This window comes from Gordonia heveisoli, assembly GCF_030315745.1.
GTDB lineage: Bacteria > Actinomycetota > Actinomycetes > Mycobacteriales > Mycobacteriaceae > Gordonia.
Map to the genome: position 1 here is coordinate 173014 of NZ_JASXSH010000003.1, position 57671 is coordinate 230684.

The window sequence follows — 57671 nt, forward strand, 5'->3', positions numbered from 1 at the left end:
GTCCAACTGTTGCGCCTGCGTCGGGATCCCTGGGTTCCCGGTGCCGCCGATCGTTGGGTCCGGGTACCCGATATCGACACCGCCGCAACCGAGGTCGACGGTCGTGGCCGACGGGTACTGCTGACCACCGGCCGCCAGGATGCCGACGCCTTCGCCGGCATCGATTCGGCGTGGTTCCTGATCCGGGTGGTCGACCCGCCCACGGGGAAGCTTCCGGCGCACCACGAGATCCTACGGTCGCGTGGCCCCTACCGGCTCGAGGACGAACTCGAGCTGATGCGTTCCCGCGCCATCGATCTGCTGGTCACCAAGAACAGCGGCGGAGAACTCACCCGCGCAAAACTTCGGGCTGCCGCGTTGCTCGACGTGCCGGTCGTCATGGTGGACCGGCCCACCGAGCCGCCGGTGCCGACGGCGGCCACCGCCTCGGCCGCTGCCGACTGGGTGGCCGGTCTGCGGTGAAACTCGTTCGAGCCCAGGCTGACTCACCATGCCCGGGTCCGACGTCGAGACCTCAGGCGCGGTGGCTGCGCGGCGTGTAGACGAGCTGCCCGGCCGATCGGTCGGCCACGGTGGTCGCCGACGATCCGATGATCAACAGGGTCCGCATGTCGACGACCGCCGGGTCGAGGGCACCGACCGTCGTGGTGGTCACCGACTGGGTGGGACCACCGACATCGCGGCCGAGGATCACCACCCGATCTGGGGACACCGATTCCAGCAGAAGATCTTTCAGCGCCGACACCTGCCAGGCACGGCTGGCCGAGCCGGGGTTGTAGATCGCGATCACCAGATCCGCGGCGACCGCCGCCCGGATCCGCTCGGTGATGACCTCCCACGGTTTGAGACGATCGGATAGGGAGATGACGGCGAAATCATGTCCGAGTGGTGCGCCGACGGTGGCCGCGACCGCGGTTGCGGCGGTCATTCCGGGCAGGACCCGCACGCCGACGCCGTGCCAGCGTGGCTCGGCCGCCACCTCGGCAACCGCGGCGGCCATGGCGAAGACACCGGGGTCACCGGAGGACACGACGACTACGCGCGCACCTCGACTCGCGAGATCGAGTGCGAATTCGGCACGTTCGGCTTCGACCCGATTGTCGCTGGCATGAACCCGCTGTCCGGGCCGGGGGGTGACGCGGTTGAGATAGGTGGTGTAGCCGACGAGATCGGTGGCCGCGGCGAGTTCGGCCCGCACCTGCGGGGTGGTCCACCCGTCATGTCCGGGACCCAGCCCGATCACGACGACTTCCCCGGCCGGAGGCGGTGTCTGGGCATAGCGGGGATTGTTGCGGCGACCGGGTACCACCACGATCGAGAAGTACGGCACCGCGTCGGCATCGACCTCGGCGACGGGCGCGACCTTCTGTACAGTCGTCGAGGCCCGTTCGACATACCACGCCTCGTCGAGCCTGCCGGCTTCGCGCAGGGCCTCCCGCACCCGTTCGAAGGTACGTCCGAGCTTCATCACCACGATGGCGTCAGCGGTGGAGAACCGGAACAACAGTTCGGATCGGGGCGCGGTGCCGGGCACCACGGTCAGCGTCTCCTCGGCCTCGACGAGGGGCACGCCGGTGGCTGCAGCCGCCGCGCTGACCGAGGTGACACCCGGGATGATCTCGGCCGGAAAGGTTTCCGACAGTCGCTTGTGCATATGCATATACGAGCTGTAGAAGAGCGGATCGCCCTCGGCGAGCAGCGCCACCGAACGTCCGGCACGCAGATGCGCGGCCAGCCGGTCGGCGCTGGCGGCATAGAAGTCGTCGAGCGCCCCCTGATAGCCGCCGGGATGGTCGGTGGTCTCGGTGGTCACCGGGTACATCAGGCGTTCTTCGACCTGATCACCGCGCAGGTATGGCTCGGCGACGGAGCGGGCGATGCTACGGCCGTGCCGGGCACAGTGATAGGCGACGACGTCCGCGTCGCCGATGGCACGGGCCGCTTTCACCGTCACCAGTTCGCTGTCGCCGGGACCGAGGCCGATGCCCCACAGCTTGCCGGGCGCGTGGTCGGGTGTGTCGGTCACTCTCACTCCTGTGGGGTCGCGAGTGCGTTGAGCGCGGCCGCGGTGATCGCGGACCCGCCGCGACGGCCGGTCACCGTGATGAACTCGAGGTCGGTCCGTTCGGCAAGTGCCGCACAGGATTCGGCCGCGCCGACGAACCCTACGGGCGCGCCGACGATCGCAGCCGGCCGCGGTGCGCCGGCGTCGATCAGGTCGAGCAGGGCGAACAGAGCGGTGGGGGCGTTGCCGATGGCGACCACCGCACCATCCAGTCGGGGCAGCCAGAACTGCAGTGCGGCGGCGGTTCTCGTCGTTCCCATGTCCTCGGCGAGGGCCGGCAGGGTGGGTTCAGACAGGTAGCACAGCACGTCGTTGTCCGCGGGTAGCCGCTTCCGGGTGACACCGGAGGCCACCATCGACGCATCGCAGAGGATCGGGGCACCGGCCCGCAGAGCGCCACGGGCGGCGGTCACCACATCCGGCGTGGCGACGACGTCACGGGTCAGGTCGGTCTGCCCGCAGGCGTGAATCATCCGCACCACCACGGTGGCGACATCGGGCGCGAAGGCCGACAGATCCGATTCGGCCCGAATCGTGGCAAAGGACTGTCGGTAGATGGCCGCGCCATCCCGTAGGTATTCGGTCATGGTGACGACCACCCTAGTGTGGCCGATCAGGACGACTTGCGCTGGTAGCCCTCCGGGCCGGCTTCGACGCGCACGTGGTGGCCTGCGGGTGTACCGCAGCCGCGATCGCAACCGATCCAGTGTTCGCGTTCGGTGATCGGCTCGGCGTCGGCGACGCGGGCGCGGGCATCCTCGCGCACCGGGGTCAGCGAGTTGGCGCAGCCGGGCGCGCCGGCGCAGGCGGTGACCCGCACCCACGGGGAGTTCGCGTCGAAGATGAGTCCCAGCGGTGCCAGCACCCGGACCACGGTTTCGGCGACGCCTTCGGTGAGGTCGCAGATGAGGATCTCGCGGTCGGGTGTGATCACGATGGGGGCGTCGACAGCGGCCAGGAACTCGGCGAGTCGCGCGGGTAGACGGGCCAGTTCGATGACTCCGCCGAGCAGGACCCGCCCGTCGTCCTGATCGAACCAGCCGACGATCGGGTTCGCGTCGGGGACGGGGATCTGCTCGGCGATCGCCGGGGCCAGCGGTTCGGCGGCGTGCACGGTCAGCCTGGCCAGGGCGTCGTCGTCGAGGTCGCGGACACGCCAGGCGGTGGGCGCGATCTGTTTCAGGCCGTCGGCGACGCGCAGTAGGGCGTCGACGATCGCGGTGTCGCCCACTGCCGAACCGACGATCCGGGTGCCGACGAGGATGTCGGCCCGGAGTTCGTCGCCCGCATCGGCAGCGGACCGGATCAGTGCGGCCGCGTCCGGGGTGTGGCCGATGACGTCGCCGCGACCGTCGTCGAGGCCGAAGAGGAACCGGCCGGACAGAGCGGCACTCCCGGGGTGTTCGCGTAGCGCCGACTCGAGGTGCCCGGAGAGTGGCCGGACGTCGGCGAGTCCGCCGATGCGGCCGGTCAACGGACTGATGGCGATGTTGCGCACCTTGTCGTGTGCGGAGCTGGGGGCCAGACCGGCGGAGACGACGGCCTCGGCGACGGCGGACACGTCGGTGATTCCGCGCAGTTGCAGGTTGCCGCGGACGGTGAGTTCGAGATATCCGTCACCGTGGTCGGCGGCGACGGTGGCCAGGACCTGCAATTGTTCGGCGCGCAGCCGGCCGCCGGGCAGCCGGATGCGGGCGAGCGGGCCGTCTGCGGCGGGATGCGTGCTGAACACTCCGGGGCAGCGGTCGGCCGCGGTGCGGGCGGTGGGTTCACTCACCGCTCCAGCCTACGACTCGCGGCCGGTGGTCGCCGGACCCCGGCGGTCGAGCCGACGACGGTGCCTGACTAGGCTGAACGCACCGACAGCGAGATGAAGCCGGTGTGATTCCGGCGCGGTCGCGCCACTGTGACGCCTGGGTACCCCGTACCGGTTGGGACCGGGCGAAGTCAGAGCTCCGCTGTCGGTGACAAAGCGAACGTGACGAAGCGAACGTGACGAAACCGCATACGACGAAACCGCACACGACGACCACCGGGCGCGATTCCCGGCGAGGAGATCCGATGATCCTGTTGCTGTCGACCTCGGACACCGACCTGTTGACCGCGGCGGCAGCCGCAGATCGAACACCAGCGGCAGCCGCAGATCGAACACCAGCGGCAGCCGCAGATCGAACACCGGCGGCAGCCGCAGATCAAACACCGGCGGCAGACGAAGGTCAGACGGTGTCCTACACGGGTGCCAATCCATCCCGGATCCTTGTCGAGGACATCGCGGAACTGGCGAGTGACGCCGACATCGTGGTGGTCCGAATCCTGGGTGGCGCGCGCGCCTGGGAGGACGGGCTGGCAGCGGTGGCCGCATTGGGTAAGCCGGTGGTCGTGTGTTCGGGTGAGCAGCAGCCCGATCCGGATCTGATGGCCCATTCGTCGGTGCCGATGGGTGTTGCGGCACAGGCACACGATTATCTCGCCGCGGGCGGCGTGTCGAATCTGGTGAATCTGCACAACTTTCTGTCGGACACGATCTTGCTGACCGGTCTGGGATTCGAGCCGCCACAGCAGACCCCGGCGTGGGGTGTGCTCGAGCGCACGCCGACCGTCGCGGTCGATGCGTCGGCACCGACGATCGGCGTGCTGTACTACCGGGCTCAGCATCTGGCAGGCAACACTCGTTATGTCGAGGCTCTGTGCGCGGCCATCGAGGACCGTGGGGTGCGGGCGCTGCCGGTGTTCTGTGCGTCGTTGCGGACCGCACCGGATGAGCTCATCGACGTCCTGGCGGGCACCGATGCTCTGGTCGTGACGGTGCTTGCGGCAGGTGGTGCGACCCCGGCCGCGGTCTCCGCCGGTGGTGATGACGAGGCCTGGAACATCGAGCGGCTCGCGGCACTGGACATCCCGATCCTGCAGGGTTTGTGTCTGACGTCGTCGCGCGCGGACTGGTCGGACAATGATGACGGTCTGTCGCCGCTGGATGTGGCGACGCAGGTCGCGGTGCCCGAGTTCGACGGTCGTATCATCACCGTGCCGTTCTCGTTCAAGGAGTTCGACGACGACGGTTTGCCCTGGTATCGACCCGATCATGAGCGATGTGCGCGGGTGGCCGGGATCGCGGCGGCCCATGCCCGGTTGCGGCATACCGCCCCCGCGCAGCGCCATGTCGCCATCATGTTGTCGGCGTATCCGACGAAGCACGCACGGATCGGCAATGCGGTGGGTCTGGACACCCCGCGCAGCCTGTTGCGCGTACTGACCGCGTTGAAGGAGGCCGGTTACGACCTCGGTTCGGCGCCGATTCCCGGTCTGGCCGAGGATGATTCGGATGCGCTGATCCATACGATCATCGCGACCGGTGGGCAGGATCCGGACTGGCTGACCGAGGAAGCCTTGGCCGCCAACCCGATTCGGCTACCGGCCGCAGATTACCGCCGCTGGTATGCGACGCTGCCCGAGGCCCTGCGCGACGACATCGAGGAGCACTGGGGTCCGGCGCCGGGTGAGATGTTCGTCGACCGGTCGCGGCATCCAGACGGCGATATCGTCATCGCCGCACTGCGTTTCGGCAATGTGGTGATCATGGTGCAGCCGCCGCGTGGTTTCGGCGAGAACCCCGTCGCGATCTATCACGATCCCGATCTACCGCCGTCGCATCACTACTTGGCGTCCTACCGCTGGCTGTCGGCTCGTGACGAGACCGGGTTCGGTGCGGATGCGATCGTGCACGTCGGCAAACACGGAAACCTGGAATGGCTGCCCGGGAAGACTCTCGGTATGTCCGCGGAATGCGGCACCGACGCCGCCCTCGGCGACGTGCCGCTCATCTACCCGTTCCTGGTGAACGATCCGGGTGAGGGCACCCAGGCCAAGCGCCGGGCGCATGCCGTACTGGTCGACCATCTGATCCCGCCGATGGCGCGTGCCGAGTCCTACGGTGACATCGCTCGGCTCGAGCAGTTGCTCGACGAGCATGCGAACATCTCGACTCTCGACCCGGCGAAACTGCCTGCGATCCGTCAGCAGATCTGGACCCTGCTCACCGCGGCGAAGATGGACCACGACCTCGGGCTGGCCGAACGGCCCGACGAGGAAGTCTTCGACGACATGCTGCTGCATGTCGACGGCTGGCTCTGCGAGATCAAGGATGTGCAGATCCGCGACGGCCTGCATGTGCTCGGGGAGCGTCCCGTCGACGACGCCGAAGTCGACCTGGTGCTCGCGATGCTGCGTGCGCGACAGTTGTGGGGCGGGACGACCGCCCTTCCCGGTCTGCGGGAGGCGTTGGGACTCGACGAGGAACAGGCCGCGCGTCCCGGCGGGGAGGATCGGACCCGGGTCGATGCGGTGGAGACGGTGGCCCGTGAACTGGTCGCGGCGTGTGCCGCAGGGGATTGGTCGGCGGAAACGGTGTCGGCGGTCACGGCCGGCCATCCCGATGCCGTCGCCGACGTCCTGCGCTTCGCCGCGACCGAGGTGGTCCCGCGGTTGCGTCAGACCACCGACGAGATCCCGCGGGTGCTGCATGCCCTGGACGGCGGGTTCATCCCGGCGGGTCCCAGCGGCTCACCACTGCGGGGTTTGATCAACGTGCTGCCGACCGGCCGGAACTTCTATTCGGTGGATCCGAAGGCCGTGCCGTCGCGATTGGCGTGGGAGACGGGCCGCGCGATGGCCGACTCGCTCGTCGAGCGGTATGTGGCCGACCACGGCACCCACCCGGCCTCGGTCGGATTGTCGGTGTGGGGGACCAGTGCGATGCGTACCTCCGGTGACGATGTCGCCGAGGTTCTCGCGCTGCTCGGCGTGATGCCGGTGTGGGATGACGCGTCCCGCCGGGTGGTCAGCCTGGAGCTGATCGACCTCGCCGAACTCGGTCGGCCGCGTATCGACGTGACCGTGCGAATCTCGGGATTCTTCCGCGACGCGTTCCCGCATGTGGTCACCATGCTCGACGACGCGGTGGCGCTGGCCGCGGGCGCGGATGAACCCGACGACCAGAATTTCGTCGCCGCGCACGTCCGGGCATCGCTGTCCGAACACGGGGACCGTCGTCGGGCCACCACCCGTGTCTTCGGCTCCAAGCCGGGAACCTACGGGGCGGGATTGTTGCAGCTCATCGATTCCCGGGACTGGCGCGGCGACGACGACCTCGCCCGCGTCTACACCGAGTGGGGCGGCTACGCCTACGGTCGCGATCTGGCCGGTGTACCGGCCGTCGACGACATGCGCAGCGCCTACCGACGGATCGCCGTGGCGGCGAAGAACACCGACACCCGCGAGCATGACATCGCCGACTCCGACGACTACTTCCAGTACCACGGCGGCATGGTGGCTACGGTGCGTGCGCTGACCGGGTCGTCACCGGAGGCCTATATCGGCGACAGCACCCGCCCGGATTCGGTGCGGACCCGCACGCTGTCAGAGGAGACGAGCCGTGTGTTCCGCGCGCGGGTGGTCAATCCGCGGTGGATCAGTGCGATGCGCCGACACGGGTACAAGGGCGCCTTCGAGATGGCTGCGACCGTCGACTATCTCTTCGGCTATGACGCGACCACCGACGTCGTCGCGGACTGGATGTACGAGAAGCTCACCGAGTCGTATGTGCTCGACGAGGTCAACCAGAAGTTCATGACCGAATCCAATCCGTGGGCGCTGCACGGGATCGCCGAACGGCTGCTGGAGGCGACTGAACGCAACTTGTGGCGCGAGCCGCCTGCTGCGATGCTCGACGATCTGCGGGCGGTCTACCTGCGGATGGAGGGTGAGATCGAGGGCCGCGGGAACGACTGACGCTCACTCCCGCCGCATCGGACGGCCGGGATGGGAGCAAAATGGGGACCTGGTTCGTTGGGTGGGGTAGACGCCGATGACCGCGCACGAGAAAGGCTCACCATGCGCCTGCGCTTCCTGTTCCTCGCCTACGTGGCGATCGAGATCGCCGCATTCGTGGCGATGACCATGGCCTGGGGTTTCGCGTGGGCGATCCTCATCACCCTGCTGGCCGCAGCACTGGGATTCATCCTGTTGCAGTGGCAGGGCCGCAAGGTCGTCACCCGGCTGCGTACCGCTTCCGGCGCGGGTGCCGATCCGGCTGCTCCGCTGGCCGACACCGCGGTTCTCGGCGCATCGACGGCCCTGCTGGTGGTGCCGGGTGTCGTCACGACCGCGCTGGGCGTGTTGTCGTTGCTGCCGCCGACCCGTGCCGCCCTGCGGCCGCTGGTGATGGCCGTCGGTGCGCGCAAGGTGGCGGCGGTTGTCGGTAATGCCGGCATGTTCGCCACCGGCACCCGCGGTCGGGTTGTCGACGGCACGGTGATCGATGCCGATGTGGTCGAGTCGTCGGTGGTGGACGTGACACCTCGCGGTCCGACCGCGACCGTCGCGAATATGCCGCCCCACCTCCCGCAGGGTCGGTAGCGGGTCCGCCTTCGGGGCAGGGCACACTGGATCATCGTGGCTACTGAACTTCTGCTCGGCGGTGTCGTGTACTCCTCGACGGTCCCCGATGCGACCGCGATGGCCATCACCGACGGGACCGTTGTCTGGGTCGGTAGCGACAAGGTCGGTCGGGCACTGCATCCCGGCGCGACCGAAGTCGATCTCGGTGGACGTTTCGTCGCCCCGGGATTCGTCGACTCCCATGTTCATCTGACCTCGACGGGGCTGGCCCTCGACGGGTTGACCCTCGATGCCGCGACCGATCGGCGCGATTGTCTGCGCCGCATCGCGGAGTTCGCGCGCACCGTCGCGGCCGGCGACCTCGTCTGGGGTCTCGGTTGGGACGACTCGGCCTGGCAGCATGCCGACGGCATCGACCGCAGGCACCCGACGACCGCCGAACTCGACGAGGTGGTCGGGCACCTGCCGGTGTATCTGGCCCGGATCGATGAGCATTCGGCCATCGCCTCTAGTGCGTTGCGGCGGCTGGTGCCCGATCTCGCCGATGCCCCCGGCTATCACCCCGACGATCCGCTGGTCGCCGATGCCCATCACCTGGTGCGGGCGGCGGCCCGATCGCTGCTCACCCCGGCGCAACGTCGCCGTGCGCAGGTGCGCGCTCTGGACGAGGCTGCGGCGCACGGCGTGGTCGCGGTGCACGAGAACGCCGGTCCGGATATCAGCGGTCTCGACGACATGCTCGCCCTCGCCGATCTCGAACATCCGGTCCAGGTCCGCCGTTACTGGGGGCAGGCCGTTGCCGACGCGGAGCAGGCGCGCGAGCTGCTGACCATCACCCGGGCCGACGGTCTGGCCGGGGATCTGTTCATCGACGGTGCGATCGGCTCACACACCGCCTGGTTGTCCGCGCCTTACACCGACGCCCCCGGCACGTCCGGCATCTCTTATCTCGACTACCACCAGGTGCGTGACCATGTCCGCGCGTGCACCCAGGCCGGTGTGCAGGCCGGGTTCCATGTCATCGGCGACGCCGCCACCGAACTCGTCGTCGCGGCTTTCGACGAACTTGCGGCGGAACTGGGTACGCCGGCGCTGGCGCGGTGTGCGCATCGCCTCGAACACGCCGAGATGGTCACCGCCACGCAGGCGCAGACCCTGGCCCGGTGTGGTGTGCTCGCGAGTATGCAGCCGCTGTTCGACGCCGCGTGGGGCGGGCCAGATGATCTCTATGTCCAGCGGCTGGGGCGCGACCGCGCGGCCGGTCTCAACGACTTCGCCATGCTCGCCAGAACCGGCGTGCCGTTGTCCTTCTCGTCCGACGCGCCGGTGACGCCCGTCGATCCGTGGTCGACGATCCGGGCCGCTGTGCACCACCATCAACCGCGGAACGCGATCTCGGCACGAGGTGCCTTCGCCGCCTGCACACGAGGCGGTTGGCGAGCCGGGGGAGTCAACGACGGCCTGACCGGCACGCTGGAGGCGGGTGCCCCCGCGAGTTATGCGATCTGGGAGGTCGACGATCTCGTGGTGGCCGGTTCCCATGAGAACGTCCAGCGATGGTCGACCGATCCTCGGTCCCGGGTGCCCGCGCTACCCGATGTCGCACCGGGCGCCCGGCTGCCCGAGTGCGTGCGGACCGTGCACGCCGGCACCGTGGTGTACGCACGGGACGACGCGTGACGTCACCCCAACAGACCCCGGAGCAACCGACTCCGGTACCCGCCGACGACCCGGATCGCGTCGCATCGCCGACCGGCATGCCTCAGCGACGTGCCCGGCTCATCTGGGCGCTGCGCACGGCGGTCGCACTGGTGGCCGGGATCGCGATGTGGGCTGCGTTTCCGCCGCATACCGCTTGGTTCCTCGCCGTCGTCTCGACTGGATTGCTGTTCGCCGCACTGACGGTGTCCCGGCCACGGGTGCGGACCGGCGCCTGGCTCGGTTTCGTCTACGGTCTGGGCTTCTTCGTCCCCCTGCTTCCGTGGGTGGGTGTCTATGTCGGTCCGCTGCCATGGCTCGCGCTGGCGGTGGCGCTCGCCGGCTATCAGGCACTGTTCGGTGTGATCGCGGTGCTGACCACCAGGTTGCCTTGTCCGCCGGTGTGGTTCACCTTGTCGTGGGTGTTCGTCGAAGCCCTGCGGTCCGGATTTCCGTTCGGCGGATTCCCCTGGGGCCGTGCGGCATTCAGCCAAGTCGAGGGGCCGTTGCTGCCGCTGGCGGCGGCGGTGGGGGCACCCGGCCTGTCGGCGGCGGTCGCCCTCTTCGGTGCCGGGGTCGTCTGGTTGATCCACATTCTGATCCGGGCCTACCGGCATTCGGGTACCGAAGCCGGCCCACAGGTACGTGCCGCTGCCGCCGCGGTGGTGCTCGCGCTGCTCGCACCGGTGTCGGCGATCGCGCTGACGCCGTCCACCCTCGACCGCAACGTCTCCGGATCGTCGATTCGGGTGGCGGCCATCCAGGGGAACGTTCCGCGTCTCGGTCTGGAGTTCAACGCGCAGCGCCGCGCGGTCCTCGACAACCATGTACGCACCACCCTCGGGCTGGCCGACGCGATCCGCACCGGGGCGGCCGAGCAGCCCGACGTCGTCTTCTGGCCGGAGAACGCCTCCGATATCTCGCCGTTGACCAATCCCGACGCCGCCGAGGAGATCACCGCAGCGTCGGTCGCGGTCGGCGCGCCGATCGTGCTGGGCACCCTCGCGCGCGACACCCAGGGCAGGCCGACGAATACGGTGCTGGTGTGGGATGGACGGCGCGGGCCGGTTGCCCGTTACGACAAACACATCGTCCAGCCGTTCGGCGAGTACCTGCCGTGGCGGTCGTTCTTCCGGTTGTTCTCGTCCTACGCCGACATGGCCGGCAACATGCAGCCCGGCCACGGCCCGTCGGCGATCCCGGTCCCGACCGACACGGGCACGCTCACCGTCGGGATCGCCACCTGCTGGGAGGTCGCCTTCGACCGTGCCGCCCGCGCTGCGGTGGACGACGGCGCCCAGTTGCTGTTCGTGCCGACCAACAATGCGACCTTCGGTCGTACCACGATGACCTATCAGCAGCTGGCCATGTCTCAGGTACGGGCCGTCGAACACGGCCGGGCCGTGGTGGTCGCGGCAACCAGCGGAGTCAGTGCCCTCGTCGAACCCGATGGCACGATCGAGTCACATTCGGAGATTTTCACCCCGGCTGTACTGCAGAGTCGCCTACCACTACATCGGGATACGACGCTGGCGACGAGGCTGGGCGAGTGGCCGCAAACCATCATGATCATCTGTTTGTTGGTCGGTCTTTTGTTTGCGGTCACGTCGCGTACTAGGTTCACTGCGGGACGTACCAGCGTCCCCGGCAATGCGAAGGAGCTCGATGACCTCGGAGAATGACTCAACATCTGGCGGTGCACCGCGGCAGGTCGTCGAGGCCGACGGCGCGGGCGCCCTGGTCGTCGTCCCGACGTTCAATGAGCGCGACAATCTGCCGCTGATCATCGATCGGCTGCACACCGCGCTGCCCGGCATTCACGTGCTGGTCGTCGATGACTCCAGCCCGGACGGCACCGGCGACGTCGCCGACGAACTCGCTGCTGCCTCACCGTCGACGATCCACGTCATGCACCGGGTCGAGAAGGATGGCCTCGGCCGCGCCTACCTGGCCGGCTTCGCGTGGGGTCTCGACCGCGACTATCGGGTCATCATCGAGATGGATGCCGACGGCAGCCACGCTCCCGAACAGTTGCACCGCCTGCTGGACGCGGTGAACGACGGCGCAGACCTGGCCATCGGATCGCGATATGTCCCGGGCGGCAAACTGGTGAACTGGCCCAAGCGCCGGGAGTTCCTCTCGCGCGGCGCCAATACTTATGCCCGGCTGGCCCTCGGCGCGAAGGTGCACGACATCACCGCAGGCTTCCGCGCCTACCGCCGCATCGTGTTGGAGAAGATCGAACTCGACACTGTCGAATCGGCGGGCTACTGCTTCCAGATCGACCTGGCCTGGCGCTCGGTGCGAGCCGGTTTCGACGTCCGCGAGGTGCCGATCACCTTCACCGAACGGGAGGTCGGGGAGTCGAAGATGAGCGGCGGGGTGATGACCGAGGCGTTTACCATGGTCGCCCGCTGGGGTATCCAGAGCCGCCTCGAACGGCTGGGGATCGGTCGCTCGACATAGCCGCAGCCGGATATGCAGGCCGCAACAAATAGCCGCAACAAGCGAGGAGGGTGGGACGCCGGTCGGCGTCCCACCCTCCTCGCTTGCGGTCCGGACCGGGTTGGCGGTCCGTGCCGATTCAGTTCGAAATGCCCTTGCGACGCTGCTTGAGCAGGTCGAGGCGCTCGTTCAGCAGCACCTCGAGCTCTTCTTCGCTGCGACGTTCGAGCAGCATGTCCCAGTGGGTGCGTGGCGGCTTGCCCTTCTTCTCCTCGGGTTCTGCACCCTCGAGAATCGTGCCCTCCATACCGTTCTTGCACGGCCACTTCGACGGCACCTCGGCGTCGTCGGCGAACGGGACGTCAAAGATCTCACCGTTGTCGGTGCGGTACTGGACGATGCGGCGGGGCGCGAGATCGTGGTCACGATCGGTTTCGTAGCTCACCGCACCGAGGCGGCTACCCCGAAGTACTCGATCTGCCATGGAATGTTCCTCTCAACCTGAGTCGTGTGCGGCTGACGACATCTCGGCCCGTTCCGGTCGTGTCGTTCCCGGGCTGCATGAGGCGCGGCTCGGACCGAACTCCGCATGCGAACTGAGCCCGAATCTCGGTACCGCGTCGCGCGCAGGGTCGTCAACAGGACTATTCTACCCGCCCGCCGGGAGTGGATGTCGCATGTGAGTCGTTACCGGTGCGCACGGTAGGTTGGCGACGTGGAGACCCTAGGCAGACGCCGACGCCCGTACGCGTGTGCGTGGTGCGGCAGCAGCATGGTCGACTCCGAACTCGGACGTCGCCGCAAATACTGCAAGAGGTCCTGCCGACAGCGCGCATACGAGCAGCGTTCCCTCGTCGCCGGGACCTCGATCCCCGACGACGCGGTCATCTTGTCCGCCGCGGAGGTCGCCGACATCGGTGATCGAATGTTCGCGTTGCGTTGCGCGGCCGAGGACCTCGACATCGCGGTCGCCGAACATGCCGACCACTCGACCCTCGCCGAGCTCGCGGCACAGGTCCTGCAGTGCGCGAAGGAAGCAGAGAAACTCCGGTGATTGTTCGTGTCTTCGGACTGTCCGCCCTGGTGTCGTTGGCCGCGCTCGCGGTCGCCTTCGGCTACGCCGGGTGGACGGGACTGGTGCTGTGCGCGATTCTCGGCATCCTCGAGGTCTCGCTGTCCTTCGACAACGCGGTCATCAACGCCACCGTCCTGGCGCGGATGAGCGACTTCTGGCAGCGGATGTTCCTGACGGTCGGCGTCATCATCGCCGTATTCGGTATGCGGCTGATCTTTCCGCTGGCGATCGTGTGGATAACTGCGGGACTCGATCCGGCCGAGGCTATGCGACTGGCGCTGAACCCACCGCCTGACGGAGCCGACCACTTCGCCGATGGCAGCCCAAGCTACGAACTGCTCCTCGAAGAGGCCAATCCGCAGATCGCCTCGTTCGGCGGGATGTTCCTGCTGCTGCTGTTCCTGAACTTCGTGCTCACCGACCGTGAACGCACCTGGCTGACGTGGCTGGAACGGCCACTCGGCGCGATCGGCAAACTCGAGACCCTGTCGATCGTGATCGCCGCGAGCAGTCTGCTGGTCTTCGCCCAGTATGTGGCCGCCGACGACGATCGCACCACGGTGCTGGTCGCCGGCCTGCTGGGCATCATCGTCTATCTCCTCGTGGACGGGCTCAGTTCGCTGTTCGAGGTGTCCGGTCCGGGATACGAGGTGACCGACACCGTCGACGACACCGGCCATGTCCATCTGAGCGGGCCGACCACGGTCACCCGTGCGGTGGGCAAGGCGGGCTTCTTCCTGTTCTTGTATCTGGAAGTCCTCGACGCCACCTTCTCCTTCGACGGCGTCATCGGCGCCTTCGCGATCACCGCGGACCCGATTCTCATCGCGCTGGGGCTGGGGTTCATCGGCGCGATGTTCGTCCGGTCGATCACGATCTATCTCGTGCGCAAGGGAACCTTGTCGCAGTACCGCTATCTCGAGCACGGGGCGCACTGGGCGATCGGTGCGCTCGCGGTGATCTTGCTCGTCAGCATCGCCCACCACATCCCCGAGGTCATCACCGGGCTGATCGGGGTGCTCTTCATCGGAGCGTCATTGCTCAGCAGCATTCGTGCCAATCGTCGCGATGCCCGTACCGCAGCCCGCCGACAGGCCGACCCGACGGGCGCGGACGCAGGCGTGCCACGGTGACGCGGCACGGACGCGTGCGGCACCGATAGCCGGTCGTTCCGCTCGAATCGGACATGGCGCGCTGTCGTTGCGCCGCAGCGGATTCGGAATGTACGAACCACCATTTGCCGGTGTTCGCGCAGCGTCGTTCCACCACGGTGCACCAGACTGGGAATCATCGCGAGAAAGACGGTGTTGTCCGGAGCGGCGACGGTGTACAAATGACGGCGACGGCGAGTCCGGCGGCACCGGATACGGCGACTTTTGGACTCACGACTTTTGGACTCACGACTCACAACGTGGTGGTTGCGGTGGACAAGGCAGCAATGGACAAGTCAGGACGAGACAGGGCGGCGACGATGGAGAAGCTGGTGCTGGACAACAGCTCGACGCTCGACAGTCGTCAGCGCGAGATGCTCCAGTTCGAGACCGAGTGGTATCCGCTCGGTGGCGGATCCTCGCGTCAGATCGTCGAACAGTTCGGTGTGGACGACCGCGATTTCTTCGCCGAGGTCGGACGCCTGGTGGACAACGATCCGCCGGAGGCACTGACCCAGGCGGAGTTGCGTCGTATGCGCGAGGTCATTCGACGCCGCCTTTGGATGGCCCGCTGATCGTCGCTGTTCGGTCGGCCGCCGACGACGCTCGGACATGCCCGACGCCGAGGCGGGGGAGTAACCTCACGCGCGTGTCCCCGTTCTCCGACGACGATCTCGCGGCCTACTACCGCGAGATCGAGTGGCGGACCGCGGCGAACGAGCCGGTACGTCGCCGGGGGCCGACGCCGATCCATCGCAGCGTCCGCGGTCGCGACAGCGACGAGGGCTCCGGGCGTGGTCGGGGCGACCGCAGCGATCGCCGGAGGCAGCCCTGCCCCACACCGGACAAGGTGGCCTACACCGATCCCGCGCAGGTGCGGGAGGCGATCGACTACGGACGGCGATACCGGCGAAGTGGTGTCGAGTTGCGTTCCTACCTGTGTCGGTGCGGTTGCTGGCATATCACCAGTTCACCGCGCCTTTCGGAGGACGAATCGGCACGCGGTCGGCGCCCACGGCACATCCCGCAGCGGGGCAAGGGTAAGAAGAAGCGGTGACCGCGTACGCACCCACCCCGGCCGTCGAGATCTCGCTCGCATCAGCCGACCCCACCCGAAGCCGGGCCGCGTACGACACGCTGCTCGATCGCACCGAGAGCACGGTGATCGGTCGTGGGAATGCGACGATCCGCCTCGTCGACGCCGATGCGGTCAATCGCACCTACCTGTTCACCGTTGATCCGGACACGCGGGCGCGGCTGCTCGCGCGCCGTGGCCTGCCCTTCACCGCGCCGACTAGCCCCGCCCATGCCGACGAGCTGATCGCCGCGGAGGCGCCCTTCGGCATCATCGGCGTCACACACACGAACGTCGACCCCGATCCGACTACGACCGCCGGCGACATCACAGCCAGCGACATCACCGGTATGGACCACCTGGTCTACATGTGTCGCGGGCGGGACCAGGCCCTCGCATTGTTCGGGGCGACACTGGGTTTCGACTTCCGCCTCGACCGCACCCTGGCCGATGGCGTCCACCAACTGTTCTTCCGCGCCGACGACCTCATCTTCGAGGTCATCGTCAACGAGGCCGACGGCGACGAGGCCGACGGCGCCGGGCCAGTCGAGCTATGGGGACTGGCGTGGCGGTCCGCCGATATCGAACTCAGCCATGCGCGCCTGCATCAGGCCGGCATGCCCGTCTCAGACATCCGTCGGGGCGCCAAACCGGGAACCCGCATCTTCACCGTTCGCGACCGGGCGCTGAGCACTCGCACCGTCGTAATCGAGCAGGGCAGCTGAGAGCGGCCATCCCGAGGCGAGTTCCGGCCAGGTGTGGCGCAGGGCACACTTCATGAGTTAATCTGACTACGGACGTTATCGAATTGAGGGCGCTGTAGTACTCATGACGGCCCATCCATATGACGACGACCCATCCATATGACGACGACCCATCCATATGACACTGTCAGACGCGCTACGCCAGGGGGTTTCATGACCGCGGTACACGACAAGGCCGACGCAGCACCGGTCGATCCCGCCGACGAGGTACTCCCCGGTGGCGATCACCTGATCAACAACGCCGACGACGAGATCGAGCTCATCTCGCCGGATTCGCTGACCGCCGAACTGACCGGCCACTTCACCTTTCTGCCGGTCAACGGCGCCGCCTTCGTCATGCAGGTGATGCATCCGATCATCGGTGATGTGGTGGACAAGTACTCGGTCTTCCGCACCGACCCGCTCGGTCGGGCCATCCGCTCGACGGATTCGGTCATGCGCTGGATCTACGGCGGAACCGAGGCCCTCGAGGAGGGCAAACGACTGCGCAAGATGCATCAGCCGCTGCAGATGCGCAACGCCGACGGCAAACACATCAGTGCGCTGAACCCGGAGGCCTACGCCTGGGTCATCGCCACGGCGTTTCCGACACTGCTGTCGAGCGCACCGCTGCTCGTCGGCCGCCAGTTCAGCGTCGTCGAACAGCGCGAGCTCCTCGAGGACAACCGGCGCATCGCCAAGATCGTCCAGGTGCCGATGAAGGGTTACCCGACAACGGTGGAGGAGTTCGGCGAGTACTTCGACGACTTCGTCGAGAACAAGCTCGTGCGCCATCCGGTGGCCGTCGAACTCATCGAGCAGATGCAGGCCGCCCCGGCGATTCCCCGCAACATCCCGGCCCGCCGCCTCGTGACGGCGATCGCGGCCAAGGCATCGATCCCGTTGCAACGGTTCAACTACCTCACCACCGTCGGGGTGATGGATCCTCGCGTACGCGAGATCCTGGGCGTGACGTGGAGCGATGACGAACAGCGGCAGCTCGAGCGGATGCACGCGGTGGTGCGCGGCGCGTATCGGGTCCTGCCCGAGCGGGTGACCTATTTCCCGTTGGCCTACCACGCCCGACGGCACCACGACGCCATCGTCGCGATGAAGAAGCGGGAGAAGCAGGGCGCGGCGTATGCGCACGCCCGCCGGGGTGTCGAGTAGTCGGATCGCCACCGCCGCATCGTCAGGCGGTGGCGAGTTCGCGCTCGACCTCCTCGGCGATCGCCAGGCACGATGTGAGGCCGGGGGATTCGATGCCGAACAGGTGCACCAGCCCGGGGATCCGGTGGACCCGAGGCCCGCTGATCACGAAGTCGGCGGCGGGCATACCCGGCCCGGAGACCTTCGGTCGGATCCCCGCATAGGCAGGCACCAACATGTCCGCGGTCAGGTCCGGCCAGTAGTTGCCGATCGCCGTGGCGAATTGTGCAACTCGTGTTTCGTCGACCCGCAGGTCCACGGTGTTGTCGTCGGCGTCGGAGGGCAGCCACTGCACATCCGGCCCGAATCGGGCCGCGCCGGCCAGGTCCAGCGTCAGGTGTACTCCCAGACCACCATCGACAGGCAGCGGATAGACCAGATGATCGAAGGGTGCCGACCCGGACGCCAGCCCGAAGTAGTTTCCCTTCGCCAGGTAGCGCGGGGGGATCGTGGACACGGCTTCAGTAACTGCCAATGACTTTGCCACGGTGACGGATTCGGCGACCGACCAGGAAACGAGACCAGCGCAGTTGATCAGTTCGTGGCAGCGCAGTCCGGTCCCGTCGCCGAGTTCGACGACAAATCCGGACCTATCGGCATGGGCGGCGCGCAGCCCGGTACGCAGCGCGACAATCCCCTCGGCCGCCCCGATGTCCCGGACGAAGGCACGCATCAGTGCGGCGGAGTCGACAATGCCGGTCGACGGCGAGAGCAGCGCGCCCACTCCTCGCAGTGCCGGTTCGCGCCGGTGCAGTTCGTCGCCGCGGAGCAGCCGCAGATCATGCACTCCGTTGGCGTCGGCGTGCGCGCGGATCCTCTCCAGGCCGGGCATCTGCGACTCGTCGGCGGCGACGATGAGCTTGCCGATTCGCCGGTGCGGCACACCGTGATCGGCGCAGTAGCGGTACAACTCGTCGCGACCGCGCACACAGAGCCGCGCCTTCAGACTGTCGGCCGCGTAGTAGATGCCCGCATGGATGACCTCGGAACTGCGCGAACTGACCTGTGTCCCAATCTCATCCATGGCCTCGATCACCGCGACCCGGCGGTTCACCCGCGACAGCCTGCGCGCGACGGCCAGTCCGATGACGCCGGCCCCGACAACCAGCGTGTCGACGTCGACGTCGGGTGCGGACCGCGATACCTCGGGCGTGGCGACGGCCCGGTCGGGATCGGCGGGGCTCGCCGGTGACTCTGTCATCGCTCGATGGTCTCACCGGTGTGCCATGTCGGTGGGCTGCCGCCGAGATACTCCGGACGACGTAGGTTGGTACGGTCTGCTCATCCGGCGCGCGGATTCGGTGCGTCCGCGGCGCACGTAGGGATGTCCTTCGACATCGGGACAGAGTGGAATGAGGATCGCACGTGGATCACGACGACTCGGCTCACCAGGATGTGGAGTCCACCGGGGATCTCATCCGTCGTGCCATCCGCTGGTGTTCGGGCGACCCGGATCCCGCCACGCGTGCCGAACTCGACGCGATCATCACGGCCACCCAGGCGGGCGACGACGCCGCGCTCGCCGACCTGGCCGGTCGCTTCACCGGACCGCTGACCTTCGGCACGGCCGGATTACGTGGCGAGGTCGGTGCGGGGGAGTCACGGATGAACGTCGCGGTGGTGACGCGTGCAACCGCCGGGGTCGCACGTTATGTGCTCGACACGGTCGGACCCGGTGCCCGGGTGGTGGTCGGTTGTGACGCACGCCGGGGTTCCGCGGAGTTCTTCGCGGCCACGACGGGGGTCCTGGCCGCGGCCGGCCTCGAGGTGTTCGCGCTGCCCGCCCAGTTGCCGACACCGCTGGTCGCCTATGCGGTCCGCGCACTCGACTGCGCGGCCGGGATTATGGTCACCGCCTCACACAATCCGCCGGCGGACAACGGATACAAGGTCTACCTCGGTGGTCCCACCCTCGACCCCCACGCTCGCGGCGTCCAGATCGTGCCGCCCGCGGACACCGCGATAGCGGACCGGATCGCAGCCGCGCCGCCCGCCATCGAGATCCGCCGGGAAGTCGCACCGGACACAACACCGGAGGCGAGCAGGATCGTCGACGACTACGTGGACCGCACCGCGGCATTGCGGACGCGCAGTGGCCCGGCCGCGGTGCGGGTCGTACTGACCGCGCTGCACGGAGTCGGTGGTCAGGTCGCCCGGCAGGTACTGGTGCGGGCCGGGATCGACGACGTCCACGTCGTAGCCGAACAGATCGATCCCGACCCGGGGTTCCCGACGGTCGCCTTTCCCAATCCGGAGGAACCCGGGGTCCTCGACGCGTCGATCTCGCTGGCGCGCAAGGTTTCCGCGGACGTGGTGATCGCACTCGATCCGGATGCCGACCGCTGCGCGGTCGCCATCCCGGGACGCGACGGCGGGTGGCGCAGGCTCACCGGCGACGAGCTCGGCGCGTTGCTGGGCGAACAGGCCGCCGCCGACCACGATCGGCCCGGCGATACTCTCGCCTGCTCCATCGTGTCGAGTCGTCTGCTTGCTCATGTCGCAGCGGCACACGGACTCCGACATCGGTTCACCCTCACCGGATTCAAATGGATCGCACGGACACCGGATTTGCGGTTCGGGTACGAGGAAGCGATCGGCTACTGCACCGACCCCGCGGCGGTCGCCGACAAGGACGGCATCTCAACGATGGTTCGCGTCGTCACACTGGTCGAAGCAGCTCGGACCGCCGGCCGGTGCCTCGACGACCTGCTCGACGACCTGGCCCGCCGACATGGTCTGCACGCCACCGCGCCGTTGAGTTTCCGGGTGTCGGATCCGGCGACGATCGGCACCGCGATGACTCGCCTGCGTGCGCGCGGCGTGTCCGCGCTGGCCGGTTCACCGGTCGTCGAATTCCGTGACCTCGCGACTGGTTCGGCGGACCTGCCGCCGACCGACGGCCTGCTGATCCGCACCGCCGACGACGCCCGGGTCATCGTCCGACCGTCGGGCACCGAACCCAAACTCAAGTGCTACCTCGAAGTCGTCCTGTCCTGTGCCGACGATGGCCGCGTGCCACGCGAGGCGGCCGCGCACCGGCTACGGATGCTGGCCGACGACATGACCGCCGTGCTCGGATTGACCTGAAACGGTCTCCACCGCTGCGCGGGTACCGACTAGCATTGGCGAAGGTGAGTGCCCTCTCCGCAGATCAACAACGACTACGCGACCTGGCGTCGCTGCGCCGGGTGCGTGATCGCATCGACCGCGACTACGCCGAACCGCTCGACGTCGAGGCGCTGGCCCGCGGGGTCAACATGTCTGCCGGTCACCTCAGCAGGCTGTTCCGGAAAGCCTATGGCGAGTCACCGTATTCGTATCTGATGACCAGGCGGATCGAGCGCGCGATGAATCTGTTGCGCCGGGGCGACCTCAGCGTCACCGAGGTGTGTTTCACCGTCGGCTGCACGTCGCTGGGCACGTTCAGCACACGGTTCACCGAGTTGGTCGGGATGTCGCCGAGCGTCTACCGCCAGACGCAGACCGAGGCCACCGCGGGCATCCCGTCGTGCGTGGCCAAACAGGTCACCAGACCGATCAGGAATCGAGAAGTCCCGCCGCCGGCATCTCAGTAGGGTTGGCATCATGAGCATCTCCATCCACTCCAGCTTCCTGCCGCAGAACGATCCCGACGCCGCACTGACCTTCTACCGCGACGTCCTCGGTTTCGAGGTCCGAAACGATGTCGGCTACAACGGTTTACGGTGGATCACCGTCGGTCCGGCCGGCCAGCCCGACACCTCCATCGTGCTCTATCCGCCGACCGCGACACCGGGCATCACCGACGATGAGCAGCAGGTGATCGCCGAGATGATGGCCAAGGGCACCTTCGCCAGCCTGCTGTTGGCCGCCGACGATCTCGACGCCACCTTCGCTGCCGTGCAGTCGACCGACGCCGAGATCATCCAGGAACCCACCGATCAGCCATATGGCGTACGTGACTGCGCGGTTCGTGATCCGGCCGGAAACATGATCCGCATCCAGCAGAAGGCCTGACCCCGAGGCCCGGTCCGCCCTACCCAGACGCAGCGAATCAGACCCAGAGAGAAGCAGGTATGTCCGCGAAACAGACGCGCACACCCCATCCCGCCGACGGCCACGACTGGATCCGAGTGCACGGCGCCCGCGAGAACAACCTCAAGAACGTGGACGTCGACTTGCCGAAACGCAGGTTGACCGTATTCACCGGGGTGTCCGGATCGGGGAAGAGTTCATTGGTTTTCGGCACGATCGCCGCCGAATCGCAGCGCATGATCAACGAGACCTACAGCGCTTTCGTCCAGGGCTTCATGCCCACCCAATCGCGGCCCGACGTCGACATTCTCGAAGGACTGACCACCGCGATCATCGTCGACCAGGAACGGATGGGCGCCAATGTGCGGTCTACCGTGGGCACCGCCACCGACGCCAACGCCCTCCTCCGAATCTTGTTCAGCCGCCTCGGTGAACCCCACATCGGGTCGCCGCAGGCCTTCTCGTTCAACGTCGCCTCGATCAGCGGAGCCGGCGCGGTCACCGTCGACAAGGGCGGACGACAGGTCAAGGAGCGCCGCACCTTCTCCATCACCGGCGGCATGTGTCCGCGATGTGAGGGCCGCGGATCGGTCTCCGACTTCGACCTGACCGCACTCTACGACGAGACGAAGTCGCTCAACGACGGCGCGCTGACCATTCCGGGTTACAGCATGGACGGATGGTATGGCCGGATCTTCCGCGGATGCGGGTACTTCGATCCGGACAAGCCGATCGCCACGTTCACCAAGAAGCAACTCGACGACCTGCTCTACCGGGAGCCGACCAAGATCCAGGTCGACGGGATCAACCTGACCTACGAGGGACTGATCCCGAAGATTAAGAAGTCGATGCTGTCGAAGGATCGCGAGGCGATGCAGCCGCACATCCGGGCCTTCGTCGACCGGGCGATCGCCTTCGCCGAGTGCCCCGACTGTGGCGGCACCCGACTGTCGGCGGCGGCGCGGTCGTCGACGATCAACGGTCTCAGCATCGCCGACGCATGCGCGATGCAGATCAGCGACCTGGCCGACTGGGTCGACGGCATCGATGAGCCATCGGCCGCGCCGCTGCTCGCCGGTCTGCGCGCCAACCTCCAGTCCTTCGTCGACATCGGTCTGGGTTACCTGTCGCTGGACCGTCCGGCCGGAACCCTGTCCGGAGGAGAGTCCCAGCGCACCAAACTGATTCGCCACCTGGGTTCATCTCTGACCGACGTCACCTACGTCTTCGACGAACCGTCCATCGGCCTACACCCGCATGACATCGAACGAATGAACCAGCTGCTGCGTCAGCTGCGCGACAAGGGCAACACGGTACTCGTCGTCGAACACAAGCCCGAGGTCATCACCATCGCCGACCACATCGTCGATCTGGGGCCAGGTGCGGGTGTCGACGGTGGGCAGGTCATGTTCGAGGGCACGGTCGACGGGTTGCGCGCGAGCGGCACCGTGACCGGTCACCACCTCGACGACCGGATACGACTCAAGGAGTCAACGCGGCCGTCGTCGGGCAAAGTCGAGATCCGTGGCGCCACTACGCACAATCTGCGGGACGTCGACGTCGACATCCCGCTCGGCCAATTCGTCGCGGTCACCGGGGTGGCGGGCTCGGGCAAGAGCTCACTCATCCACGGATCGGTGGCCGGACGTGAGGGTGTCGTCGCCATCGACCAGAGTGCGATCAAGGGTTCACGGCGCAGCAACCCGGCGACCTACACCGGTGTCCTCGATCCGATCCGCAAAGCCTTCGCCAAGGCCAACGGCGTGAAGCCGGCACTGTTCAGCGCCAACTCCGAGGGCGCCTGCCCCAACTGCAACGGCGCCGGGATGATCTATTCGGATCTAGCTGTGATGGCCGGGGTCGCCACCGTGTGTGAGGTCTGCGATGGCAAGCGGTTCCAGGCGGAAGTGCTCGAATACACCCTGGGCGGGCGCGACATCGACCAGGTCCTGTCGATGTCGGTGGCGCAGGCGCAGGCCTTCTTCGCCGATGGCGAGGCGAAGATCCCCGCAGCCCACAAGATTCTGACTCGGCTGGCCGACGTCGGGCTGGGGTACCTCAAGATCGGGCAACCGCTGACCACCCTGTCCGGGGGCGAGCGGCAGCGACTGAAACTTGCCTCACTGATGGGGGAGAAGGCCGAGATCTACATCCTCGACGAGCCGACCACCGGGTTGCATCTCGCCGACGTCGAACAGCTACTCGACCTACTCGACCGGCTGGTCGACAGCGGTAAGTCGATCATCGTGATCGAACACCACCAGGCGGTGATGGCACGCGCGGACTGGATCATCGACATCGGCCCCGGTGCCGGCCACGACGGCGGGCAGGTGGTTTTCGAGGGCACACCCGCCGAACTGGTCGCCGACCCGTCCACCCTCACGGGTAAACATCTCGCCGAGTACGTGGGTGCCGCCGGGTAACCCGCCTGCCAACGCCCGAACGGGGCGTCCGCGATATCCTCTCGTCGGAGATGAGAGGGTGGTCGTGACGGTTGTGGTAGACGGCTACCTGCGCAGTTCGTGGGCGCGCGCGGCCGCGGCGGTCGCACTGGTGGTCGCGACCTTCGCCTTCGTCTTCGTCTTCCCGGGCGGCGCGTTCACGCCCTATCACGTCGACTACGACGTGTACCGGACCGGTGCGCAGGTCTACCGCGACGGTGGCGACCTCTACGGCACGCTGCCGCAGTTGGCCGATGGCACCTATCTGCCCTTCACCTACCCGCCGATCGCGGCCGCCCTGTTCACCGTGTTCACGCCGATCCCGCTCGGCATCGGCGCCCAACTGTTCACCGTCTTCTCCATCCTGTGCCTGATCCTGGTGCTGCGGCTGGTGATGGTCTCACTGATCGATCGTCCCAGCGCCCAGGTGTGGTGGCTGGTGGTGCCGGTGGCGGCGCTGTCACTCGGCCTGGGACCAGTCCGCGACACCTTGACCTTCGGCCAGGTCAACATCGTGCTGATGGCGCTCGTGGTCGTCGACCTGCTGCGCGGGCGGGGCCGCTGGTGGAGCGGCACGCTGATCGGGCTGGCGATCGCCGTCAAGCTGACGCCTCTGGTCTTCGTGCTGTTGCTGGTCTTGCGCCGTGACCTTCGGTCGGCGGTGGTCGCGGTGGTGTCGGCGTTGGTGTGGACGCTCCTCGGCTATCTACTCATGCCTGCTGCATCGGCTGAGTACTGGCAGCAGACCCTGCGCGACACCAGCCGGATCGGCAACCTGGAGTACGCCGACAACCTGTCCATCAACGGTGTGTTGCGCCGACTGGGGATCGACTCGGGCGCGGTGTGGTTCGTGCTGGCCGGGCTCGCAGGCCTACTCGTGGTGTGGGCGACCTGGCGGCTGCTGCGTGCCGACAGCCAGGTGGGTGCGATGCTCGCGGTGTCGATGGCGGCACTGCTGTGCTCGCCGGTTGCGTGGGAGGAACACTGGGTCTGGGTGTCGCCGCTACTGGTGACCATGGCGGTCTGGGGCGCCGAGACCTCGTCGAGGCGAGTCTGGTGGCCACTGACCGCCGTCGGCCTGGTGGTCCTCTACGTGGCCGCGCACCACCGGATCGCCAACGGCCACCAGGTGGAACTGGACTGGACGTGGTGGCAGCACCTGGCCGGCGCGTCATACCTGATCTGGGGGCTCGCGGTGCTCGTCGCGATGGGCCGGTGCGCGCGTGACGTACCCGTCGACATCACTCGCCGACGACCGACCGCCCCTTCTCCGTCAATCGCCTGACGCGGTGACCACCTGCTCGTAGACTCGTTCCGAACACGCTTGAAACAATCCGTGCATTCCGTTTCAATGGATCTACCGTCCACGAGCACCAGGGGGAGCCGCCATGTCGTCCGCATCGTCATCCAAGAAGTCACCGGACCTGAAGCGAACCCTGCAGGCTGCGATCGGTAAGGCCAGCGCGGCCTACCCGAGTCCACCGCGCGCGCTCGCCGAGCCGCCCGCCGGATCCGGCCTCAAGCCGGTGATGGGCGACGGCGGCCTGCCGTATCTGGGCAACACGTTGCAGATGCTCGCCGACCCGCTGGCGGTGTCGATGCGACGGTTCGAGGAATACGGCCCGGTGTCCTGGTCCGGTTCACTCGGCATGAACCTGGTGACGCTCGTCGGCCCGGAGGCCATCGAATGTGCCTGGATGAATCGCGAGAAGGCATTCTCCAGCGAACAGGGCTGGGAACCGATGATCGGCCCGTTCTTCCGCCGCGGCATCATGCTGATGGACTTCGACGAGCACATGCACCATCGGCGAATCCTGCAGCAGGCATTCACCCCCGCCCGCCTGAAGGGCTACCTGGGCCGGATGACCCCGCACATCGAGAAGACGCTGTCCAATTGGGAGGTCGGACCCGACTTCCGGATGTATTCGCGGACCAAGGATCTGACCCTGTCGCTGGCCACCGAGGTATTCGTCGGCGCCGAACTGAACGAGGCCGACACCCATCGGCTGGAGAGCGCTTTCGAGGCCGCCGTGCGCGGCGGTCAGGCCATCATCCGCAAGGATGTCAAGGTCGGCACCTGGGCGCGTGGCCTGCGCGGCCGGGAGGCCCTGCAGGAGTATTTCCGGTCGGAGATCCCCAAGCGCCGCACCACCGAGGCCGACGACCTGTTCAGCGTGCTCTGCCACAGTCAGAGCGACGAGGGCCACATGTTCTCCGACGAGGACATCGTCAACCACATGATCTTCGTGATGATGGCCGCCCATGACACCAGCACGATCGCACTGTCCATGCTGGCCTACTTCCTCGGCAAGCACCCGGAGTGGCAGGAACGCCTGCGGGCCGAGTCACTGGCCCTGGGCAAGGAGAACCTCGACTACGAGGACGTCGACAAGCTCCCCAGCCTCGATCTCGCGTTCAAGGAAACACTCCGCATCAACGCTCCGGTGGGCATGCTGTTCCGCAAGACGATCGTCGACACCGACATCCTCGGCCACTACGTGCCGGCCGGCACCCTGCTCGCCATCCACCCGTGGGCGACGATGCTGCGCAAGGAATGGTGGCCCAATCCGACCCACTGGGATCCCGAACGATTCTCCGCGGAACGTCGCGAGGACAAGGTGCACCGGTTCGCCTGGGCCCCGTTCGGGGGCGGCGCACATAAGTGCATCGGACTGTATTTCGGTGGCATGGAGGTGAAGTCGATCATGCACCAGATGCTGCAGCGCTTCGAATGGACCGTCCCCGCGGACTACCGCCCCGTGCTGACCTACGGCACCGGACCGACGCCGGCGGACGGCCTCCCGATCAACCTGCGGCACCGCCGGGTGTGACGGGCCGCCCGCGGTCGCCGGGGCCGGGGCACTGGGCCTCAGTCCAGTAGCCCGGCCAACTGTTCGATCTCGGCGGCACTGCCGGGTGAGACGAGCATCGTCGTGACGCCGGCACGTTCCCAGACTGCGATCTGTTCGCGCACATGGTCGAGGTCGCCGAATCCTCGACGACCTCGTCGGGAATGATGTTCGCGGCCTCGTCCTTCCGATTGCTGCGGAAGAGCGCGGTCACCTCGTCGACGACGTCGCCGTATCCCATCCGGCGATAGACCTCGGCATGGAAATTGGTGTCCTCGCTACCCATTCCACCCATGTACAGCGCAAGGAACGGTTTGATCGCGGCGAAGGTGGCGGCCCGATCATCGGTGATGGCGATCTGCGCGGTGGCGCAGATCTCGAAGGTTTCGCGGCTGCGGCGTGCTCCCGGTCGGGCGAATCCCTCATCGAGCCATTCGTTGTAGGTGTCGGCCATCCGGGCCGTGTAGAACAGCGGCAGCCAGCCATCGGCGATCTCGGCCGTGAGCGCGATATTCTTGGGCCCTTCGGCGCCGAGCATGACGGGGATGTCGGCGCGACGAGGATGCACGATCGGCTTGAGTGGCTTCCCGAGTCCCGTCGTACCTTCACCCCGCAGGGGCAGCGGATAATGCGGGCCGTCGCTCACGACGGGCGCCGCACGCGCCCAGACCTGGCGCATGATGTCGATGTATTCGCGGGTGCGCGCAAGGGGTTTCGCGAACTGCTGGCCGTACCAGCCCTCGACGACCTGAGGTCCCGACACCCCGAGTCCGACCACGTGCCGCCCGCCGGAAAGATGATCGAGGGTAAGCGCGGCCATCGCGCAGGCGGTGGGCGTACGCGCCGACATCTGCAATACCGAGGTGCCCAGCCGGACGCGCTCGGTCGACGACCCCCACCAGGCCAGCGGGGTATACGCGTCCGAGCCCCAGGCCTCGGCGGTGAATACGCTGTCGAAGCCCGACGCCTCGGCGGCGGCCACCAGTTCGGCATGGTTGGACGGCGGCTGCGCGCCCCAATATCCCAGTTGCAGACCGAATTTCATCTTCTGTCGCCCTCCCATGCCGTAGGTTTGCCCGCGGCGTCATGTCCACGCCTGACGAATCACCCCAACCTACGACAGGACCGTCACGCCGATCAAGCACTCAGATAGTAAAATTGTTGAGTAACACCAGAGCGGTCGCCAGAAGGCCCGGCCGGCTGAGAGTGGAGGTCCGTGATGTCGCTGCGCCACGCCATACTGGCTGCCCTGCTCGATGGTGAGGCCTCGGGCTATCACCTCGCCAAGAACTTCGACGTCTCGGTCGCGAGCTACTGGTTCGCGACCCCTCAGCAGCTCTACGCCGAACTCACCCGACTCGAGACGGCGGGACTCATCACCGGCCGCGAGGTCGTTCAGCAACGGCGACCCAACAAGCGAATGTTCACCATCACCGAAGCGGGCATGTCGGCCCTGCACGACTTCGTCGCATCAGCGTCGCGCCCGACGTTCATCCGCGACGAACTGCTCGTGCAGGTCTACGCCTGCGATGCCGGTGACGCCGCGAAACTCGCCGGGCATCTGCAAGAGCGGGCCGCCCAGGCGATCGCCAAGGCCGAACTCATCGAGAAGCTGCTGGCGAAGTTGCGTGGCGAGCGATCGGAGGACCGCTATCTCGCCGAGGCCGTCCGGGTCGGCCCGTATCTGACCGGATTGCGGGGGAGCACCTTCGAACGCGAGAACGCCGCCTGGTGCCACCGTGTCGCCAGCGTGCTCCGGCTGCGTGCGAATCTCGCGGCCGAGACCGTCGATTGACCGATACCGGTCAGTTCTGTTGGGCAGCAGCGATCTCCGCGGCAGCCTCGGACTTGATGCGGTCGAACTGTGCGCCCATCGCCTCGGCGAGCGCCTGCGCCCCCGACAGCGGCCGAACCATCACCATGAAGTCGACGATCTTGCCGTCGTCGTCGGTACGGATGAAGTCACACCCAGTGATCTTCTTGCCGTTCACGACCGTCTCGAAGACCAGTGCGTGGTCACGATCGGTCTCGCCACCGATCTCACGGATGTACCGAAAGTCGGTGAAGACCCGGAGGACGCCGCGCAGAATGGCCATCGTGATCGGCTTACCGGGGTATGGCGTGAAGGCGACCGGACTGGTGAAGACCACATCGTCGGCCAGCAGGTCGGCCATCGCGTCGGTGTCCTGATTCTCCACCGCGACACGGAACGGATGCATGAGCGACCTCCATGGTGATAGTCCAATAATTGACTATCAGGGTAGGGGGCGTCATCCGAACGGGCAAGGCCTGACGGCAACGACGATCAATGCGTCGGTTCGGCCTCGGGATCGGGTGTCACATGCATGGCGGACAGTTCACCCAGCGCACGGAACACGCGTTTGGACGCCTCGGACCATGGCATCAGGATCGGGAACACATGGAACATCCCGGGTTCCTCCATGTCGAACACCTCGACATCGGCCTTCTTCAGGATCTCGGTGAACTCGCGCAGACCGTCACGGAAGATCTCGTCCCCGCCCCAGCAGATGAAGGTGGGCGGGAACCACGACGGGTCCAGTTCACCGTGACCGACCGACACTCTCGCGTCATTCGGCTGCACTCCCTGCAGATAGGGGGCAACCGGAACATTCCACGGCAGGATGTCGAGAGCCGCATTCGCGGTCACCGACGGCTGGTCGAGATCGAGATCGATCTCAGGGGAGAACAGTGCCAGCGCCGCCGGCGCCGGCATCTCCTCCGTATGCAGGTATGCGATCAGCGATGCCGCGAGCCCACCACCGCCGGAGTCGCCGGCGATGACCAGATGTTCGGGGTCCACACCTCGGTCGAGCAGGCCCTGATAGGCAGCCGCAGCGTCCACGACACCCGCCGGGAACGGGAATTCAGGTGCCATCCGGTAATCGGCGATGAAGATCTCGTTGCCGGCGATCTTCACCAGCGACGACGCGAACGACGCGTACATCATCGGAGTGGTGCCGATGTAGCCACCGCCGTGGAGGTACAGCACGGTTCCGTTGATGGTCTCCTTGTCCGCGCCGTCCTCGACGAACGCGTCGGTACTCGCCTTCGCCCGGCACCAGATACCTGGAATGCCGCCGACGACGTCGCGGGTGATCTCGACACCGTCGGTCACCCCGACGAACGGCGGCATGACGACGCGGCAGATGTTGTCGAGGACCTTCTCCATGGACCGGAACTCCGGGATGGGCAGACCCATCGAATAGCCCATGAAGGCGCGAATCGTCTGTCGGGTGACCGACTGTCCGACATTGTCGAGTAAGCCACCCGGCCCCTGCCACGGACGGTCGAACGGCACGTGGGCCAATCCGTTGAGCATGCGGTTCGCGAGGCCCCACACAGCGAGCGCGGTGACGGGAGCCGAGGCGGTCTCCACCTCGGGACGATCAGCCATGACCATGCCGCGAGTGTATCCAGCGGCCACCGATCACGCCGATCGAGCACGCCCACAAAAAAGCTCCGGCCGACCTGCCGGGTCGGGGGTCTGGCAGATCAGCCGAAGCCTCATGAGTATGGCAGACCCGATCATGCGTTACATCGAGCACCCGGACTGTCACCCGAGCCGCGACACGCGGACCGCCCGCCCACACGAATCGATACCGTTCCCGATGGCGGCAGGCTAGCGTCGGGACGGTACGACCGATACCACGATCACGACACCCGACGGCACGGAGCAATGTCCCAGAATCTGACATATGAGGAATTCGGCCGCCGATTCTTCGAGGTCGCCGTCACCGAGGATCGGATCGGCGCCGCATTCGCCGCGATCACCGGCGGCGCCTTCGAGGTGGGACCGATACCGTCCGGACCGGGCGGCCTGGCGAAGGTACGGGCCCGCGTCCGGATCGCCGAACCGCAGATCACGCGCAACGTCGGCGAACTCATCACCTTCGAGGTCGCGATACCACTGCGGATCGGGCTGCTCGTCGATCTGCGGCTCGACCGGGTCAAATACGACGTCGACGGCCTCGTCACCCTGCCGTTGACGGCCCGGGCGGTCGAACCCCTCGAATTGCGCATCGAGGTGGAACCCCCGCGACCTCAGGACGTCGTCGTCGGGGTGGCCTCACGAAACCTGCGCGGCGAGATCGTCCGGATGGTCGGGCAGGTCGACGACGAGATCAAACGCTTCGTCGCCCGGCACGTCGCCGAGGAGATCGACAAGCCAGAGGTCCGCAAAGCCCGCATCATCGATGTCGCCGCCGAGCTCGGACGGGCATTCGAAGCAATGTGAGGCGGGGCACGTCCATCAGCGGATGTGCACAGACACCCCAGATCGGCGGTGGCGATCGGCGCGTGCGAGCTCCAGCATGGCAAACTACCTTGCGGCCCGGGGAGATCGTCCGGTGCTCGTTTCGTGCATTGAGCCGATGCATGTCACCCGTCCAGTCAGGAATCGTGAGGCAGAGAATTTGAGTGCTGAACAGCCGACGCTGACGGAGATCTGGGAGGCCAACCGCGGGATCCAGGAGTCCGCAGCGGTGCGATTGTTCGCGGCGACGAACGCCGCCCTCTACGTCACGCTGATGGAACGCCATCTGGACTTCGGTGCCCGGCGCACCGAGAACGAACTGGCGCTGCGCCTCGAACGCGATATGGCCGAACTCGGCGTCGGCGACCATCCCAATGGTCTGGAGTTGGTGAAATCGTGGGCCCGGCAGGGGTGGCTGCATCGGGTGACCGACACGGCCACCGCGTCGTCGCAGAATCTCTGCTCGCTGACCCCCGAGGCGCGGACGGTCCTCGACTTCGTGCGACGGCAGCGTCGGGCGGACAGTGTCGCCACCGGTGGTTCGATCAGTGCCGTCGCCGCCGGACTCCGCCGTGTCGCCGGCCGCGTCACCGACGATCCCGACCAGATTCGTGGCGACATCGAGGCGCAGATCTCCGAACTCGACGCCGAGTTGGCCGACCTGGACGCCGGTGTCCCCCGGAACCCCGACCTTCAGGCCGCCGAGGACGAGGCGCGTGCGATCGCCTATCAGATGGAACAGATCATCTCCGACATCGGGCAGTACGGCAGCATGCTCGACCGCATCACCACCGCGCTCCTCGACGATCCGCACGACTCCGACCTGGCCTACCGCGACCGCCAGCGCCAGATGTTCGACGACTACGAGGCGCTGTTAGAGTCGTCGCAGAGTGCGTCGTATCAGGCGTTCACGCGGATGATCCAGGATCCGACCGAACGCGCACGTCTGGTCACCGACATCGACACCCTGACCGAACGCCTACCGGGAATCGAACCCGGACTGCGGGCGGTGATGGAGAACTTCTTCGAGCTGGTGTCCGCCCAGATGGGCGAGGTCGGCCGCACGCGCCAGCGGTGTGCGCGGCGTATTCGTCGATTCTTCGCCGCAGGCACGCTCGAGCAGAGCCGCGGCATCGCACGCCAGCTCAACGACGCCCTGGCCACCGCCAACGAATTGCTCAAGAGTTCACTGGCCGACCGGCGCATCGGATACGAGCTACCACTCGCCGCACCGGCGGTCACCTCCATCGGCCGCCTGTCGTTCGAGATCCGCGACCCGGCTCCACCGACACCGGCGCTCCCGTCGACGACGACCGCCGACCTCAACTCTTTCGCGTCGATGGCCGGGCAGGTCGACACCGTCGAACTCACCGAGGTGGTGAATGCCGCGATCGCCGACGGCCCGGTGTCGCTGTCGCAGGCCGTCGAACAGATCGCCGAGCCCTACCTCGGTCATGTGATCGTGCTGTGGTCGTGGGCACTGCGGCAGCCCGGCGGTGAATCCGGTCAGGCGTCGGTGCCGGTCCGGTTCCGTTCATTACAAGGGGAGGACCACGTGATCGAGGTGCCGGCTCTGATGTTCTCCGAACCGATTCCGACCGCGGAGGTCGATGCGCTGTGACTACTGAAACCGATGCGGTGACGACCGGTACCGATGAACCGGCCACCCCACCACCGGCCGTGGGCGTGCCCGACGAATACGCGGGCTTCGACGATCTGCCTGCCGTCCCCAAGACCGCGGTCGCCGATACCGGGCCCCGCGCCCCACGCTTCGACGGCGATGTCAGCGCACTTCCAGACCGTGCCTGCTGGGCGTTGCAGAATCTGCTGACCCGTCGGTATGTGAGCGGCGACCGTCAGCCGCAGCTGTGGGCATGGGTGTCGGAGTACCAGGACGACCTGCGGGTGCGTCTGTCCGAGCTGGATCTGCGGCTACGGATCGTCGACGAGCTCCAGGTCGCCTTCGTCGAACAGGTTGGCTACGACTCTCGCTGGGGCAGAAGGATTCTCAAACGTGAGACGATCAACACCTACGACGCGATCCTGGCGCTGCATCTGGCCAAATATGCACGCACCGCGCGGGACGAACACATGCTGATCACCCGCGAGGAGATCCACGAACTCTTCGCCGGTGTCACCAACACCATCGACCGTGACCTGGCCCTGTTCGACAAACGGATCGAGCGGGCGATCGAGAAACTCGACGAGATCGAGTTCCTCCGCAAGCAGCGCGACGATCCCGACACCTTCGTCGTCAGCCCGGCGATATCGGCGGTGATGACCGCATCGGTGATCACCGATCTGCAAAAGCAGTTCGACCAGTTCATCGGGGCGGGGGAGACCGGTGACGAGGAGCCCGGGGAGGACGACGGTGCGGCCACCGACCGCACCGAGGACATCGACGACGAGGGAGACGATTGGTGAGCGGCCAGGTCGACCAGTACCACCTGTCCCGGTTGCAACTGATCAACTGGGGTGTCTTCGACGGGTATCACTCGATCCCGTTCAGCCCCAACGGCGCGTTGATCACCGGATCCTCGGGAAGTGGCAAATCCTCACTCTTGGACGCGATCTCACTGGCCTTCCTGCCCGATCACCGACGCAATTTCAACGCCTCCGGCGACGCAACCGCGGCGGGTTCCTCGAGTGGAAAACGCACCGTCGGCAAGTACGTGCGCGGCGCATGGGGTGAACGTCGCGGGGCCACCAGTGCGCAGCGCGAGATCATGTACCTGCGCGGGACCGGCCCGGCGTGGGCGGCGATTGCGGTGACCTACACGTCCGCATCGGGTGTCGCGATCACCGGTCTGGTCTTGAAGTGGCTGGCCGCGGGCAAGATGACCGACGCACACAGTTCGTATTTCATCAAGGACGGCGACGCCGACATCGTCGATGTCTGCAACGAATGGGCACGGACGAACTACAACTCGGCACGGTTTCGCGAGCAGGGCTGGCGGGGTGGCCCCGGCGAGGGTAAATATCTCAGCACGCTGTACTCGCTGATCGGCATTCGCGGTTCCGAGGCGGCCCAGCAGCTTCTCGGAAAGGCTAAGTCACTCAAGAGCGTCGGCGGCCTTGGGCAGTTCGTCCGGGAGTTCATGCTGGACGAGCCGACGAGCATCGTCGGTATCTCCGACGCCCTCGAGCAGATCGATCCTCTGGTCGAAGCTCGAGAGTTGCTCGACGTCGCGCGCCGCAAGCGAACGATCCTCGGAAACATCGAGACCGTGCAGGAACGCTATGTCACCGAGTCGGCGACCTTCACCGTCCTCGATACCATCGACGCGGCGACCGTGCGCTCGTATGTCAACAACCTGCGCAGGCACAACGCCGAACCGGAGATCGCCGATCTCGACGACCAGATCGCGCGGCTCGACGGCGATCTCGCGGCACTGACCGCCCAGCACGATCAGCTTCGTACCGACCACAGCCATCTGCTCTCCCGGATCGCGACCTCGACCGGCGATCTGGCGCCGCTTCAGGAACAGCTCACCGCGGCACAGCGATTCAGCACCGAGGTGTCCGCGCGCCGCGCCACCTACGAGGACAAGGTGTCGGCGCTCGGCTACGGGCTGCCCGACGATGCCGAACAGTTCTGGGCGCTGCGTGAAGAGCTGATGGAAGAGGCGACCCGTATCGACGGCCAACTGGAGGCGGGCAAGGCGAACTTCGCCGAGAGCCTGGCTCGAGAGGTGGCCGCACGCACCCAGCGCGACGCCGCGCGTGACGAGCTGGGCCGTGTCGAACAGGCAGGCTCCGCGCTGCCCCGGGCCGAACACGAGATGCGCCGGGTCATCGCGAATGCACTTCAGATCGACGACGATGAACTGCGCTACGTCGCCGAACTCGTCGAACTCGACCCCGGCCAGGAGCGCTGGCGACTGGCAGTGGAGAAGGTGCTGCGCGGTGCAGGTCTGCGTCTGCTGGTGCCGGATCAGCATTTCGCGGCCGCTTTGCGGTTCGTGAACACCCATGACATGCGCGGCCGAATCCAATTGCACCACGCCGAGAATCGTCCGGGTCCGGTGGCCGAGGCGGGTACGCTCGGTGCGCTGCTGCGGCCGGTCGACGCCGATCACCCGTGTTCGGCAGAGGCATTGGCGGTGCTGGCGCGGCTGGGCAACTACGTGTGCGTCGAGGACACCGCCGAGTTCGGTGAGCACACCCGGGCGGTGACCCCGCAGGGACTGCGCAAGGATTCGGCCAAGCTCGCGGTCAAGGACGATCGTCAGGCACTGCGTCCATCGCAATACGTCTTCGTCGGCAATGGCGACGCGAAGATCGCCGCTCTCCAGGATGAACTCGACCTCGACCAGCGGGCCTACGACGTCGCCCGCGAGGCGAGCGCCGAACTCGACCGCGAACGCAGCGAGAAGGGCAGACGCCGCGACGCCTATCGTCGTGTCTGCGAACAGTTCAGCCAGTGGAGCGAGATCGACGTCGACAACGCCGACGATCGGGTCGGGCAGCTCACCGAGCAGTACGAGCTGCTGATGGACGAACATCCCGACATCGAGGCGCTCAATCGCAAGGCCGAGGACATCTGGGAGCAGGTGCGCGCCTCGATCTCGCAGGCAGCCCTCGTCCGGGACAAGATCGCGACCCACGACCAACGACGAACCCAACTGCTCGACCTGACCGATCGCATCAAGCTGGAAGATGTCCCGGTGCAGGCCGGCAAGACTCTCGACGGGTTCCGGGAGGAATCGGCGGCGACACTCAACGTGCTCGCACCCGAGCCGTACCGTCAGGAGCTGATGAAGGCGGTCGCCAAGGATCGTGATCGGATGCGTTCGGACGCACGGCGTTCGCGCGACGAGCTGGCCCGCATTCTGGACAGCTACGACGAGGAGTTCCCGGACGCGATCCCCAACGACAGCGACGATTTCGACGAGCGCACCCACGACTACGTCTCGCTGTGCCGACGGATCGATGAGCGCGAACTACCGTCGGCGTACGAGCGGATGCGGCGCCTGATCACCGAGCAGGCGCCGGGCGCGATCCTGAGTCTGCACATGGCTGCCGACACCGAGGAACGACGGATCGTCGAACAGATCGAGCGGGTCAATACCGGCCTGGGTTCGGTCGCGTTCAACCGGGGGACCCGCTTGCGCCTGGTCCCGGGACGCAAACATCTTGCCGCAGTTGCCGATCTGACCGACAAGGCGCGCCAGATCTCGCAGCGGGCGACCGCGGTCAGCTTCGGTGACGAGCAGGCGATCCTGGAGCAGTACACCGACATCCTGATCCTGCGAGAACGGTTGGCGGGCAACACTCCCGAGGACCGCCAGTGGACCCGTGACGCACTCGACGTGCGCAATCGCTTCGACTTCTATTGCGAGGAGCACGATGCGGTCACCGGCGAGACGATCCGTACCTACAGCAACGCCGGCGACAACTCGGGCGGCGAGCAGGAGAAGCTGATGGCTTTCTGCCTCGCCGGGGCACTGAGCTTCAACCTCGCGAGTCCGGACGGCGACGACAACCGACCGATCTTCGCCCAGCTGATGCTCGACGAGGCGTTCTCGAAGTCGGATCCCCAGTTTGCCCAGCAGGCCCTGTCGGCGTTCCGCAAGTTCGGTTTCCAGCTGATCATCGTGGCGACGGTGCAGAACACCTCCACGATCCAGCCCTACATCGACAATGTGATCATGGTGTCGAAGACCGAGGCCGGTACCGACTCCAAACCGATCGCGAACGCCATGTCGACCTCGATCAGCGCGTTCTCCGATCTGCGGCGTTCCGGCGGGAACAGCCTCCCCGTGTAGCCGGGCCGGGCGGGCCTCAGCCGTTCTGGATTCGCAGGCCGCCCAACAGGGTGACCACGATGCGTTCGGCGTCGGCTGCTGCGGCAGCCGGCTCCGGTGTCGCTGCGATCACCAGGATCGCCGTGCAGAAGAGCCCCAGTAGAATATCGGCGGTCTCCTCGACCGGCAGCGCCACCGCCTCACCGGATTCGATCGCGTCGGTCAGCGTCGCACGGATCAACGGCAACGACATCTGTTCGTCGATCGCATGCACGCGATCCCAGCCGAGGACGTTCATCGCCTGGCGGAGCAGTTGTCCTGCCTCGCGGTCCTCGGCATAGCCGCGAACGAAGGCGCGGGTGGCCGCCTCGACCCGCTCCCAGGCCGTGGGGGCCGAGGAGTGGGCCAACACCGCCACCGCGTGGTCGATCACGCGCGCCTGGCTGTCGCGGAATACCTCGGCAAAGATCTCCTGCTTGTCCCGGAAGTGGTGGTACACAGCACCTTTGCTGGTTTGCGCATCGCCCGCGATCTGGTCGATCGACGTTCCGTCGTAACCGTTGGTGACGAAGAGTTCCTGCGCACTGGCGAGCACAGCCGACCGCGTGAGGGCGGCGTACATCTCCCGTCGGCCGGGCTTGACGCGATTCATGGACTGGAGCATACTCGCAGACCTCAGTTCGTTTACCGACTCGCAGTCGGCCAAATGTGTCGTGTAGGGGAGAACCGATGACTGTCAGCACCACGTCACCCAAGGCGACGAGCTCGTCGCGGGACGCCGTCCAGAGTCGATTGCGCCATGACGTCGCGACCCTGGTGGGCCTTGATCGGCGCACTCTCGGCGAAGGGGAACGCAGAGCCGCGGACCACCTGCGGGCGAGTTTGACGCAGCTGGGTGCGCAGCAGGTGGAAGGCCTCCACTTTCGTTCGCAATCGAGTTGGGCGCCCGCCCATCTCGCCCATATTGCCGCCGCGGTGCTGGCCGCGGCCCTACCGCACCGCCTTGCGCGGGCAGCCGGGATCGCGGTCGGCGCCTCCTACGAGCTGGAGGTGTCCGGCCGACGGCGCTGGGTCGGTGACGTCCTGCCGGGTGCGACGGGGACCTCGGTGAGTGCGCGGGTCCCAGCCTCCGGGACTCCGACGCGCGTGGTGGTCCTCGTCGCCCATCTCGACGCGGCCCACACGGGTCTGGTCTGGGATCGACGAGCCGTCGCCTTCAACCGGTGGTTGGCCCGGCACACCTCGGTGACGGTGCCGAGCCATCTGATCCCGTTGTCGGCGATGACCATCGCAGCGATCGGCTCCCGCCGGATCCGGGCCATCGCGTCCGGCGTACTGATCGCATCTGGGGCGATGATGATCCAGTCGATGCACAGCCCGACGGCGCCCGGAGCGAACGACAATGCCACGGGCGTCGCCGCAATACTCGAGATCGCACGCCATTTCGCGCAGGAACCGCTGCCCGACACCGAGATCCGGATCGTCTTTCCCGGGGGAGAAGAGGCGGGGAACGCAGGCATCCGGCGCTGGATCCAGACCGACGGGCAATCACTCGATCCGGCATCGACACTGGTCATCAATCTCGATGCGGTCGGAAGCCACGGTGCGGTGGGAATCGCGCGACGCGAGGCACTGACCAATCGTCCCCCGTCGGCCGGTGTACGCCGTGCCCACGCCGCCGCACGGGAACTGGGTATCGATGCCCGGGACATGACGGTGCCGAACGCCACCGACGCCGCGCTGCTCTCGCTCACCGGCCTGGAAACCATCTCCATCCTGTCCGCCGACGACGGCTGGATCAGTAATCTGCACACCGCTGACGACACGCCGGCGAACGTCTCCTGGACAACCGTCACCGACGCCGTCCGCCTGGTCCGCCAGATCGTCACGACCTGGTCGGCGACCTGATCACCGGACCACTCACCGCACGCCAACTTCATGTGCCCCGTTCAATTCGATGCGAAGGAACCTGATGACAGCCAACCGAACATTCGACGTCGCCGTGGTCGGCGCGACTGGATATACCGGCCGGCAGATTGCTCGCGAACTCGTCGCGGCCGGCAGCCGCGTGCTCTGCGTCGGCCGTAACCGGCAGAACCTGGACCGAACCGTTGCCGAACTCGGTTCGGTCGCGTCGGCGACAGTGGATCTCGACAACACCGATGCCGTGCGTGACATCTGCGCGGAGGCGGTGACCGTGGTGAATGCGGCCGGGTCATTCATCGAGACCGGCATCCCGGTTGCCCGGGCCGCCATCGCGGCCGGTACCCACTATGTCGACATCAGCGGTGAGCAGCAGTCGATCGATCGACTGTACGGGTCGCTGCATGACGCGGCGGTCGCCGCCGGGGTCGCCCTCGTCCCGTCGGCGGCGTTCTATTCGACTCTCGCCGACTGGACCGCCACCGTGCTCGCCGATCACAACGGCCCCGAAGACGGCGTGAACCCCGCCTTCGACGTCGATTCCATCGATATCGCCTACCACATCGAGAACTGGACCCCCAGCGGCGCGGCGTACGCGAACTTCCTACGCGGCATCGAGAATCCGATCATCCAGTGGCGCGACGGACAGACCACGGCGCGTCGGCCGCATACGCGTCCAGTGGACTTCGGACCGGAGGTTGGCACCCGCACGGCTGTCACCTATCCAGCGCCCGAAGTGTTCACCATCCCGCGCCATCTCACCGTCGACCAGGTCAGCACCTCGATGACTGCCGCAACCTTCGACAACCCGGTGCCCGAACGCCTTTCAGCGATGGCGACCCGCGGTATGACCGCCCTGATGCGCACCCCGATGGCCCCGATCGTGCGCCGCGGCTTCGGCCGCGCACTCGGCGGGTCGGTGACCCGCATCGACGCCGACCCGACGCTCTTCACCATCGTGGTGACCGTAGAAGCGAACGGAGTGACCGAGCGGGCGGTGGTGCGGGGACACGGCATCTTCGACATCACTGCGCCCATCGCCGCCCACATCGCCCTGGCGACCACGGCGGACGGCTTCGACCAGGCGGGTGGACTCAGCTCGGCGCAGGTCTGCGATCCACCAACATTGATGGCGTCGCTGGCCGACCACGGTGTCCGCATGGAAGTCGACTCACCGGCCAGTTGACCGGTGACGGAGCCTGCGGGGTGATAGGACATCAGTGGATACCTCCAGGCCGGTCCGTGCGACGTCGAAGGAGTCAACATGGGTGCACTACAGTTCGAGCGTGTCGAGGACCCCGCACGGGTCCGGGCGATCCACCGCGATCTGCTGACCCCATCGTTTCCGCCGAGTGAATTGATCTCGGCTGGTGATCTGCTCGCCCAGATCACCAGCGGCGCCTCCTCACTCATCGCGGCCACGGTGGACGGAGTCAATACCCAAAGCCCCGTCGATACCCAAAGCCCCGTCGATGCGGGTGTCGCGGTGGTCGACGACCATGGTGGCGTCCTGTTGCTGTCGTATCTGGCGATCGGGAGCAACCACCGCTCCGGCGGGATCGGCGGCCGGTTGCTCGACGGTGCGGTAGCCGACTGGGCGGCCGACCCGTCGACACTGCTGGTTCTCGCCGAAGTCGAACGGCCCGACCAGCATTCGTCATCGCCGGCCCACGGAGATCCGGCTCGCCGGGTACGGTTCTACGACCGGCACGGCGGGCTCGCGCTCGATATGCCGTTCTTCCAGCCGAGCGTCGGCGACGATATGCCGCGCGAACACGGCATGCTCCTGGTCGCTCTGTACATTGCCGACGACGTGCGCGGCGCGGGCAACCAGCTCAATCAGCGCGGCAACGATCTGCTCCGCACGTTCGTCGGGTCCTACGTCGGCGAACCCGACCCCGACGATGCCGACCTCGCCCGGGTGTACGCCGCCATCGACGATCATCCCCAGGGCGTCACCCTGGTCGAGTTGAACGACTACCGGGCTATCCCGACATAGCCGCGCGGGGACGGCCGGCCACCGACCGGGCTGCGGCGCAGGACCAACCAGGGGTTTACTACGTGACATGCCGATGTCCCGCACCGCACCGCAGCACCGTCCCGTGCCCGTCCCGCGCATCATGTCGCGTAGTCGCTCGTCGTACTGCCGACGTACCGCAATCCTGCTGAGCGGACTTGCTCTGCTCGGTGGGGTGTTCATCGGAACCGGCACCGCGTCGGGCGCGGCTCCGACCGCCGGTCTCGACCCCGTCCTCGCCCACGCCTACACGCGGGCGGCGGCCGCGGCGCACGACCAGGGCGTCGGGCTGCACATCACCTCCGGCAAACGCAGCCGGGCCGAACAACAGCGACTGTGGCGCGACGCACTGGCCACCTATGGCAGTCCCGCCGCGGCCCGACGCTGGGTGCTGCCACCGGCCGAGTCGACCCACGTCAGCGGACACGCCATCGACGTCGGCCCCCGCGCCGGGGCTAGTTGGTTGCAGCGCAACGGTTTTCGGTGGGGATTATGCCGCACCTTCGCGAACGAGTGGTGGCACTTCGAGGTTGTCACACTCCCTGGGTTGCCATGCCCGGCCATGTGGCCCGACGCCGCAACCCGGGCCGACGCGATCCCCGGTTTGGGACTCCGCTGACGTCCGATTGTGTGGTGCGGATATGCACAAACGCCTCACCGGCGATCATTCACCGGTGAGGCGTTCGTGCTGCTGCGGCTCAGACGCTCGCGATGGCCTCGTTGAAGCTCTTACTCGGCCGCATGACCGCGGACAGCTTGTCCGGATCGGGGGAGTAATAGCCGCCGAGATCGACCGCATGTCCCTGTGCGTCGTTGAGTTCGGCAACGATGGTCGACTCGTTGGCGGCAAGCGACTCCGCGAGCGGGGCAAACCGCTTCGCGAGTTCCGCGTCGTCGGTCTGGTTGGCCAGTTCCTGCGCCCAGTACAGCGCCAGGTAGAACTGACTGCCGCGGTTGTCCAGTTCGCCGGTGGTGCGTGACGGGCTCTTGTCGGTTTCCAGCAGCTTGCCGGTCGCGGCGTCGAGTGCCTTGGCGAGGATCGCCGCCCGCTTGTCACCGGTCTTGATGCCCAGATCTTCCAGGCTCACCGCCAGTGCGAGGAACTCGCCGAGCGAGTCCCATCGCAGATGGTTCTCCTCGGTCAGCTGCTTGACGTGCTTGGGCGCCGAGCCGCCGGCGCCCGTCTCGTACAGGCCACCACCGGCCATCAACGGCACGATCGACAGCATCTTGGCGCTGGTACCGAGTTCGAGGATGGGGAAGAGGTCGGTGAGGTAATCGCGCAGAATGTTGCCGGTCGCGGCGATCGTGTCCATGCCACGCACCACACGCTCCAGGGTGTACCGCATCGCGCGGACCTGCGACATGATCTGGATGTCCAGTCCGTCGGTGTCGTGATCCTTCAGATAGGTCTTGACCTTGGCGATCAGCTCATTCTCGTGCGGACGGTACGGGTCGAGCCAGAACAGGACGGGCATACCCGAATTGCGGGCACGGGTGACAGCGAGCTTGACCCAGTCGCGGATCGGGGCGTCCTTGACGATGCACAGGCGCCAGATGTCACCCTCTTCGACGTTCTGGGTGAGCAGAACTTCGCCGGTCGCGAGGTCGGTGATGTTGGCGACGCCGCTGGCCTGGATCTCGAAGGTCTTGTCATGTGAGCCGTACTCTTCGGCCTTCTGCGCCATGAGGCCCACGTTGGGAACGGTGCCCATCGTGGTGGGGTCGAACTGACCGTTGGTCTTACAGAAGTTGATCATCTCCTGGTAGATCCGGGCAAAGGTCGATTCGGGATTGACGGCCTTGGTGTCCTTCAGCCGTCCGTCGGCGCCGTACATCTTGCCGCCGGCGCGGATCATGGCGGGCATCGAGGCGTCGACGATGACGTCGCTCGGCGAGTGGAAGTTGGAGATGCCGCGAGCCGAGTCGACCATCGCGAGTTCCGGACGATGTTCGTGGCACTTGTGCAGATCGTCGATGATCTCTTCGCGCTTCGAAGCCGGCAGCGTCTCGATCTTGGCGTACAGGTCCGAGAGACCGTTGTTGACGTTGACACCGAGTTCGTCGAACAGCGCGCCGTGCTTCTCGAAGGCCTCGCGGTAGAACACCTTGACCGCATGCCCGAAGACGATGGGGTGCGACACCCGCATCATGGTGGCCTTGACGTGCAGCGAGAACATGACGCCGGTCTTGTAGGCGTCCTCGATCTGTTCCTCGTAGAACTTGATCAGCGCCTTCTTCGACATGAACATGCTGTCGATGACGTCACCGTCGGTGAGTGCGACCTCCGGCTTGAGGACGACGGTTTCGCCGCTGTCGGTGATGAGTTCCATCTTGATCTTGCGGTCACCGGAGACGGTCATCGACTTCTCACCGTGATAGAAGTCGCCCTCGCGCATGTGCGCGACATGCGTCCGCGACGCCATCGACCAATCGCCCATGCTGTGCGGGTGTTTGCGGGCGTACTCCTTGACCGCCTTCGGTGCGCGACGGTCGGAGTTTCCTTCGCGCAGAACCGGGTTGACGGCACTACCGAGACATTTGGTGTACCGGGTGCGGATCTCGTCTTCCTCCGGCGTCTTCGGATTTCCGGGGTAGTCGGGGATCGCGAAGCCCTTGCCCTGGAGTTCGGCGATGGCGGCCTGCAACTGCGGCACGGAGGCGCTGATGTTCGGAAGTTTGATGATGTTGGTGTCGGGGTCCTGGGTCAGGCGCCCCAGTTCGGCGAGATTATCCGGGACTCGCTGGTCTTCGGTGAGATAGTCACCGAACTCGGCGAGGATACGCGCGGCGACCGAGATATCGCTGGTGTCGATGGTGATGTCGGCCGCACCGGCGAATGCGCGAATCACCGGCAAGAAGGCGTAGGTCGCCAGCATGGGCGCCTCGTCCGTCAAGGTGTAGATGATGGTCGGTTGGTTGTCGGTCATAACCCGCCTTCGTCTCCAATTATCTGTCACTCACCACATGGGTCGCATGTGTCCGAGTGCGTGTACCTAATCAGTATCACGTTGCACCCACCGACCTGCCGGACGATAGGGCTACTGACGAGTAACTGTTGTTCGGCGGAGATCCGGTCAATGACGGATCCGTCCGGCACTCGGGATGAGCGCCGGACGGACCGGGGAGAGCCTGGCGGCGTCAGGGGGCCGTCGCCAGGCCGGTACCGACGTCGGCCACCGGAAGTCCGACATTCTGCGCACCGGCCGCGACGGCGTCCCACAGCGCGCGCCCGCGCTTGCCGGTGGCTTGCGCATAGAGAGCGGCCAGCCCGGCGACGTGCGGCGTCGCCATGGACGTCCCGCTGATCACGTTGTACCGCTCGGGCATGGGCCAGCTGGAATACACATCCACACCCGGTGCCGCGATGTCCACCGAACCCCCGGCGACCGTGGTCGCGCGCGCCGAGAACGACCCCATGCGCATATCCGGCCCAAGCGCACCAACGGCCATGATCGACGGCGAGTTCGCGGGACTGCCGACGAAGCCCGGGTCGCCGGGACGCCGCGCGTTGTTGCCCGCGGCCGCGATGATCAGGGTTCCCGCGGCGAGCGCGCGTTTCCCGATCTCCTCGTAGGCGAGCACCGGCTCACGAACATCTGCACCCAATGACATCGATACCACCACACACTGATTTGCCAGCGCCCACTCGATTCCCGCGAGAATCGCGGCGTCCGATCCCGATCCCCGGTTGCTGAGCACCTTGCCGACGAAGATCGACGCGTTGGAAGCGATACCGTACCGGCGGTTCGTCGTCGGGGCCGACGGCCCACACGACGTGCCGACACAGTGGGTGCCGTGTCCGTGTCCGTCCTGCACGAGTTGGCCGGGCACGAAGGAACTCGAGGTGATCGTGCGCCCCGCGAAGTCGGGATGGTTCAGGTCGAATCCGGTGTCGAGCACGGCGACCCGGATGCCGGTGCCGTCGAAGGTTGCTGCATTCGCCTTGGTCGCCTGTAAACCCCATGTGCTCGTCGGCCCATCATGCATGCGGGTTTCCGACGCCTCGGCGACACTCAGTGCGTGTACGACGTGTTCGGGCTCAACCGCCAGGATCACCGGGTTCTGTTCGGCCTGTGTCTCCAGCGACTCGGTCCTGGTGTCGCCGAGGTCGGCGACCGCGACTCCGAGTCGCTCGAAGATGGTCGCATCGACAGACTCGACGAGTTCGGGGCCGACCGCGTCGGATCCAGCGTCGGCGCTGGACGCGACCGATTCGATGCCCTCGACCGCCTGCAGCGCGGCGATGCGCTCCGCACGGGTGCTGTCCGCCGAAAAGGTGATGAGGTGGCGCCCGGTCTGTTCCGCCGGAGTGGGCGGACTGTTGTTGTCGTCGTCGATCATTGTTCCGCTTCTTTCTGTGTTGGGCTCGGGTCGGGTTCGGGTGGGGGCGCGTCGGTGGGAGGCGGAGCGGGTGCGGGCGGTCCAGCGCAGACAGTGACCGTCACGGTGACTTGTCCGGGCCGCCCGGTGGCCACCGGTATGTCGACGCGGCCGTCCACCGGATGCTGGATGTCGATCGACTGCGACTCGGGCGATACGGACCGCGGGGGAGAGGATGCCCCGACGGTCGGGGCGGTCGAACCTGCCCCGATGACGGGCACCAGAAGCGCACTCTGCGCCGGGGTCAGGTGCTGCTCGCGCAGCCACGCGATGATCCGACTGATGCGGATGCCTTCGTTCACGATCCCCCCGAACTCGGGATGGTCGACGGCCCGTGCGCTCGCGTGGTGGAGGGCGACCACTTCCCACTGGTCGTTGAACACCGGAGAGCCCGATGACCCCGGCTCGGTGTCGGTGGAGTAGTGCAGATATCGCTCGAGGATGTCGACAAGCTTGTTCTCACGCAGCGACACCATCTTCTTGCCGCCACCCGGATGTTGCACGATTGTGGTGAACTCACCGATCACGACCGTACCCTGCGCGTCGGTCAGCCGATTGAATCCGAACGGCGCCAACTGTTCCGGAGATCCCGTGACCACGACGAGCGCGAAGTCCAGGTCCTTGTCTGCCAGGTACAGCGTGTCGGGGTCGAGGTCGAAGGACTGCACCGGCAACGGTCGTCCGTCGGCATCATCCTGGTAGTCGAACTCGACCGCACTTCTCCGGGCTGTCGAATCATCGGGCAGCACATGATGATTGGTCAGCAGCAGGTTGGGCGCCACCAAGAATCCGGTACCAGCGGCGCGTCCGCGTGCGACATTGACGCGACCGACGGTGCGAGCGGCCCGCACTCCCGCGCTCAGATATCGAACACCGATGATCTCGCTGTTGTTGATGATGGCTTCGACTGTGCGACCGATGGACTCGTCGGTATGGGTGAGACTTCGTGCATGTGTCAGGGCGGTGGCAAGATCGATGCCGGCAGGGCCGCCGGCACCGGCAGGCGCCGCATCGAGGTAGTAGCGAGCGACCCGATCGAGCCGACGGGCGATCTGGTCGGGCGTGTTCACTGCGGCCATCCCACCGTCGGCCCCGAGCGCCTGCTCATTCGTCGCCCGCGAAGTGGCACGAGCAGCGACTCGTTCCTGCGCGCCGGCTTGTTGTTCGACGAGCTCATCGGTGCCCAATATGGTTGGTTCAGAATGTTCTTCGAGTACGCCGGGCCTGGCGGCGAGCGGGATGATCGTCATGACATACGTTCCTGACCGGAAATCCGGGAGTGCTTGGTCAACCATTGTGCAGTCGCCGACCAGGAATGAACCGCGTAGTGGATTACTTGTTTTCACCGACCACGGACCGTCGTCGCGTCGGACTACTCAGCCGATCGGGCGACCTGGTCAGCAAGCCGATCGAATGCCCGACACCCCTTTTCGCAGAAAGGATTCCATGCGATGCTCGAATGACGACAGTAGGTCCCCAGCTGGACGGTGATCCCCATGAGCATCGGTTTCGATCCCGACTTCCTCGGCACGCAAGTGCACATCCCCAGCGGCCCGCGGGGCCCGCTCCTGGACTACATGCATTACAGCGTCCAGATGAACATTGAACGCAAACTCGCCTGGTGGTCGGCGTGGAATATCGACGGCCTGCGATTCCTGCCCGGGATCGGGCGTGAGACGGGCCGCTTCCGCCCCGACCCGCGCCTGGACAAGGCGAACCAGACGACGGACAAGGTGTATGCGAACAACCGCCTCGACCGTGGACACATCGCCAGACGCGCAGATCTCATCTGGGGCTCGATCGCCGAGGCCACCCAGGCGAATGACGATTCGTTCTACTTCACCAACATCACCCCGCAGATGGACGACTTCAACCAATCCTCCGACGGCGGGGTCTGGGGCAATCTGGAAAATGCCGCGATGACCTTCGCGTCCGCGCAACGACGTCGGCTGTCGGTGTTCGGCGGACCGATCTTCGGCCCGAGAGACATCCCATACCGCGACCTTGTCCGCATCCCGATCGACTTCTGGAAGATCATCACCTTCGTCGAGGCCGATGTTCTCAAGGCGCGGGCGTTCGTACTGACACAGGACATCGACGTCGGCGCCGAAGTGGTCACGGCTGCGGGTGCCGCCCCCGACGTCTTCGCGCCGTTTGCCACCTTCGAGGTCACGATCGCCGATGTGGAGGCTCGCTCGGGGCTGACGTTCCCGCAGCTGCGGGCGGCGCTCGGCCCCGCCGAGCCGGGCGAGGAGGCCGCCGGCGGTCCGCGTCGCCTCGCCGACGTCGCCGATATCGCCTGGTGATCGCCGAAGCACACGCCCGCCACCGGTCAGCCGGGTGAGGCACCGGCCAGGATGATGTTCAGTCCGGCATCGAAGGCGGCATCGCCGGTCATGTCCATCGCGATGGACCGGCCGTCGGAAAGCCCGGCCAGGGTGGACCACCCCTGGGCGCGCAAGCCGTCGGAGGTCTCGGGCCACGGCATCGGGTCGCGGTACTGGTCGTTGACCCGTTCCGAGGACACCGTCGACTGTGTGAATCGCAACGCGGTGCTGTAGAGGTACCACGCCGACGTCGGGGCGAACCCGGCCGCGACCAGGTGCGCGGTCACCTCGTCGATGGATCGGTAGGCGATGGCGATCGCCTCCGGATCGTGCGGCGCCGGGCGCATCAGCATGATGTCGGCGAGCACGGGATGCTCGGCATAGGCGGCCCGCAGCCGACGAAAATACCGGCGCAGATAATCCGCCCAGTCGGCGGAGGCGGCGTCGTCGTCGGGCCGGATCATCATCTCGTCGAGTTGGGTCATCGCCGGGATGCTCATCGCGCGGATCAGCTCGTCCTTCGTCCTGAAGTGCCAGTACAACCCCGTCACGCCGACGTCCAGATAGGCGGCGAGGTCGGCCATCGTGAAGTCACCGAGGCCACGGTCGGAAGCGAGCGCGAAAGCGGCGGTCACGATCCGCTCCCGCGTCAGCGAACCCCGACGACGACGGCGGGATGCTCGGACCTGGGTCTCGGACATGGCGTGAGTGTACGGCGACGACGGGTTTGAGCGAAACATACTGAATGTATTCAGTAAGCGGTTAGGCTCGCGGTGACCGCCGCGGCGAGGGCCGTGGCACGCAATTCGATGAGGAGAGCTCGATGGCAGGACGCGTGGAGGGGAAGGTCGCATTCATTACCGGTGCGGCTCGGGGACAGGGGCGCTCACACGCCGTACGTCTGGCCGAAGAGGGCGCCGACATCATTGCGATGGACCTCCTCGAACCGATCCCGCACGTCGCCTACCAGGGGGCGACGCAGGAGGACCTGGACGAGACCGTCCGGCTCGTCGAGAAGACCGGGCAACGCATCATCGCGCGCAAGGGTGACGTGCGCGATCTCCCCGGGATGAAGGCGATCGTCGATGAGGGGGTCGCCGAGTTCGGCAAGCTGGACGTCGTCGTTGCCAACGCGGCGGTGATGGTCATGCGCGAATGGCAGGACGTCACTCCCGACATCTGGGATCTCACGATCGGCACCAATCTCACCGGCGTCTGGAACACGGTCATGGCCTCCGCCCACCACGTTGTCGAGGCGGGCGGCGGGTCACTCATCTTGGTCAGTTCGGCCGCCGGACTCAAGGGACAGCCATTCCTCACCCCGTATGTCGCAGCCAAACACGGCGTCGTCGGGATCATGCGCGCCTTCGCCGCCGAACTGGCCGAGCACAATGTGCGCGTCAACACCGTGCATCCGACCGGGGTCGCGACACCGATGGTGAACGGGATCGAGACCCTGATGCCCGAATACCTCGGCAGACATCCGCAACTGGCCGGCATCGCGGCCAACCTCCTGCCGGTCGCCGTCACCGACCCGCGCGATCAGTCGCACGCGGTGCTGTTCCTCGCCAGCGACGAATCCAAGTACGTCACGTCGACGACGCTGCCTGTCGACGCGGGCAACACCCAGTACTGAGCCGGGCTCAACACTCACCAAGGTGGGCGCGGCCCCGACCCAGAGACCGAGTTCCCCAGGGCCGCTGCCGGATCCGATGGGGGGCAGATCCGGCAACAGCCCTGGAGACTCGGGTTCGAAGGTGTCCCCGCCGGTACCCGGGCGACAGTTCCGGGCACCGGCGGAGACCAGACAACGACATCGTCCGGCCGAGAAGGGGACAGGCCGGGTGGATGTCATTGGCGCAGCGGGGATCAGGGAGCCATATCCACCCATCCGACAAAACCAGACGGATCATGGCGGCCGAGATTCGCGTGCTCGAACAGGCCCCATCCCACGTCACCGTCGCATGTCGCCTTGGCGACGTGGTCGATGGTTCCGTACGGCAACATCTGACGATAGTGCTCGTCGCCCAGATCGATGGAATTCGCGAACGACCAGTCGCGCCCCTTCCACTGCCCATGCACCCACGTCGGGTCGCCGATGTAACCGCAACCGCGACAGATGTTGACGTGCGTGCCGGGCTCGACATCGACGACGACCGGTTCGCCGGCCGGGGTGGTCAGGTGAATTCGTGCGTGCACCGGCATCCGCGTCCCCGACCGATACGTGCATTCGATTCTGGGCCAGCCCAATTGCTCGACGCGCCCGTCCTGGAACACCCGCGTCGCGTGATTGAGCGTGCGATACCCGTCGGGATTCTCCTGCGCGATGACCACCAGCATGTAGTCGTCGAATCGCAGGGGGACGTAGGTCCACCAATGTCCCTCACGCACCTCGTCGGCCCGCCGTCCGGCCGGGTCCGGATCGCCGCTGGGCCTGATCCCCCAGGATCTGTCTCGACTGCCCAGCCACACACTGGGATCGACGACCGTCTCCTCACCGAAGGCGAGCAGCGTGCCCGACCAGGTACCCACCTGCGCGAAGCGCGTCGCCTCCAGGATCGGCCGCGGGCCGTCCATCGTGGTGTGCATTTCCTCGAGGACGGCGTCGAAGCTGCCGTCCCAGGTCAGGTCGAAACCTAGCGCCTCATGCTCGCAGATGACCCGCACCCGCTGCAGCGGCTCGATCACCTCGATCCGATAGCCACCGACACGCGACTCGGTGTCGCGCTGATCGTAGGCGTCGGAGAACCGGACCACGTGTTGCTGCTCTCCCCGACGGACGGTGGCGAACGCGTCGACCACACCGAGGTTGGGATACACCCCGAAGCCGGTGATGACAAGGGTGCCACCGTCGCGGTTGTGGGCGTTGAAGTAGTTGCGGTCGTAGAAGTTTCGGTCGGTCGTCGCAGTGCGAGCCATCGACAGCGGCGCCTGGTGGACCGGATACTCGTCGAGCCGGTGCGGCTTCACTTCTTCTCCCACTCGTAGGTGCCGTCGAGGATCGCGGCCAACATCGGATGGTGCAGGACATAGTGGTCGGGATCGTCATGCGGTTCGACCTCGCCGAAATGAATACGGCGCCGGTCGACCTGACTCATGACGATGCCGTGCCGCAGCGCGGCGTACACCAGGTAGAAGTCGAGATCCCGGACGGTGCGGCCGGTCTCGCCTTCATACTGGGCGACAACGTCGGATACGCGGAACATGTCCGGTAGTCCGGGAAAATCGAAGGCCTCCGCGAGATCCTGAAACATCCGGTGAAAGAACAGGAACCACCCAAGATCGAGTTCGGGGGGACCGATCGTCGCCATCTCCCAGTCGAGGACCGCGTCCGCTTCGGTGCCGTCGAACATGATGTTGCCGATGCGGGCATCGCCCCAGCAGAGCACGTCGTCGCTCAGCTCGGCAGGCCAGTGCGCTTCCAGCCAGTCGAAAGTTTTTTCCAACAGCGGTATTCGCAGCCCGTCCGCGCGACGGGTCCACTCGTAGTAGACACGCTGGTCTTCGAAGTGCCGACGCAGACTCGATACGTCGCGCGGCCCGGCCAGTCGTTCGACGCGCTCGGAAGGGGTCCGCATCGAGTGCAACTGGGTGAGCACGTGGACCGCGGACTCCTGAACCGCGCGTCGGCTGTCGGCATCCATCTCGAACAGCCACCCGCCGAACACATACGGCGGATTGTCGACCGGCACAACACCCTGCACCTGTTCCATCACCAGGAACGGGACGCCCAGCACCTCCGGTGAGGTCTCCACCCACAGCACGGCCGGTACCGGAAGCGTGGTGTGCTCGGCGACTGCGCGCATGACCTGGAACTGCAGGTCGATGTCGTAGTCGGGGAATACGGGAAAGGCCGATTCTTCCGGGGCGAGGCGCGCCACCAATGCACTTGTGGTCGCCTCACTGCCGACCACCCACGTCGCGTCGAACAGGATCGAAATGCTCGACATCCCCGAATGTCCCGGGCGACGCAGGTTGTTGATCACTGGGCGATCGTCGGTGCCGAGGAGATCGCCGAGCGCGGACGCCAGACGCTCGCCGGTCGCGTCGAGATCGGTTTCGGTGGTGCGAATCTGGGCCTCCGCACCGTCTGGCACCGACGTTTGATCGGACACTGCGCACCCCCTCTGGTGAACCGGGCCAGGACGCACGTCTCTAGGGGACTCCCGAACGCGCCGCCACTCTGGACGTGAGAGCAAACTTAGACGTTAATCTATATTTATGCGGCGAAATCGCGAGTCTCACCGAAGCCGGTGGTCGAACACCGCGTGCGGCCCGACGTCGCCGGTCGAGCTTCAGACAATGACGGACAACCGGGGACACGCCGGTCGCCGTATGCCGACCCGACCCGCACCGGACCGCTCTCTAGGATCTAGCTTCTAGGGATCCACCTCCCACGGAGGTCGAACGGTCGAGAACGAGGGATGACGAGGACGATGGGTACCCACGCGACGGGGCGCCGGGAGCGCAACAAGCTCCAGACGCGGGCACGACTACTCGAGGCGGCGCGACACCTGCTCAACGCCGACGACAGTGCTGCGACCGTCGAGCAGATCGCCGACCGCGCCGAGGTCTCACGCGCCACATTCTTCAACTATTTCCCGAGTAAAGACGACCTGATGACGGCGCTGTACGGCGAACATATCGAAGCCTTCACCGCGAAGGTCGACGAGGTGCTCGCCATCGACATGACCACCCGTGATCGGATCCTCGCGATCTTCACCGATTTCATCAGGGAATCGACCGTACTTCCCCGATATATGCGCGCTTTCACCGGGGAGATCGAGCGGATCTCGTCGTCGGCTCCCGAGGTTCTCGCGCAGCGCGGCAACGAGTTCATGCACCAGATCGAGCGCGTCCTCGTGGCGGGTGCCGAGCAGAACGAACTGCGCGCCGACTACGACATCGACTTCCTCTGCCGCATGGTCGCGGCAATCTACCTGTCGAGCATCAGGTACTGGGCCCAGGATCCGCGTTTCGACCTCGCCCAGAGTTTCGCCGAGGCCGGACGGTTCGCCGCCGAATCGGTGACCCGCTGACCCGACGCCGGAAATAGCCGACGATCACGGCGGGTTTCACCAAGCCGCACATGCCGTCCGCCGACGCCTCTAGGCTGGTCACGCACCCGCCTACAGATGCCGAACACTGCGAACGGAGTCCCGTGATGTCACCAGATCCCGGCGATCGAACCGACTTCGACGATGCCACACGAGGTTTCATCGCCACCCTCGACCCGGTGCGCATCACCGACCCGTCCGGGCGCGTCGTCTTCGACCTCACCCGTTACAGCTTCCTCACCGGGGAGGCCCCGGACACCGTCGACCCGAGCCTGTGGCGCCAAGCCCAACTCTGTCTGACCAATGGGCTGTTCGAGGTGGCGAATGGGATCTATCAGGTCCGCGGCTTCGACATCGCCAACATGACGATCGTCGAGGGGGACACCGGCATCATCGTCATCGATCCGTTGGTGTCGGCCGAGTGTGCCGCAGCCGCCATGGACCTCTATCGCACCCACCGCGGGGCCCGCGCAGTCACCGGCGTCATCTACACCCACTGTCATGTCGACCATTTCGGTGGTGTCCACGGCATCCTGCCCGACGATCCCACGGGCATCCCGATTCTCGCCCCGGAAGGTTTCCTCGACCACGCGGTGTCGGAGAACGTCTATGCCGGGCCGGCGATGAACCGCCGCGCTTCCTACATGTACGGGAACGTGGTCGGCGCCGGGCCTCGTGGACAGGTGAGTACCGGGTTGGGAATCGCGGTCTCGGAGGGTTCGGTTGGCCTGGTGCCGCCGACCCTCGACATCACCAGGACCGGGCAGGAGGAAGTGCTGGACGGGGTGCGCATCGCCTTTCAGGTCACGCCGGGCACCGAGGCGCCGGCCGAGATGAACTTCCTGTTTCCCGATCGCCGCGCACTATGCCTCGCCGAGAACGCCACCCACAACCTGCACAACTTGCTGACACTGCGCGGCGCGCAGGTTCGCGACCCCCGGCTGTGGGCGCGCTACCTCGACGACGCCATCGAGATGTTCAGTGCCGACACCGATGTCGTCTTCGCCTCACACCACTGGCCGACATGGGGTCACGACCGGATCGTGCGCTACCTGACACAGCAGCGTGACATGTACGCCTACCTCCACGATCAGACGCTACGCATGCTCAACTCGGGTGCGACCGGAATCGAGATCGCCGAGAACTTCGTGCTGCCAACCGAACTCGACGACGCGTGGCATGTGCGCGGCTACTATGGCTCGGTCAGCCACAACGTCAAGGCGATCTATCAACGGTATCTGGGTTGGTTCGACGGACATCCGGCTTCCTTGTGGCAGCACCCGCCGGCCGCGGCCGCGGCGCGCTATGCCGAGCTCGTCGGCGGAGTCGACAATCTCGTGACCTCGGCCCGCGACTTCGCCGCCCGGGGCGATCTCCGGTTCGCCGCCGAACTGCTCCGCCACGCAGTCTTCGCCGACGCCGGACACGACGAGGCAAAGCTCGCGCTCGCCGAGGTCTTCGAGCAGCTCGGTTTCGGCTGCGAGAACGCCACGTGGCGTGGGTTCTATCTCTCCGGCGCGCATGAACTGCGCCACGGCATCACACCCCCGCCGATCAACACCAGCGGAGGCATCGCCACAGCCCTGAGCCTGGAACAACTCTTCGATGCCATCGCCATACGGATCGACGGCCCCCGCGCCGCGACCGACGCCTTCGTGATCCGGTGGACCTTCACCGATTCCGGCACGATCGTGCGCAGCGCGTTGTCCAACGGGGTCCTGTTCCAGACCTACAACCCCCGAACGCCGATCGTCGCCGATCTGGCGGTGGAGCTGACCAAACCCTCCTTCATCGGCCTGCTGACGACCGGCTCCGCGGAGGGCATCACGACATCCGGTGATGCGACCGTCCTGACCAGGCTCGTCGGTCTACTGGAGACCCCCGACACCGCGTTTCCGATCGTCACACCCTGACGTCCGACGCCACCGGGTCGGCCGGTCTCAGACCCGACCACGTGCGGCATTGGCGACGGCCGGCACCTCAAAAGGACCGTGCCCCAAACGATTCAAGCATGCGCGGCGAAGCTCCCGGCGTTCCTCGTCGGTGATCGAGGCCACGGACTCGCCGATGGGCCCAACCCCGTGCTGGTAGGGCTCCCACCAGTCGTCGAAGGTCTCGAACACCACGGACACCGTCAATTCGGTGCCCTGGACGTCGCGGAGTCCGCTGTCGGCGAGAATACGGCGCAGCTCCTCTCCAGAGCTCCCCGGAAGCATCGTCTCGTCGATATGGGACAAACCGACATCGGCGAAGGCGTGCCAGATCGGAGCCATCGGCGGCCGTCCGCCTGCGAGGTCCCAGACCGTTGCCGCGACCACCCCGCCGGGGACGGTGACGCGTGCCGCCTCGGTCATACCCGCCCACGGATCGGGCATGAAGGTGACGACCAGATTGGATCCGACGACGTCGAAGGTGTCATCGTCGAAGGGGAGTGGCACCGCGCCCGACCGGCGCACATCGACACCCGGCGCCGCCGCCTTGCACGCAGCGACGAACGGCTCCGACGGGTCGACCGCCGTGACCGCTTCCGCGCCGACGCGGCCAACGAGGTCCACGGTCCACTGTCCGGGGCCGCACCCGACATCGAGCACCCGCTGTCCGGATTCGATCTGCAGCCAGTCGCTGAACTCGGCGGCCAGGGGTCGCGAGAAGCGACCCATGAACCGTTCGTATGCCCCGGCGGCTACCTCGAAGCTCACCGGAACAACGGTACGCCGACTGACCTGCGACAACCAGACCCCGAACCCTGCATTTCCAGCGGCCTGCGCTCAGCGGCGCCCCGCGCGCAGGGCGTCGGTGACCGATGTGAACATCACCGACTTGATAGCGCCAACAGTTCCCTTGTCCTTACCGAGGATCGGGGTGACGCGTTCGATGGCGGCATCCACCAACGACGCCTCGTCGACCGCCCGCTCGGCGATGCCGGCCGCCACCGCGTCGGGCCCGCCATAGCGACGACCGGTAGTCATCGCCTCGACCGCATGCTGCGGAGTCAACTTGTTCTGGATCAGCGCGGCCATACCCGGTGTGAACGGGATGTTGATGTCGGCCTCCGGGAAGCAGTAGAAGCCGCGGTCCGCGCGCATCACCCGGAAATCATGGGCGATGGCGACCATGGCCCCCGCCCCGAACGCATGTCCGTTGATCGCGGCGACGGTCGGGATCCCGAAGGTGAGAATGCGGGCGAACAGCGCATGCACTTGGTCGACGTACCAATCGGCGCGATCGCCGTTGGCCAGCAGCCAGTCGAGGTCGAGTCCGTTGCTGTAGAACTTGCCGTCTCCTATGGTGATCAATGCCTGTGCGTTACTTTCGATCTCGTCCAAAAGCTGGTTGACCTGGGCAAGCCAGTCGGGCGAGAATCGGTTTTCGTCGGCTCCGAGCGTGAGCACGGCAATCGTCTCCCGGTACTCGATGCTTGCAGTCATCAGCGACGTCCCTTCGTCTGTGTCTGTGATGAGCCCGCCCCAACGGTCGGGGCGGGCGGTTCGATTACGGCCACGGCGCGGACCGCGGCGGCCAGTCGTGCGCGCACCGCGGCATCCGGCTCGCGACGGCCGCGCAGCAGTAGGGCAGCAGGCAGTTCGACGACACAGTCGCGCACAGCGTCGACCGCGCTCGCATCGGCACGATCCCATAGCGAACGCGCCAGGCGGACGAACAATTCGACAAGGACCCGGTCGAGGTCGCCGAGCGCCGCGGCGGTCTCCGCCGGGATGTCCGCCGCACCGAGCAGGTCGGCCCGCCGCACCGACAGCAGGAATCGTCCAGAGGTGGGAGCGTCGAGCAGGAATTGGGCAGGCGCATCGGCCGCCGCGACGATCGCGCCGAGCGCTCCCTCCGATCCGCCTTCGGCATCTGCGAAGGCGGCGTCGACGGCCGCCCGCTGCGTCTGCAGGAAGCGGTGGGCGGCGCGCACCCAGACGTGGCCGACCAGCCCGGACCGGGAACCGAATGCGTGATAGATGGCACCGTTGGACATGCCCGTCGACTCGGAGAGTGCGCGCACGGTGATCGCGGCCGGTCCGTGGTCGACAGCCAATGACTCGGTCACGTCCATGAGGTGCTCAAGATCGTGGGTCCGGGGGCGCGGCATGACCGAACAATAACAGAGCGACTGCTCTGTTATAGCTTTCGGCCGCCGATGCCACGGTTCGATCTATGGTGTGACACAGGGCACAGACATGGGGAGACCAGTGGGTCGTGCCGACTGCTCACGGACCAGGGAGAACGATGACCGCGACCGCCGAACCGACGAGTGATCTCACGACCGAACCGCTGCGTTCGCGCCGTAACCATTGGAACAATCAGATACGCCGACATGCCTTCATGACGCCAGACACCGTGGCGATCAAGTACCTCGACCGCGCGACGACGTGGCGTGAACTCGACGAGCGCTCACATGCTTTCGCAGCCGCATTACACCGTCGGGGAGTCGGTTTCGGCGATCGGGTCCTGATGATCCTGCTCAATCGCACCGAATACCTCGAAGCCATCCTCGGCGCCAATCTGATCGGCGCGATACCGGTGCCGGTCAACTTTCGGATGAGTCCAGGCGAGGTCGCCTATCTGGTCCGCGACAGTGGCGCCCGAGTCGTCGTCACCGAGCAACTGCTCGCGCCCCTCGCCGACGCGGCGACTGCTGCGACCGGCCTGATCGAGACCACCATCGTCGTCGACGCCGACGACGATGCCGGGCACCTGGACTACGAGACGCTGCTGGCCGAGGACGGTCCGCCGATTCCGGACATCGATGTGCCCGAGGACACCGTCTCACTCATCA

At 66.4% G+C, this 57671-nt stretch carries 48 protein-coding genes, 2 pseudogenes and 1 riboswitch (2 of these 51 only partly in view); of the genes and pseudogenes, 32 read left to right on the forward strand and 18 right to left on the reverse strand.

From position 1 onward, the window contains the following. Window positions 1–462 carry the 3' portion of a cobalt-precorrin-6A reductase gene (locus tag QSJ18_RS04085; RefSeq protein ID WP_286324975.1) on the forward strand. 285 nt of this gene lie to the left of the window's left edge, so the window shows 462 of its 747 coding nt (coding positions 286–747); its start codon lies beyond the left edge, outside the window; it ends in the stop codon at window positions 460–462. Between the two features lie 52 nt (window positions 463–514). Here QSJ18_RS04085 and QSJ18_RS04090 read toward each other — a convergent pair whose 3' ends face one another. From QSJ18_RS04090 to cobG, 3 genes are read right to left on the reverse strand one after another with little or no spacing between them, the layout of a single operon-like run. Further along, window positions 515–2026, reverse strand: coding sequence for a precorrin-2 C(20)-methyltransferase (locus QSJ18_RS04090; protein ID WP_286324976.1), 1512 nt, complete (start codon window positions 2024–2026; stop codon window positions 515–517). Window positions 2027–2028: 2 nt separating this feature from the next. After that, window positions 2029–2652 (reverse strand): precorrin-8X methylmutase, encoded by a 624-nt coding sequence (locus QSJ18_RS04095; protein WP_286324978.1) that lies wholly within the window; start codon window positions 2650–2652, stop codon window positions 2029–2031. 26 nt (window positions 2653–2678) lie between these two features. After that, entirely contained in the window at window positions 2679–3842 is a 1164-nt protein-coding gene (gene cobG, locus QSJ18_RS04100) for a precorrin-3B synthase (protein WP_286324979.1), read from the reverse strand. Between the two features lie 41 nt (window positions 3843–3883). After that, a riboswitch (cobalamin riboswitch) is annotated at window positions 3884–4042 on the forward strand. A gap of 84 nt (window positions 4043–4126) precedes the next feature. Between cobG and cobN the strand changes: the two genes are divergently transcribed. The 5 genes from cobN (at window position 4127) to QSJ18_RS04125 (ending at window position 12625) form a co-directional block, all read left to right on the forward strand. Beyond that, window positions 4127–7852 carry a cobaltochelatase subunit CobN gene (gene cobN / locus QSJ18_RS04105; protein WP_286324980.1) on the forward strand — a complete coding sequence of 1242 codons (3726 nt, stop codon included), beginning with the start codon at window positions 4127–4129 and terminating at the stop codon, window positions 7850–7852. A 102-nt stretch (window positions 7853–7954) separates the two neighbouring features. Continuing rightward, the gene (locus QSJ18_RS04110) at window positions 7955–8479 is read left to right on the forward strand and encodes an FxsA family protein (RefSeq protein WP_286324981.1); all 525 of its coding nucleotides are present in this window, start codon (window positions 7955–7957) and stop codon (window positions 8477–8479) included. Window positions 8480–8515: 36 nt separating this feature from the next. Continuing rightward, window positions 8516–10141 carry an amidohydrolase gene (locus QSJ18_RS04115; RefSeq protein WP_286324982.1) on the forward strand — a complete coding sequence of 542 codons (1626 nt, stop codon included), beginning with the start codon at window positions 8516–8518 and terminating at the stop codon, window positions 10139–10141. Window positions 10142–10218: 77 nt separating this feature from the next. Beyond that, window positions 10219–11841 carry an apolipoprotein N-acyltransferase gene (gene lnt / locus QSJ18_RS04120; RefSeq protein ID WP_286325063.1) on the forward strand — a complete coding sequence of 541 codons (1623 nt, stop codon included), beginning with the start codon at window positions 10219–10221 and terminating at the stop codon, window positions 11839–11841. After that, entirely contained in the window at window positions 11825–12625 is an 801-nt protein-coding gene (locus QSJ18_RS04125) for a polyprenol monophosphomannose synthase (protein ID WP_286324983.1), read from the forward strand. Before lnt ends, QSJ18_RS04125 begins: the two co-directional genes overlap by 17 nt. A 118-nt stretch (window positions 12626–12743) precedes the next feature. On the opposite strand, the gene QSJ18_RS04130 is transcribed toward QSJ18_RS04125, so the two are convergent. Further along, window positions 12744–13088, reverse strand: a complete 345-nt coding sequence (locus QSJ18_RS04130; RefSeq protein ID WP_286324984.1) for an RNA polymerase-binding protein RbpA — start codon at window positions 13086–13088, stop codon at window positions 12744–12746. Window positions 13089–13376: 288 nt separating this feature from the next. Between QSJ18_RS04130 and QSJ18_RS04135 the strand changes: the two genes are divergently transcribed. The 6 genes from QSJ18_RS04135 (at window position 13377) to QSJ18_RS04160 (ending at window position 17818) form a co-directional block, all read left to right on the forward strand. After that, window positions 13377–13658: a hypothetical protein gene (locus QSJ18_RS04135; RefSeq protein WP_286324985.1), complete on the forward strand. Its 282-nt coding sequence runs from the start codon at window positions 13377–13379 to the stop codon at window positions 13656–13658. Beyond that, window positions 13655–14812, forward strand: coding sequence for a DUF475 domain-containing protein (locus QSJ18_RS04140; RefSeq protein ID WP_286324986.1), 1158 nt, complete (start codon window positions 13655–13657; stop codon window positions 14810–14812). The genes QSJ18_RS04135 and QSJ18_RS04140 overlap by 4 nt, the downstream gene beginning before the upstream one ends. 338 nt (window positions 14813–15150) lie before the next feature. Next, window positions 15151–15405 (forward strand): DUF3263 domain-containing protein, encoded by a 255-nt coding sequence (locus QSJ18_RS04145; RefSeq protein ID WP_286325064.1) that lies wholly within the window; start codon window positions 15151–15153, stop codon window positions 15403–15405. 74 nt (window positions 15406–15479) lie between these two features. Continuing rightward, window positions 15480–15887 (forward strand): hypothetical protein, encoded by a 408-nt coding sequence (locus QSJ18_RS04150; RefSeq protein ID WP_286324987.1) that lies wholly within the window; start codon window positions 15480–15482, stop codon window positions 15885–15887. Next, window positions 15884–16630, forward strand: a complete 747-nt coding sequence (locus QSJ18_RS04155) for a VOC family protein (protein ID WP_286324988.1) — start codon at window positions 15884–15886, stop codon at window positions 16628–16630. The genes QSJ18_RS04150 and QSJ18_RS04155 overlap by 4 nt, the downstream gene beginning before the upstream one ends. A gap of 192 nt (window positions 16631–16822) precedes the next feature. Continuing rightward, on the forward strand, window positions 16823–17818 hold the full coding sequence (locus tag QSJ18_RS04160; RefSeq protein WP_286324989.1) for an oxygenase MpaB family protein: 996 nt from the start codon (window positions 16823–16825) through the stop codon (window positions 17816–17818). A gap of 22 nt (window positions 17819–17840) precedes the next feature. On the opposite strand, the gene QSJ18_RS04165 is transcribed toward QSJ18_RS04160, so the two are convergent. Beyond that, window positions 17841–19058 carry an NAD(P)/FAD-dependent oxidoreductase gene (locus tag QSJ18_RS04165; protein WP_286324990.1) on the reverse strand — a complete coding sequence of 406 codons (1218 nt, stop codon included), beginning with the start codon at window positions 19056–19058 and terminating at the stop codon, window positions 17841–17843. 164 nt (window positions 19059–19222) lie between these two features. Here QSJ18_RS04165 and QSJ18_RS04170 point away from each other — a divergent pair, with 164 nt between their 5' ends. From QSJ18_RS04170 to QSJ18_RS04195, 6 genes are all read left to right on the forward strand, one after another. Next, window positions 19223–20944 (forward strand): phospho-sugar mutase, encoded by a 1722-nt coding sequence (locus QSJ18_RS04170; RefSeq protein ID WP_462475980.1) that lies wholly within the window; start codon window positions 19223–19225, stop codon window positions 20942–20944. Window positions 20945–20988: 44 nt separating this feature from the next. Next, window positions 20989–21432 (forward strand): helix-turn-helix transcriptional regulator, encoded by a 444-nt coding sequence (locus tag QSJ18_RS04175; RefSeq protein WP_286324991.1) that lies wholly within the window; start codon window positions 20989–20991, stop codon window positions 21430–21432. 10 nt (window positions 21433–21442) lie between these two features. Then, window positions 21443–21853 (forward strand): VOC family protein, encoded by a 411-nt coding sequence (locus QSJ18_RS04180; protein ID WP_286324992.1) that lies wholly within the window; start codon window positions 21443–21445, stop codon window positions 21851–21853. Between the two features lie 59 nt (window positions 21854–21912). Next, window positions 21913–24294 carry an excinuclease ABC subunit UvrA gene (locus tag QSJ18_RS04185; RefSeq protein ID WP_286324993.1) on the forward strand — a complete coding sequence of 794 codons (2382 nt, stop codon included), beginning with the start codon at window positions 21913–21915 and terminating at the stop codon, window positions 24292–24294. Window positions 24295–24358: 64 nt separating this feature from the next. Further along, a complete protein-coding gene (locus QSJ18_RS04190) occupies window positions 24359–25597 on the forward strand; it encodes a glycosyltransferase 87 family protein (RefSeq protein WP_286324994.1) in 1239 nt (412 codons plus the stop codon). A gap of 103 nt (window positions 25598–25700) precedes the next feature. Further along, window positions 25701–27143, forward strand: coding sequence for a cytochrome P450 (locus QSJ18_RS04195; protein ID WP_286324995.1), 1443 nt, complete (start codon window positions 25701–25703; stop codon window positions 27141–27143). Window positions 27144–27181: 38 nt separating this feature from the next. On the opposite strand, the pseudogene QSJ18_RS04200 reads toward QSJ18_RS04195, so the two are convergent. After that, window positions 27182–28206, reverse strand: a pseudogene (locus QSJ18_RS04200) (LLM class F420-dependent oxidoreductase). A gap of 174 nt (window positions 28207–28380) precedes the next feature. Between QSJ18_RS04200 and QSJ18_RS04205 the strand changes: the two are divergent. Then, window positions 28381–28956, forward strand: coding sequence for a PadR family transcriptional regulator (locus tag QSJ18_RS04205; protein ID WP_286324996.1), 576 nt, complete (start codon window positions 28381–28383; stop codon window positions 28954–28956). A gap of 10 nt (window positions 28957–28966) precedes the next feature. Here the strand turns inward: QSJ18_RS04205 and QSJ18_RS04210 are convergent, their stop codons facing one another. Next, window positions 28967–29380, reverse strand: coding sequence for a nuclear transport factor 2 family protein (locus QSJ18_RS04210; RefSeq protein ID WP_286324997.1), 414 nt, complete (start codon window positions 29378–29380; stop codon window positions 28967–28969). 86 nt (window positions 29381–29466) lie between these two features. Beyond that, entirely contained in the window at window positions 29467–30582 is a 1116-nt protein-coding gene (locus tag QSJ18_RS04215) for an alpha/beta hydrolase (protein WP_286324998.1), read from the reverse strand. Window positions 30583–30858: 276 nt separating this feature from the next. Here QSJ18_RS04215 and QSJ18_RS04220 point away from each other — a divergent pair, with 276 nt between their 5' ends. From QSJ18_RS04220 to QSJ18_RS04235, 4 genes are all read left to right on the forward strand, one after another. Beyond that, window positions 30859–31416: a hypothetical protein gene (locus QSJ18_RS04220; protein ID WP_286324999.1), complete on the forward strand. Its 558-nt coding sequence runs from the start codon at window positions 30859–30861 to the stop codon at window positions 31414–31416. Window positions 31417–31552: 136 nt separating this feature from the next. Then, entirely contained in the window at window positions 31553–33055 is a 1503-nt protein-coding gene (locus tag QSJ18_RS04225; RefSeq protein ID WP_462475982.1) for a DUF3375 domain-containing protein, read from the forward strand. Window positions 33056–33072: 17 nt separating this feature from the next. Next, complete coding sequence (locus tag QSJ18_RS04230) at window positions 33073–33858, forward strand: DUF4194 domain-containing protein (RefSeq protein WP_286325066.1); 786 nt, start codon at window positions 33073–33075, stop codon at window positions 33856–33858. Then, window positions 33855–37202 carry an ATP-binding protein gene (locus QSJ18_RS04235; protein ID WP_286325002.1) on the forward strand — a complete coding sequence of 1116 codons (3348 nt, stop codon included), beginning with the start codon at window positions 33855–33857 and terminating at the stop codon, window positions 37200–37202. Before QSJ18_RS04230 ends, QSJ18_RS04235 begins: the two co-directional genes overlap by 4 nt. 16 nt (window positions 37203–37218) lie before the next feature. Here QSJ18_RS04235 and QSJ18_RS04240 read toward each other — a convergent pair whose 3' ends face one another. After that, complete coding sequence (locus tag QSJ18_RS04240) at window positions 37219–37833, reverse strand: TetR/AcrR family transcriptional regulator (RefSeq protein ID WP_286325003.1); 615 nt, start codon at window positions 37831–37833, stop codon at window positions 37219–37221. A gap of 77 nt (window positions 37834–37910) precedes the next feature. Between QSJ18_RS04240 and QSJ18_RS04245 the strand changes: the two genes are divergently transcribed. The 4 genes from QSJ18_RS04245 (at window position 37911) to QSJ18_RS04260 (ending at window position 41740) form a co-directional block, all read left to right on the forward strand. Continuing rightward, window positions 37911–39089 (forward strand): M20/M25/M40 family metallo-hydrolase, encoded by a 1179-nt coding sequence (locus QSJ18_RS04245; protein ID WP_286325004.1) that lies wholly within the window; start codon window positions 37911–37913, stop codon window positions 39087–39089. A 64-nt stretch (window positions 39090–39153) separates the two neighbouring features. Further along, a complete protein-coding gene (locus QSJ18_RS04250) occupies window positions 39154–40290 on the forward strand; it encodes a saccharopine dehydrogenase NADP-binding domain-containing protein (RefSeq protein WP_286325005.1) in 1137 nt (378 codons plus the stop codon). Between the two features lie 78 nt (window positions 40291–40368). After that, window positions 40369–41103, forward strand: coding sequence for a GNAT family N-acetyltransferase (locus QSJ18_RS04255; RefSeq protein WP_286325006.1), 735 nt, complete (start codon window positions 40369–40371; stop codon window positions 41101–41103). Between the two features lie 121 nt (window positions 41104–41224). After that, on the forward strand, window positions 41225–41740 hold the full coding sequence (locus tag QSJ18_RS04260; protein ID WP_462475986.1) for a M15 family metallopeptidase: 516 nt from the start codon (window positions 41225–41227) through the stop codon (window positions 41738–41740). Between the two features lie 79 nt (window positions 41741–41819). On the opposite strand, the gene QSJ18_RS04265 is transcribed toward QSJ18_RS04260, so the two are convergent. From QSJ18_RS04265 to QSJ18_RS04275, 3 genes are all read right to left on the reverse strand, one after another. Further along, entirely contained in the window at window positions 41820–44051 is a 2232-nt protein-coding gene (locus tag QSJ18_RS04265; RefSeq protein WP_286325008.1) for an NADP-dependent isocitrate dehydrogenase, read from the reverse strand. 211 nt (window positions 44052–44262) lie between these two features. Then, window positions 44263–45465, reverse strand: coding sequence for a S8 family serine peptidase (locus QSJ18_RS04270; RefSeq protein ID WP_286325009.1), 1203 nt, complete (start codon window positions 45463–45465; stop codon window positions 44263–44265). Next, window positions 45462–46754, reverse strand: coding sequence for a trypsin-like serine peptidase (locus tag QSJ18_RS04275; RefSeq protein WP_286325010.1), 1293 nt, complete (start codon window positions 46752–46754; stop codon window positions 45462–45464). Before QSJ18_RS04275 ends, QSJ18_RS04270 begins: the two co-directional genes overlap by 4 nt. A 246-nt stretch (window positions 46755–47000) precedes the next feature. On the opposite strand from QSJ18_RS04275, the gene QSJ18_RS04280 reads away from it, so the two are divergent. Next, window positions 47001–47810 carry a DNA/RNA non-specific endonuclease gene (locus tag QSJ18_RS04280; RefSeq protein ID WP_286325011.1) on the forward strand — a complete coding sequence of 270 codons (810 nt, stop codon included), beginning with the start codon at window positions 47001–47003 and terminating at the stop codon, window positions 47808–47810. 26 nt (window positions 47811–47836) lie between these two features. Here QSJ18_RS04280 and QSJ18_RS04285 read toward each other — a convergent pair whose 3' ends face one another. Next, window positions 47837–48532, reverse strand: a complete 696-nt coding sequence (locus QSJ18_RS04285; protein ID WP_286325012.1) for a TetR/AcrR family transcriptional regulator — start codon at window positions 48530–48532, stop codon at window positions 47837–47839. A 122-nt stretch (window positions 48533–48654) separates the two neighbouring features. Here QSJ18_RS04285 and QSJ18_RS04290 point away from each other — a divergent pair, with 122 nt between their 5' ends. Further along, a complete protein-coding gene (locus QSJ18_RS04290) occupies window positions 48655–49467 on the forward strand; it encodes a mycofactocin-coupled SDR family oxidoreductase (protein WP_286325013.1) in 813 nt (270 codons plus the stop codon). Between the two features lie 233 nt (window positions 49468–49700). Here the strand turns inward: QSJ18_RS04290 and QSJ18_RS04295 are convergent, their stop codons facing one another. Then, complete coding sequence (locus tag QSJ18_RS04295) at window positions 49701–50750, reverse strand: hypothetical protein (RefSeq protein WP_286325067.1); 1050 nt, start codon at window positions 50748–50750, stop codon at window positions 49701–49703. Window positions 50751–50797: 47 nt separating this feature from the next. Continuing rightward, entirely contained in the window at window positions 50798–51946 is a 1149-nt protein-coding gene (locus tag QSJ18_RS04300; RefSeq protein WP_286325014.1) for a phosphotransferase family protein, read from the reverse strand. A 321-nt stretch (window positions 51947–52267) separates the two neighbouring features. Here QSJ18_RS04300 and QSJ18_RS04305 point away from each other — a divergent pair, with 321 nt between their 5' ends. Both QSJ18_RS04305 and QSJ18_RS04310 read left to right on the forward strand, forming a co-directional pair. Beyond that, window positions 52268–52870 (forward strand): TetR/AcrR family transcriptional regulator, encoded by a 603-nt coding sequence (locus QSJ18_RS04305; protein ID WP_286325015.1) that lies wholly within the window; start codon window positions 52268–52270, stop codon window positions 52868–52870. 125 nt (window positions 52871–52995) lie between these two features. After that, the gene (locus tag QSJ18_RS04310) at window positions 52996–54801 is read left to right on the forward strand and encodes an alkyl/aryl-sulfatase (RefSeq protein WP_286325016.1); all 1806 of its coding nucleotides are present in this window, start codon (window positions 52996–52998) and stop codon (window positions 54799–54801) included. 27 nt (window positions 54802–54828) lie between these two features. On the opposite strand, the gene QSJ18_RS04315 is transcribed toward QSJ18_RS04310, so the two are convergent. The 3 genes from QSJ18_RS04315 to QSJ18_RS04325 all read right to left on the reverse strand — a co-directional run bounded on the left by QSJ18_RS04315 (window position 54829) and on the right by QSJ18_RS04325 (window position 56984). Beyond that, on the reverse strand, window positions 54829–55587 hold the full coding sequence (locus QSJ18_RS04315) for a class I SAM-dependent methyltransferase (RefSeq protein WP_286325017.1): 759 nt from the start codon (window positions 55585–55587) through the stop codon (window positions 54829–54831). Between the two features lie 69 nt (window positions 55588–55656). Then, complete coding sequence (locus QSJ18_RS04320) at window positions 55657–56316, reverse strand: enoyl-CoA hydratase/isomerase family protein (RefSeq protein ID WP_286325018.1); 660 nt, start codon at window positions 56314–56316, stop codon at window positions 55657–55659. Further along, a complete protein-coding gene (locus QSJ18_RS04325) occupies window positions 56316–56984 on the reverse strand; it encodes a helix-turn-helix domain-containing protein (protein ID WP_286325019.1) in 669 nt (222 codons plus the stop codon). Before QSJ18_RS04325 ends, QSJ18_RS04320 begins: the two co-directional genes overlap by 1 nt. A 137-nt stretch (window positions 56985–57121) precedes the next feature. Here QSJ18_RS04325 and fadD5 point away from each other — a divergent pair. Further along, window positions 57122–57671, forward strand: a pseudogene (gene fadD5 / locus QSJ18_RS04330) (fatty-acid--CoA ligase FadD5) (it continues 1054 nt past the right edge of the window).

What these genes read in the sequence shown, in the direction of transcription:
- QSJ18_RS04295 (WP_286325067.1), bottom strand. Translation starts at nt 50,750, where the DNA reads ATGGCTCGCACTGCGACGACCGACCGAAACTTCTACGACCGCAACTAC.
- QSJ18_RS04110 (WP_286324981.1), top strand. Translation starts at nt 7,955, where the DNA reads ATGCGCCTGCGCTTCCTGTTCCTCGCCTACGTGGCGATCGAGATCGCC.
- QSJ18_RS04290 (WP_286325013.1), top strand. Translation starts at nt 48,655, where the DNA reads ATGGCAGGACGCGTGGAGGGGAAGGTCGCATTCATTACCGGTGCGGCT.
- QSJ18_RS04130 (WP_286324984.1), bottom strand. Translation starts at nt 13,088, where the DNA reads ATGGCAGATCGAGTACTTCGGGGTAGCCGCCTCGGTGCGGTGAGCTAC.
- QSJ18_RS04325 (WP_286325019.1), bottom strand. Translation starts at nt 56,984, where the DNA reads ATGCCGCGCCCCCGGACCCACGATCTTGAGCACCTCATGGACGTGACC.
- QSJ18_RS04240 (WP_286325003.1), bottom strand. Translation starts at nt 37,833, where the DNA reads ATGAATCGCGTCAAGCCCGGCCGACGGGAGATGTACGCCGCCCTCACG.
- QSJ18_RS04220 (WP_286324999.1), top strand. Translation starts at nt 30,859, where the DNA reads ATGTCCCAGAATCTGACATATGAGGAATTCGGCCGCCGATTCTTCGAG.
- QSJ18_RS04160 (WP_286324989.1), top strand. Translation starts at nt 16,823, where the DNA reads ATGACCGCGGTACACGACAAGGCCGACGCAGCACCGGTCGATCCCGCC.
- QSJ18_RS04180 (WP_286324992.1), top strand. Translation starts at nt 21,443, where the DNA reads ATGAGCATCTCCATCCACTCCAGCTTCCTGCCGCAGAACGATCCCGAC.
- QSJ18_RS04320 (WP_286325018.1), bottom strand. Translation starts at nt 56,316, where the DNA reads ATGACTGCAAGCATCGAGTACCGGGAGACGATTGCCGTGCTCACGCTC.
- QSJ18_RS04245 (WP_286325004.1), top strand. Translation starts at nt 37,911, where the DNA reads ATGACTGTCAGCACCACGTCACCCAAGGCGACGAGCTCGTCGCGGGAC.
- QSJ18_RS04275 (WP_286325010.1), bottom strand. Translation starts at nt 46,754, where the DNA reads ATGACGATCATCCCGCTCGCCGCCAGGCCCGGCGTACTCGAAGAACAT.
- lnt (WP_286325063.1), top strand. Translation starts at nt 10,219, where the DNA reads ATGCCTCAGCGACGTGCCCGGCTCATCTGGGCGCTGCGCACGGCGGTC.
- QSJ18_RS04135 (WP_286324985.1), top strand. Translation starts at nt 13,377, where the DNA reads ATGGTCGACTCCGAACTCGGACGTCGCCGCAAATACTGCAAGAGGTCC.
- QSJ18_RS04285 (WP_286325012.1), bottom strand. Translation starts at nt 48,532, where the DNA reads ATGTCCGAGACCCAGGTCCGAGCATCCCGCCGTCGTCGTCGGGGTTCG.
- QSJ18_RS04260 (WP_462475986.1), top strand. Translation starts at nt 41,225, where the DNA reads ATGTCGCGTAGTCGCTCGTCGTACTGCCGACGTACCGCAATCCTGCTG.
- QSJ18_RS04095 (WP_286324978.1), bottom strand. Translation starts at nt 2,652, where the DNA reads ATGACCGAATACCTACGGGATGGCGCGGCCATCTACCGACAGTCCTTT.
- QSJ18_RS04185 (WP_286324993.1), top strand. Translation starts at nt 21,913, where the DNA reads ATGTCCGCGAAACAGACGCGCACACCCCATCCCGCCGACGGCCACGAC.
- QSJ18_RS04270 (WP_286325009.1), bottom strand. Translation starts at nt 45,465, where the DNA reads ATGATCGACGACGACAACAACAGTCCGCCCACTCCGGCGGAACAGACC.
- QSJ18_RS04305 (WP_286325015.1), top strand. Translation starts at nt 52,268, where the DNA reads ATGGGTACCCACGCGACGGGGCGCCGGGAGCGCAACAAGCTCCAGACG.
- QSJ18_RS04165 (WP_286324990.1), bottom strand. Translation starts at nt 19,058, where the DNA reads ATGACAGAGTCACCGGCGAGCCCCGCCGATCCCGACCGGGCCGTCGCC.
- QSJ18_RS04145 (WP_286325064.1), top strand. Translation starts at nt 15,151, where the DNA reads ATGGAGAAGCTGGTGCTGGACAACAGCTCGACGCTCGACAGTCGTCAG.
- QSJ18_RS04265 (WP_286325008.1), bottom strand. Translation starts at nt 44,051, where the DNA reads ATGACCGACAACCAACCGACCATCATCTACACCTTGACGGACGAGGCG.
- QSJ18_RS04195 (WP_286324995.1), top strand. Translation starts at nt 25,701, where the DNA reads ATGTCGTCCGCATCGTCATCCAAGAAGTCACCGGACCTGAAGCGAACC.
- QSJ18_RS04205 (WP_286324996.1), top strand. Translation starts at nt 28,381, where the DNA reads ATGTCGCTGCGCCACGCCATACTGGCTGCCCTGCTCGATGGTGAGGCC.
- QSJ18_RS04255 (WP_286325006.1), top strand. Translation starts at nt 40,369, where the DNA reads ATGGGTGCACTACAGTTCGAGCGTGTCGAGGACCCCGCACGGGTCCGG.
- QSJ18_RS04210 (WP_286324997.1), bottom strand. Translation starts at nt 29,380, where the DNA reads ATGCATCCGTTCCGTGTCGCGGTGGAGAATCAGGACACCGACGCGATG.
- QSJ18_RS04215 (WP_286324998.1), bottom strand. Translation starts at nt 30,582, where the DNA reads ATGGTCATGGCTGATCGTCCCGAGGTGGAGACCGCCTCGGCTCCCGTC.
- QSJ18_RS04310 (WP_286325016.1), top strand. Translation starts at nt 52,996, where the DNA reads ATGTCACCAGATCCCGGCGATCGAACCGACTTCGACGATGCCACACGA.
- QSJ18_RS04280 (WP_286325011.1), top strand. Translation starts at nt 47,001, where the DNA reads ATGAGCATCGGTTTCGATCCCGACTTCCTCGGCACGCAAGTGCACATC.
- QSJ18_RS04225 (WP_462475982.1), top strand. Translation starts at nt 31,553, where the DNA reads ATGCATGTCACCCGTCCAGTCAGGAATCGTGAGGCAGAGAATTTGAGT.
- cobN (WP_286324980.1), top strand. Translation starts at nt 4,127, where the DNA reads ATGATCCTGTTGCTGTCGACCTCGGACACCGACCTGTTGACCGCGGCG.
- QSJ18_RS04250 (WP_286325005.1), top strand. Translation starts at nt 39,154, where the DNA reads ATGACAGCCAACCGAACATTCGACGTCGCCGTGGTCGGCGCGACTGGA.
- QSJ18_RS04125 (WP_286324983.1), top strand. Translation starts at nt 11,825, where the DNA reads ATGACCTCGGAGAATGACTCAACATCTGGCGGTGCACCGCGGCAGGTC.